Consider the following 57,014-nt stretch of genomic DNA (forward strand, 5'->3'; position numbering starts at 1 on the left):
TGCTCACTCGATGAGTGTGGTGGGCCTGGGAAGACTTGAACTTCCGACCTCACGCTTATCAAGCGCGCGCTCTAACCAACTGAGCTACAAGCCCCTAACGCATATCCCGTTAAGGACCATGGGATCCTGCGCATGCAGGCCCAGCGCGTGTTCGTCCGCGAAGAAAGAGAAACGTAGACGGCGAAATCCCGCCAATGGAGCTCAACGATCTGGCGATCTGTTGGCCCCTGATGTTTCTAAAACGATCCGATAGTGAGCCGAAGCTCGCTGAAGGATCATCCTTAGAAAGGAGGTGATCCAGCCGCAGGTTCCCCTACGGCTACCTTGTTACGACTTCACCCCAGTCGCTGACCCTACCGTGGCCGGCTGCCTCCTTGCGGTTAGCGCACCGTCTTCAGGTAAAACCAACTCCCATGGTGTGACGGGCGGTGTGTACAAGGCCCGGGAACGTATTCACCGTGGCGTGCTGATCCACGATTACTAGCGATTCCAACTTCATGGGCTCGAGTTGCAGAGCCCAATCCGAACTGAGACGGCTTTTTGAGATTTGCGAAGGGTCACCCCTTAGCATCCCATTGTCACCGCCATTGTAGCACGTGTGTAGCCCAGCCCGTAAGGGCCATGAGGACTTGACGTCATCCCCACCTTCCTCGCGGCTTATCACCGGCAGTCTCCTTAGAGTGCTCAACTAAATGGTAGCAACTAAGGACGGGGGTTGCGCTCGTTGCGGGACTTAACCCAACATCTCACGACACGAGCTGACGACAGCCATGCAGCACCTGTGTTCCAGGCTCCGAAGAGAAGGTCACATCTCTGCGACCGGTCCTGGACATGTCAAGGGCTGGTAAGGTTCTGCGCGTTGCGTCGAATTAAACCACATGCTCCACCGCTTGTGCGGGCCCCCGTCAATTCCTTTGAGTTTTAATCTTGCGACCGTACTCCCCAGGCGGAATGCTTAAAGCGTTAGCTGCGCCACTAGTGAGTAAACCCACTAACGGCTGGCATTCATCGTTTACGGCGTGGACTACCAGGGTATCTAATCCTGTTTGCTCCCCACGCTTTCGTGCCTCAGCGTCAGTACCGGGCCAGTGAGCCGCCTTCGCCACTGGTGTTCTTGCGAATATCTACGAATTTCACCTCTACACTCGCAGTTCCACTCACCTCTCCCGGACTCAAGATCTTCAGTATCAAAGGCAGTTCTGGAGTTGAGCTCCAGGATTTCACCCCTGACTTAAAAACCCGCCTACGCACCCTTTACGCCCAGTGATTCCGAGCAACGCTAGCCCCCTTCGTATTACCGCGGCTGCTGGCACGAAGTTAGCCGGGGCTTATTCTTGCGGTACCGTCATTATCTTCCCGCACAAAAGAGCTTTACAACCCTAGGGCCTTCATCACTCACGCGGCATGGCTGGATCAGGGTTGCCCCCATTGTCCAATATTCCCCACTGCTGCCTCCCGTAGGAGTTTGGGCCGTGTCTCAGTCCCAATGTGGCTGATCATCCTCTCAGACCAGCTACTGATCGTCGCCTTGGTAGGCCATTACCCTACCAACTAGCTAATCAGACGCGGGCCGATCTTTCGGCGATAAATCTTTCCCCGTAAGGGCTTATCCGGTATTAGCACAAGTTTCCCTGTGTTGTTCCGAACCAAAAGGTACGTTCCCACGCGTTACTCACCCGTCTGCCGCTGACGTATTGCTACGCCCGCTCGACTTGCATGTGTTAAGCCTGCCGCCAGCGTTCGCTCTGAGCCAGGATCAAACTCTCAAGTTGGACTTGAACTTTGAACCGGCTGATCACAACGTTTGACGAGGTCCCACCATTGTCGACCGAAATCGACTTGCTGCCTGCGATTCACATCGCGGACAACGATGGTGTTTCCTTTGAAACGTGTACCGCCGAAGTCTTTCGTCCTCTCTCAGTACTTAAAAGCCGAAGCTCTTAAGTGGTCCGAGAGGCGCAAGGACTCCGCCGTCCACGTTTCTCTTTCTTCATCTTCACTTGTCAAACAGCCCGGGACCAGGAGGCCCCAACCTTCCAGAGTGGAAGGGTTCCGACACTCTTACCGACGTCGAATGACTCCAACCGATTGTGTCGGCTGTTGTGTCACTCAACAAGTTGAGGAGCATCAGTGGCGCGTTCGCTCGCCTTGGTCAGTGACCCGGCGGCGCCGCGCTCAGTGGTTGGGGTTATAGGCCCCACCTTCCGGGCTGTCAACGCCAATCGTCAACAAATCGTCGCACAGTGGATTGCGGAAAATAATCCAGCGATTCCAGTCAATTAGAAGGCCACTGGTTCGCCGAGGCGACGCTGCCCGGCAAAAAATCTGAAAAAAAGTTTGGGTCCCAGGGGGCTCGGAAGGGGCTCGGAAGGGGCTCCGGAGGGACCCGGGTGGGGACTCCGGAAGCGGCTTGGGGCGACCCTCTGCCTGGGGCCCTGGCGCCCGGCCGTTCAGGAAACTTTTTCCATATTAGGCGCCGTACTAGAGCCACAATCCCGCGGCGTTCTGGTATGAGACAAGCTTGAATCGCGGAATGCCAGTGGGGGCTGCCGGCGATTTTCATGGGGTTCAGAGAAGGCGATCTGATGATGACGCGGCCTTCTTCGGACATTCGAAAGACATCGAGAGACCTTCACCTGCCCAGCTGTTCGTAATTTCGGCCGGGCCCTGCATCGGGGCCTTCTGAGCGCGAACACCTGTACGGCGCGGCTTTTCCTGCGATGCCCCTGCAAGAGGGCGACCAGAGAACAGCACGGAGCGAAGGGTCTCGGGTCGTTGATTGGGGGACTTGGGTTGAACCAGAGGACGTCACGCGGCGCTTACGGGCGTGAAACCGGGATCATCGATCTCGGCCACGAGCCGCCGCTGTCCGTCGATGGTTCCGAGGCCGCCGTGATCGATCGCCGTCGCGTCTCGGTGCAATGGTTCAGCGGTACAATTCTGACCGGACTCTGCGGCGCAGCCCTGATCGGCGGCGCCGTTTTCGCATCTCTGGACGGCGAAATGACCTTCGCCAAGGTTCCGGAGCGGGTCGAAGGCGCGCTGCGCGGTGCGTTCAGTGCCGCCGATCGTGCAGCCACGCTGCACAAGAGCGACCGCCTGCCGCCGCCGAACGATTCCACCGCCTCGCGTAACATCGTGCGCGTCTCGACGGTCGCCCGCGTCGGCAACCGCGACGTGATGCGCGTGCGTCCCTTCGTCCGGATCGCCGGCAATCTGTCGATGACGACGAGCGATTTGTCGGCGAAGATTCCGCCGTTCAACGCGCAGCGTCTGCTCACCGACGTCGGCTCCGATCCGAAGACCGCAACCGACGATCCGAACAATCCCGAGGCCGTCGAGCCCGACGCCGAGGTCTCCTTCGTCACGAAGGATCTCTCGCCGGTGCTGCCGAAGGCCAAGATTTCCGCCGTGGTGGCGCTCGACGACATCCTGATGCGGGTGCGCGATGCCGCCAATTGGCGCGGCAATGGCGGGGTTCGCTACGCCTCGCTCGCCAATGCCACCGCCGACATCTCCGGCGCGACCGGCCCGTCCGACATGAAGATGGCCTATGCCACCGAAGTGTCGCCGTCCGATCCCTATGCCGGCTTCGAGACCCGCGTGGTGCCGGAAAACGTCACGCTGCTGCCGAAGACCAAAGAGCAGATCACCGGTGGCAATCCCAACGGCGAGCGCGTCCACGTCGTCAAGAAGGGCGACTCGGTCTCCTCCGTGCTGCGCGATCTCGGCGCCACGCCCGACGAAATCAAATCGATCGCCGCAACCCTCGGGCCCCGCGGCCGCGACGGCGGCCTGAAGGACGGCGAAAAGCTTCGCATCCTGATGGCGCCCGCAAGCCCCGGCGCCAGGCTCCAGCCCTATCGCGTCGTCGTCGCCAACGACACCATGGTCGAGGCGATCGCGGCGCTGTCCGATCTCGGCAAATACGTCGCGGTCGACGTTTCCAGCATGAACACCGTCGCCGACGCCACGGCCAACGCCAACAGCGAAGACGATGACGATGACGACGGCACCGGCGTGCGGCTCTACCAGAGCATCTACGAGACCGCGATGCGCAACAAAGTGCCGATGCCGGTCATCGACGACATGATCAAGATCTACTCCTACGACGTCGATTTCCAGCGCAAGGTCGCGCCGGGCGACTCGTTCGACGTGTTCTACGCCGGCGAAGACGAGGGCTCGACGGCGGTCGACAAGAGCGAGGTGCTGTTCGCATCGCTGACGGTCGGCGGCGAAACCAAGAAATATTACCGCTACCAGAGCCCCGACGACGGCGTCGTCGACTACTACGACGAGACCGGCAAGAGCGCGAAGAAGTTCCTGGTCCGCAAGCCCGTCAACAGCGCCATCATGCGCTCCGGCTTCGGCGGCCGCCGCCATCCGATCCTCGGCTATGTGAAGATGCACACCGGCGTCGACTGGGCCACCGCCTACGGCACGCCGATTTTCGCCGCCGGCAACGGCGTGATCGAAAAGGCCCAACTCGAAGGCGGCTACGGCAAGTACGTCCGCATCAAGCACAACAACGGCTACGAGACCGCTTACGGCCACATGTCGGCTTTCGCCAAGGGCATGGAGCCCGGCAAGAAGGTGCGGCAGGGCCAGGTCATCGGCTTCGTGGGCTCGACCGGCCAGTCGACCGGCCCGCACGTTCACTACGAAATCCTGGTCAACGGCCGCTTCGTCGATCCGATGCGCGTGAAACTGCCGCGCGGCCGTTCGCTGGAAGGGCCGATGCTCGCGGGCTTCGAGAAGGAACGCGACCGTCTCGACGGCATGATGAGCGGCCGCGGCGGCGCCATCGCCCGCATGTCGGACGCCACCGGCGGCCCGCTCCAGGTCAGCAACCGCTGATTGGATCAACGGTCGTCATCGACCGGACGTCTCTGCAAAAAAATGATCTGACATGACGTCGTGGTGCGACGTCATCCCACAGCGCTACAATTTCAAGTTTCGTTTGCCAAAGCGGTGCAACGGGCGAATACTTTCCAAAAAAGGGAGGTCTCGCCATGACGCACAGGCTCGCCTGCGCAGCGTTCATCGCTGCAATTTTCTCGAGCACGAGCACATTTGCGGAGAGCTGGGAGGTCACGAAGCTCGTCCCGGGCTCGGCGTTCCACGGCGTGCACGGACTCGGTATCGACAAGGCCGGCCATCTGTTTGCCGGCAGCGTCGCGGGCGCGGCCCTCTATGAGGTCGACATCGCGGGCGGCACGGCCAAGATCGCGATTCCCTCACCGATCGGAATGGCCGACGACATCGCATTCGCGCCCGACGGCACCATGGCCTGGACCGGATTCCTGGCCGGCGATCTCTATTCGCAAAAGGGCGACGGCCCGATCAAGAAGCTCGCCAGCGGCCTTCCCGGCATCAACTCGCTCGCCTACCGCAAGGACGGCCGGCTCTACGCCACCACCGTTTTCCTCGGCGACACGCTCTACGAGATCGACGTCGAGGGCGTCAAACCGCCCCGTCAGATCATGGAGAAGATGGGCGGCCTCAACGGCTTCGAGTTCGGTCCGGACGACAAGCTCTACGGTCCGCTCTGGTTCAAGGGACAGGTCGCCAGGGTCGACGTCGACAAGGCCGAGCTGACCGTCGTCGCCGACGGCTTCAAGGTCCCGGCCGCGGTGAACTTCGATTCCAAAGGCAACCTCTGGGTGGTCGATACTGCGCTGGGCCAGCTCGTCCGGGTCGATCCCAAGTCCGGCGCCAAGACCATGGTCGCGCAACTGAAGCCGTCGCTGGATAATCTCGCGATCGACGACAAGGACCGCATCTACGTCTCCAACATGGCCGACAACGGCATCCAGGAGGTCGATCCGACGACCGGCCAGGCGAAGCAGATCGTCATCGGCAAGCTCGCTTTGCCCGGCGGCATCGGCGTCACCTCGGACAACGGCAAGGATACGATTCACGTCGCCGACGTGTTCGCTTATCGCACGGTGGACGGGGCGACCGGCGAGGTCACCGAGAAGGCGCGCATGCATGCCGACGGCGTCACCCTCGAATATCCGATGAGCGCGACCGCGAAGGGCAACGACGTGATCCTGTCGAGCTGGTTCACCGGCACGGTGCAGGTGATCGACGGCAAGACCGGCGCCACGCGCGAGATGATGCACGGCTTCAAGGCGCCGCATGACGCGATCGTGCTGGGCGACGGCACTATCCTGGTGGCCGAGCTCGGCACCAAATCGCTGGTCCGCGTCAGCGGCGAGCATGGCAAGGATCGCACCACGGTGATCGGAGGTCTCGAGGGCCCGGTCGGGCTCGTCGGTGGCTCCAGCGACGAGGTCTATGTCACCGAAGCCTTTGCCGGCACCGTCTCCAGGATCGACAAGAACGGCGAAAAAACCGTGCTCGCCAAGGAGTTGAAAATGCCCGAAGGCATTGCGCGCGCGAGCGACGGCAGATTGATCGTGGCGGAGGTCGGCGCCAAGCGCCTGATCGAGATCGCGCCCGACAGCGGCAAGGTCACCGAGATCGCGGCCAATCTTCCGATCGGCCTGGCCGGTGCGCCCGGCGGCCTGCCCAGCAACATCCCGACGGGCGTCGCCGTCGGCGCCTCCGGCGTCATCTATTTCAGCTCCGACATCGAGAACGCGATCTACAAGGTCGTGAAGAAATAGCGCGGTCCTCGGCCGGCCGGTCGACGCGAACAAAAATCGCCCCGGAAAGGATGACCTTTCCGGGGCGATTTTATCTAGCTATGCGCGCCGATGATCAGTTCAGCTTGCGCTTCGATGTCGGCGCCTCGAACTGCGTGATCTCGGCGGTCTGCGACACCTTCCCGTTGAAGGTCAGCACGTTGCCTGCCGACGAGATCGCAACATGATCTCCGTCCCTGACATCGCCGCCCAGGATCATCTCGGCCAGCGGATCCTGGAGATAGCGCTGCACCACCCGCTTGAGCGGCCGAGCCCCGTAGGCGGGGTCCCAGCCCTTGGCGGCGAGCCAATCGCGGCCCGCAGCGTCGAGCGTCAGCACGATCTTGCGATCGGTCAGCAGCTTCTGCAGCCGCGCGAACTGGATCTCGACGATCCGTCCCATCTCGCTCCGCTGCAGGCGGTGGAACAGGATGATCTCGTCGACGCGGTTCAGGAATTCGGGGCGGAAATGTCCGCGCACCATCCCCATCACCTGCTCACGCACGGCAGAGGTGTCTTCGCCCTCGGGTTGATTCACCAAAAACTCCGAGCCGAGGTTCGAAGTCATGATGATCAGCGTGTTGCGGAAATCGACGGTGCGGCCCTGGCCATCGGTCAGGCGGCCGTCATCGAGCACCTGCAACAGGACGTTGAAGACGTCCGGATGCGCTTTCTCGATCTCGTCGAACAGCACGACCTGATAAGGCCGGCGCCGCACCGCTTCGGTGAGCGCACCGCCCTCGTCGTAACCGACATAGCCCGGAGGCGCGCCGATCAGCCGCGAGACCGAATGCTTCTCCATGTATTCGGACATGTCGAGGCGAACCATCGCGGTCTCGTCGTTGAACAGGTACTCGGCGAGCGCCTTGGTCAGCTCGGTCTTGCCGACGCCGGTGGGGCCCAAGAACATGAACGAGCCGGTCGGCCGGTTCGGGTCCTGCAGGCCCGCGCGCGAGCGGCGCACGGCGGTCGCGACCGCACGCACGGCCTCGGCCTGGCCGACGACGCGCTGTCCGAGCTGCTCCTCCATCTTCAGGAGCTTCTCCTTCTCGCCTTCCAGCATCTTGTCGACGGGCACGCCGGTCCAGCGCGAGACCACCTGCGCGATGTGGTTGGCGGTCACCGCCTCCTCCATCATCTCGCCGGAGCCTTCACGCGCCTCGATGTCGGCGAGTTGCTTCTCCAGCTGCGGGATCCGGCCATAGGCCAGCTCACCCGCCTTCTGGAATTCGCCGCGCCGTTGCGCATCGGCCAGATCGACGCGCAGGGCGTCGAGTTCCGACTTCAGCTTCTGGGCGTTGGAGAGCTTGTTCTTTTCCGAGCTCCAGCGCGCGGTGAGCGCCGCTGATTTCTCCTCGAGCTCGGCGAGCTCCTTCTGAAGCGACTCCAGACGGGTCTTGGAGCCGAGATCGCTCTCCTTCTTGAGGGCCTCCTGCTCGATCTTGAGCCGGATGATCTCGCGGTCGAGCGAATCCAGCTCTTCCGGCTTGGAATCGACCTGCATCTTCAGCCGCGCGGCCGCCTCGTCCATGAGGTCGATGGCCTTGTCGGGCAGGAAGCGGTCGGTGATGTAGCGATTGGACAGCGTCGTCGCCGCCACGAGCGCGGAATCGGTGATCCGCACGCCATGGTGCTGCTCGTACTTGTCCTTCAAGCCGCGCAGGATCGAGATCGTGTCCTCGACCGAGGGCTCGCTGACGAAGATCGGCTGGAAGCGCCGCGCCAGCGCCGCATCCTTCTCAACATGCTTGCGGTACTCGTCGAGCGTGGTCGCGCCGATGCAGTGCAGCTCGCCGCGCGCAAGCGCCGGCTTGAGCAGGTTGGAGGCGTCCATCGCGCCATCGCCCTTGCCCGCGCCGATCAACGTGTGCATCTCGTCGATGAACAGGATGAAGGTGCCCTCGCTCGCGGTGACTTCCTGGAGCACGGCCTTCAGCCGCTCCTCGAACTCACCGCGGTATTTTGCACCCGCAATCAGCGCGCCCAGGTCGAGCGACAGCAGCTTCTTGTCCTGCAGGCTCTCGGGCACGTCGCCATTGACGATGCGCAGCGCGAGCCCTTCCGCGATCGCGGTCTTGCCGACGCCGGGCTCGCCGATCAGGACGGGATTGTTCTTGGTCCGGCGCGACAGCACCTGGATGGTGCGGCGGATCTCCTCGTCGCGGCCGATGACCGGGTCGAGCTTGCCGTCGCGCGCAGCCTGGGTCAGGTCGCGGGCATATTTCTTCAGCGCGTCATAGGCATTCTCGGCGGTCGCGCTGTCCGCGGTGCGGCCCTTGCGCAGCGCCTCGATCGCGGCGTTGAGATTTTGCGGAGTGACGCCGCCCTTGGCGAGGATGCTGCCTGCCTCGCTGGTCTTTTCCAGCGTGAGCCCGAGCAGCAGCCGCTCGACGGTGACAAAGCTGTCGCCGGCCTTCTCGCCGGCCTTTTCGGCGGCGTCGAAGGTGCGCGCGAGCTCGGGCGCCAGATAGATCTGGCCGGCACCGCCGCCCGAGACCTTCGGCACCTTGTTGAGGGCGTCCTCGGTCGCCTTCAGAATTGCGCGGGAATTGCCGCCGGCGCGGTCGATCAGGCCGGAAGCCAGCCCCTCATTGTCGTCCAGCAGCACTTTCAGGACGTGCAGGGTCGAAAACTGCTGATGCCCCTCGCGCACCGCAAGCGACTGCGCGGACTGGATGAAGCCCCTGGAGCGTTCGGTATATTTGTCGATGTTCATGGTGTTTTTTGTCCCTCGGCCTGCCCCTGGGGCCCTCTAAGGCACCCCAAACGGCATCTTCATTGGGTTTCCGCATGCTGCGTTGACGTTCCTCAACCAACAGCGGTCGTTATCAGCCGACGCTGGCGCCGGCCTGACCCAGATGTGGGAAGCGTGCCCTCGGATCGGAAGAGGCGAGTTCACAATTTCGTGCTCTGATCAGCCTGCTTGGCGGCGGCGGGTCGAATCCCCATAAGTAGGCCCATGAACTTCAGCGCAAAGACAGCCAGCCGGACCGCCGAAATCACCGGCCTCTACCGCTACCCGATCAAGGGCCTGACGCCGGAATCCCTGCTCCGGGTTCCCCTGCGAACCGGCCAGACCCTCCCCGCCGACCGCCGCTACGCCATCGAGAACGGCCCGAGCGGGTTCGATCCGGAAGCTCCCGCCTGGAAGCCGAAAATCCAGTTCCTGATGCTGGCCCGCAATGAGCGGCTGGCGTCCCTCGATAGCCGGTTCGAGGACGCCACCAACAGCCTCACCATCCGCAAGGACGGCCAGGTCGTCGCCAGCGGCGATCTCGAGACCGCGGCGGGGCGCACCGCCATCGAGGGTTACTTGACGGAGAATTTCCAGCCGGAGCTGAAGGGGCCGCCAAAAGTGCTGTCCGGCCGGGACCACAGCTTTTCCGACGTCGCCCGCAAGGTCGTGTCGATCATCAATCTCAACAGCGTTCGCGCCATCGAGACCATGCTCGGCGGTGTCGCCGTCAATCCGCTGCGCTTCCGCGGCAATCTCTACCTGACGGGCTGGCCGGCGTGGTCCGAACTCGAGCTGGTCGGCCAGACGCTCGCGATCGGGCAGGCCCGGCTGAAGGTGGTCAAGCGCATCGTGCGCTGCCCGGCCGTCAACGTCGATCCCGACACCGCCATACGCGATCTCGAGATACCGCCGACGCTGTCGCGCAATCTCGGCCACATGGATTGCGGCATCTATGCCGAGGTGGTGGCGGACGGCGAGATCGGCGTCGGTGATGCTGTCGCGGTGGAAGAGCCGAAGCTCGTGTGAGCTGATACCGGTCCCGTAGGGTGGGCAAAGCGAAGCGTGCCCACGTTCTTTCCGACTTCAGAGAGGTGGTGGGCACGGCGCGTGCGCGCCTTTGCCCACCCTACGACACCCTCGCTACGGCACTGTCACTCCGTCAATTCGGCATCACATACGCATAGATCCGGCCGCGCGAGATCGGAGCTTCGCGGACGCGGTTGCCGTTGTTGCCGGAGATCATGATCGGATTGCCCTGCGCGTCGATGCCGGTGATGATGCCGACATGACCGCCGCGGCGGCCACGCGACATCACCGCGATGGCGCCGACCTGCGGACCGGAGACGCGCGTACCGTAATGCGCGAACGAGCTCGCCATGTCGGAGCCGGTGCCCTGATGGCCGGTGTGCTGCAGCACCATGTTCATGAAGCGCGCGCACCACAGGCTGCCGCGACCGGTCGGGTTGCCGCCAATGTAGCGGCGCGCCTCGGAGACGAGACCGGACCCGCCGCCAACACCGGCGCCTGCAGCCATGCCGTTATTGGCCATGCCACCGACATTGGCATTCGGATTGTAGCTGGCCTGGGTGTCGGCGAATCCGCTCGCCTGCAATTGCGCCGCGCCGCGCTCGAAGCGCGAGCTGCGTGCATGATGGCGATAGTGATGATGTCTGGCGTGATGCACGTAAGCGTGCCGCTCTGCGCTATGACGATAATGCGGCCGCGCTGAGGCCGGAGAAACGAACACGGCAACCGCCGCGAAGAAAATCGCCAGCGCGATAACACAGCGCGACAGGCGAGACGCAAACAACTCCAACATTACTCATCCTTCGTTGACACCCCCACTTCCAATCGGCCCGTGCGGTGACCGACCTCCGTCTGGCCGTTAAGCCGCCGGATGTGGCGAGAAAAAGACGCCGAGGACGGCGAATAGCTGCGATGATCTTGCGTCAGTGCTGGTGTGAAGCTGCCTCATTGCGGACAACAGCATTAACTGCAATCCTGAAGTCACGGCCTGAAGAGAGGGAAACAGTTAATGCCCCACGCCACGACCAGGGACGACGTCCGCATCTATTTCGAAGAAGCGGGTCAGGGAACGCCAATCATTTTTCTGCACGAGTTCGCGGCCGACTACACCAATTGGGAGCCGCAGATGCGTTACTTCTCGCGCGGCCACCGCTGCATCACCTATTCCGCGCGCGGCTACACGCCATCTGACGTGCCGGCGGGCGAGGTCTACAGCTACGAACATTTCTACAACGACGCGCTCGCGGTGCTCGACCATCTCAAGATCGAGCGCGCGCATCTCGTCGGTCTTTCGATGGGTGCTTACTCGTCGCTGCAGATCGGCTTGAACGCGCCGCAGCGCGCGCTGTCGATGACGCTCGCCGGTGTCGGCTCCGGCTCCGAGCTCGAGAACCTGGATAACTGGCGCAAGCAGTGCCGCGCCAATGCCGAGCAATTCGAGACACTCGGCTCCGCCGAGGTCGCAAAGGTCACGCGCGAGGCGCCGAGCCGGATTCCCTTCCTGGTGAAGGACCCGCGCGGCCACGCCGATTTCTACGCCGCGCTGGCGCGGCACGATTCCAAGGGATCAGCGAACACGATGCGCGGCTTTCAGGGCGGCCGTCCCTCGATCTATACCATGACGAATGCGATCAAGGCCGTGGCCACGCCGGCGCTGATCATCTGCGGCGACGAGGATGACCCTTGCGTCGGGGCGAGCCTGTTCCTGAAGAAGCATCTACCGGCGGCGGGGCTCGCGATGTTTCCGAAATCGGGTCACGTGCTCAATCTCGAAGAGCCCGCGCTGTTCAACGCGAGCGTGGAGCGGTTCGTGGCGCTGGTGGAGGCCGGGAGATGGCCGGTGCGCGATCCGAGGTCGCTGGCGGCGCACTGACTGCCAGCTCCTCGTCACTTCCCCTGCCCGCGGCTCAGCAGGAACACGCCCTGCTCGCCGAACAGATTCCACACCCACCAGGGCAATCGCAGCCGCAGCGGGCGGCCGTAGAGGTCGAGTGCCTCGGCGCGCTCCATCTTGACGCCGATGGCGTCGCAGAGCTCGACGAAGTCCTTGATGGTGCAGAAATGGATGTTGGCGGTGTCGTACCAGCTGGCCGGCAGATTCTCCGTGCGCGGCATGTGGCCGCCGACCAGGAGCTGCAGGCGCATCCGCCAGAAGCCGAAATTCGGGAACGACACGATGGCGCGACGGCCGATGCGCAGCAAATTCTCCAGCACGGCCTTGGGCTGCCGCGTCGCCTGCAGCGTCTGCGACAGGATCACGTAGTCGAAGGCGTCATCGGGGTAGTTGACGAGGTCGGTATCGGCATCGCCTTGCACCACCGCGAGGCCTTTTGCCACGCAGCGGTTGACGCCCTCGCGCGACAGCTCGATGCCACGGCCGTCAATGCCGCGGGTCTCGAGCAACTGAAGCAGATCGCCGTCGCCGCAGCCGACGTCGAGCACTTTCGAGCCCGGCTTGACCATCTCGGCGACCAGCAGATGGTCGGCGCGAAACGGGCCGGACTGCTCCGCAGTGAGACCGTTGAGCGGCAGCACTTGCTGTACAGACATCGCTAGCCGTCCTTGCTGGTGAGCCCGCGCGCCTTGCCTGCCGATTGCAGGAAGGCGCGGGAGATGTCGAAGAATTCGGGCACGTCGAGCAGGAAGGCATCGTGGCCGCGGTCGGTCTCGATCTCGGCAAACGACACCCGCGCACTCGACGCATTCAACGCGTGCACCAGCGCGCGCGACTCCGAAGTCGGGAACAGCCAGTCGCTGGTGAAGGAGACCACGCAGAAACGGGTCTGGATTCCCGCGAACGCTTTCGCCAGCACGCCGCCATGGTCGCCGGCGATGTCGAAATAGTCCATCGCGCGCGTGAGATAGAGATAGGAGTTGGCGTCGAAGCGCTCGACGAAGGACGAGCCCTGGTAGCGCAGATAGGACTCGACCTGGAAATCGGCATCGAACGAGAAAGTCGGCAGCTCGCGGTCCTGCATGCGTCGGCCGAATTTTCGATGCAGTGCTGCGTCCGAAAGATAGGTGATGTGCGCAGCCATGCGCGCGACCGCGAGGCCGCGATGCGGATGGATGCCCTGATCGGCGTAGGCGCCGTTGTGCCAGTCGGGATCGGCCATCACGGCCTGGCGGCCGAGCTCGTGGAAGGCGATGTTCTGTGCCGAATGCCGCGTCGAACAGGCAATCGCCAGCGCCGAGTAGACGCGCTCGGGATAGGCCGCAGTCCATTGCAGCACCTGCATGCCGCCCATCGAGCCGCCGACGACGGCGAACAGCGTGTCGATGCCGAGCCGGTCGATCAGCATCGCCTGCGCGCGCACCATGTCGGGGATGGTGATGACGGGGAAATCCAGGCCCCACACCTTGCCGGTAGCGGGATTGATCGAGGCGGGCCCGGTCGAGCCCATGCAGCCGCCGATCACGTTGGAGCAGATGATGAAGTAGCGGCTTGGATCGAGCGGACGGCCGGGACCGACCAGCGTCTCCCACCAGCCGGATTTGCCGGTGACGGGATGCACATTGGCGACGTGCTGATCACCGGTCAGCGCATGGCAGATCAGCACGGCGTTGGAGCGATCGGCGTTGAGTTCGCCATAGGTCTTGTAGGCGATCTGGAACGGGGTGAGATCGATGCCACAATCGAGCCGCAGCGGCTGGTCGGCGCCGAACTGCGCGACCTCCGAACTCGGATGATCGACTTCATGCGACCGGTCGTCGGCACTGATCGCGGGACTGGGGACAGACTTGACGCCAACCATCTCTGACCATCGACCTCGTTTGCGATCAAACGTGAGACCGCGATGAAATCAGGCCATGAAAAACCCGGCCTGAACGATAGGTTCGGCCGGGATCGAAAGCGTCCCCGGCCTGTTTAGCGAGTTTTTTAACGTGGCTGCAAGCCGGCCGGCTCAAATGACCACGGAACAGGCAAAAACCTACCGGCTTGGGCCCTTTTCGTCAAGTCACGGTCCGGATTAGCCAGAATGGCCTCTCTGCGGGCTCCCTGGCAGGTCGTCATTTCTCTTTGCTTTCGTCGCCCTGACTGCCTAATCAAGACATCGACCGCAGCGGATCCGGCTTGCCCGATCCGCATTGGAACGCCTCTCACAACAGCACTCGCAGATATGTCCCAACGTCCGCCCGCGCCACCATCTCTCCAGGAATTGCGCAAGGAGATCGACGCGATCGACGAGGGCATGCATCGCCTGCTGATGCAGCGCGGCGACATCATCGACCGCCTGATCCAGGTGAAGCAGACCCAGGAGGTCGGCTCGGCGTTCCGCCCGGCGCGCGAAGCCTCGATGATGCGTGACATCGTGCAACGCCATCGCGGCATCCTTCCGCTCGACACGGTCGAGAGCATCTGGCGCGTCATCATCTCGACCTTCACCTATGTCCAGGCGCCGTTCTCCGTGCATGCCGACATCTCGGTGAGCGAGCCGGCGATGCGCGATTCCGTGCGCTTCCATTTCGGCTTCACGGTGCCTTACGTCGCGCATTTCAGCGCACAGGCGGCGGTCGAGGCCGTGGCGAAATCCAAGGGCGACCTGGCGCTGGTCTCGGCGACATCGAGCCGCACGCCGTGGTGGCTGGAGTTGGAGGCTGATGGCGCGCCGAAGATCATTGCGCGCATGCCCTTCGTCGAGCGCGCCGATCATCCGGCGGCGCTGCCCGTATTCGCGATCTCGCGCGTCGCCGACAGCGCCGTGGTCACGGAGGTCGAGACCTTCAGCGTGCGCGTCTCGGGGTGGAACGCCGAGGTCGCGCGGGCGCTGTCGCCGCTCGCCGATATCGTGGCGGTGCCCGATACCGCCTTCGACGGCGCAGCGTTGCTGGTCTCGGTGACGAGCGACACCAGCATCGACAAAATCAGAGCTGCCCTGATCGAGGCAGGGGCCTCGGTGCGCTCCACGGCCCTCGTCGGCAGCCACGCAACGCGCTATACGGTGCCCCCGACCGGGCCGAAATCGTAAATCGCGTACCGCCTAAGCCTATCCGGAGTTGAAGATGTCCCGCCCCGTGCCGAATCCCGGCATTCTCGATATTGCGCCCTACACGCCCGGCAAGACCCCGGTGCCGGAGCCGGGCCGCAAGGTGTTCAAGCTCTCGGCCAACGAGACGCCGTTCGGACCCTCGCCCAAGGCAATCGAGGCCTTCAAGCATGTCGCGGACCATCTGGAGGACTACCCGGAAGGAACCTCGCGCGTGCTGCGCGAGGCGATCGGCCGTTCTTTCGGGCTCGATCCGAACCGCATCATCTGCGGCGCCGGCTCGGACGAGATCCTCAACCTGCTCGCCCACACCTATCTCAGCCACGGCGACGAGGCGATCTCGACCACGCACGGCTTCCTGGTCTACCCGATCGCAACGATGGCGGTCGGCGCCAAGAACGTGGTCGCGGCCGAGAAGAACCTGACCTGCGACGTCGACGCCATCCTCAAGGCGGTGACGCCGAAGACGAAGCTGGTCTGGCTCGCCAACCCCAACAACCCGACCGGCACCTATATCCCGTTCGACGAGGTCAAGCGCCTGCGCGCCGGCCTGCCGTCGCACGTGCTGCTGGTGCTGGACGCCGCCTATTGCGACTATGTCTCGCGCAATGACTACGAGATGGGGATCGAGCTCGTCGCCACCACCGAAAATACGGTGGTGACGCACACCTTCTCCAAGATCCACGGCCTCGCGGCCCTGCGCATCGGCTGGATGTTCGGCCCCGAGCACATCATCGACGCCGTCAACCGCATCCGCGGCCCGTTCAACGTGTCGACGCCGGCGATGTATGCCGCGGTCGCCGCGATCGAGGACACCGCGCACCAGGCGATGTCGAAGCAGTTCACCGAGACCTGGCGCAACTGGCTCACCGAGGAGATCACCAAGCTCGGACTGAAGGTGACGCCGGGCGTCGCCAATTTCGTGCTGATCCACTTCCCGCAGGAAGGCAAGACCTCGGACGCGGCCGATGCCTATCTCACCAAGCGCGGCCTCGTGCTGCGCGCGTTGAAGAACTACGGCCTGCACCACCAGCTGCGCATGACCATCGGCACCGAGGAGGCCAATCGCCTCGTCGTCGACGCCCTGCGCGACTTCATGGCCGGCAAATGAGCGTGGACCCGCACTTCCAGCGCGTCGCGCTGATCGGCTTCGGTCTGATCGGCGGCTCGATCGCGCGTGCTGCCAAGCTTCAGGGCTTGGCTGGCGAGATCGTCACCACCGCGCGCTCGGAGAAGACGCGCGCGCGGGTGCTCGAGCTCGGCATCGTCGACCAGGTCGTGGCGACCAATGCGGAAGCCGTGAAGGATGCCGATCTCGTCATCCTCTGCATTCCCGTCGGCGCCTGCGGGCCGGTGGCACAGGAGATTGCGGCGCATCTCAAGCCGGGTGCCGTCATCTCCGATGTCGGCTCGGTCAAGGGCGCTGTCGTCAAGGACATGGCGCCGCATCTGCCGAAGCACGTCCATTTCGTGCCGGCGCATCCGGTGGCGGGCACCGAGCATTCGGGCCCGGATTCCGGTTTCGCCGAGCTCTTCATCAACCGCTGGTGCATTTTGACGCCGCCGGAAGGCACCGACGCCGCCGCAACCGCGCATTTGCGCGCCTTCTGGGCGGCGATGGGTGCCAAGGTCGAGGTGATGACGCCGGATCATCATGATCTCGTGCTCGCGATCACCAGCCATCTGCCGCATCTGATCGCCTACACGATCGTCGGCACCGCCGACGAGCTGCAGCAGGTGACGGAATCGGAGGTCATCAAGTTCTCCGCCGGCGGCTTCCGCGACTTCACCCGCATCGCGGCCTCCGACCCGACGATGTGGCGCGACGTCTTCCTTGCCAACAAGGACGCCGTGCTGGAGATGCTCGGCACCTTCACCGAGGATCTCGCAAAGCTCACCCGTGCGATCCGTCGCGGTGATGGCGAAGCGCTGTTCGATCACTTCACCCGCACCCGCGCCATCCGCCGCGGCATCGTCGAGATCGGCCAGGATTCGGCGGCTGCGGACTTCGGCCGCCAGCACGGGCAGCTCGACAAGAAACCTAGCTAGCCGCGGTCCTTGACCCCTGCGATACGGCTCCGGCCGGCAAGACCGGCGCCGATCTGCATGCATACGCCCAGCATCCAGGTGGCGCCGAACAGCAGATTGCCGGCGGGATCGGACGTCTCGTCGAACACGAAAGCATAGAGCGCGAGCAGGCCCGCTCCGGCGGCGAGGAACGTGCCGGTCGCGCTGGCGAGGCCGATCGCGGGCGATCGTTGCGCCGGCCCGGGCTCAAGCTGCGGCCAGCGCGGGATGTCGATCCCGAGATAGGCGCCGATCATGCCGAGCACGATCAGCAAGACAGTGAATTCGACGGTGTCGAACCCCGGCAGCTCCGCCCGCATCAGCAATGCGGCGACGAATGTGGCGCCGATCGCACCCGTCATCGCCAGGCCCAGCCGGGCGACGACGTGCGCGAGCCGAAGGATCAGAAGACCGTCGGACAATGGCCGTCCTCTGGTGAGGCCTTGTGTTTGAGCATGATCTCCGCGCAAACGCGTTCCGCGTTTGTCGCGAGGGAAAACCGCTGCACACTTTTCCTGATCATGCTCAGAACGGATAGTACCGGATCTGCGTCATGACGATGTTGTCGTCGGTCTTGGGCGCGCCGCCGACACCGGCGAAGGCGAACCGCTGTGTGTAGGAATACTGCACGCCGGCTTTGAGCGTGCCGTAATTGCCCTGGTAGATGGTGTCGTAGATGCCGGCGGTGATCTGCCGGACTTCCTTGGTATTGCCGTTACAGGTCGCGGCCGGGGTGTTCTCGGTGAAGCAGCCGGTGTTGTTGTAGAGCGGATTGCCGTAACCGAACGGCACCGTTCCGACATTGGCGAAATTGGCCTTGGCCTTTTCGAGGCCCGCGTAGCTGTAGACATCGAGGCTCGGCGTTGCGTGCCAGATCAGGCCGACCGCAGCCGCCGTGATCGTCAGCGGCAGTACCGTGCCGTCCTGCGCCACCGCCGCATCGGGGAACGGCGTCGCCGTGAAGCGGCCGAGCACGCCATGTGCGCCATAGAGCTGAAGGTCGAGGGTTTTCGGGATCAGCTCGGCAAAGATATGGCCGCCGAAGCTGCCGGTGTCGTAAGTGTGGTTGGCGCCATTGAAGCGATCGAACAGCTGGCGATAGAGCGCCCAGGCTTCGACGTGCAGCTTGTAGGGCCCGAGCCGCGGATCCCACGCCGCCTTGACGGTAACGTCAGGCACCTGGTTCAGGCTGACATTGTTGAGGTTGTTGAAGAAGCTGCCGCCCGGCCCGGTGAGATTGACCTGAAGGTTCGGATTGAGCACGCCCTGCGGACCGACCGCGGGCGTACCGACCGTCGGCGTGTTGCCGCCGAAGAAGGCGGTCTGCGGATTCTCGACCGACGCGGCGAGCTTGAATTCGGGCCCGAGATCCTTCCAGACGCGCAAACCAGGCTGCCGTGCCGCCAGAAATCCCGGAACGGATTCGAAGTCGATGACACCGGGCGCGTCGACGCCGCGCGGATCGATGCCCGACTTGGTCGGCGCGTTCAGCGACCAGGATTGGCCGGCGAGGAAGTGCAGGCCGAGATCGGTCCGGTCGAGCTCGAGACTGAGCTGCCGCATCCGAGGATTGAACGAGTTGGTCGCAACCGAGCTCGCCGTTTGCGCCGCGCCCTCGAAGTCGATTTCGCCGTAGCCGGCGAGATGCGTATCGGGATCGGCGTTACCTTCGGCAAGCACCGAGAACCGGCTCTGTCGCGCGGAGAACCGCGTCTCCGGGAAGTAGAAATTGTGGCTCTGCTGATAGGGAATGAAATTGAACACCGAGCCGGTGTCGGAAGCGATGTTGCGCGAGCGGTAGATGCCGGTGAGATCGACCCAGCCGCCGAATGTCAGCGTGATGCCCTTGTAGCAGATCTTGCCGGACGCCGACGCACAGGCATCGACGGGCAGCGCCTTGTAGGTCCCCGACATCGGCATGGCCTTGGCCTGCACGGCTTCGACCTGACGGGTCTTACGTGCCTCCGAATCCACCTTCTGCTGCAGCTCCTTCAGCTTCGCCTTCAGCGCCTGGAGTTCGGTTGTGACATTGTCGTCGGCACGCGCCTGTCCCGAACAGGCAGCGAGTAGTCCCAGCATGAGTCCGCGAGTGATGATCCGCACGTAAGCCTCCCTCCACATGGGAAGCAGGTGCTGTTGGTTGCGCCCCCGGCGCGTGCATGCTTCCCTGGTGTGGAGTGATGCGAATGAGCGGGCTGTTATTCTCGGCGAGGCGCATCTTCTGCATCACGTTTTCCTGACGATCATGTTCGGAATATTTTCGTGGCTACCCCGATCCGCACGCGCGATTGCCGCGCTTACGACACAACGCGCATTGGGCCCGACCGGGACATGGCCGGGCCCAACTCCGCGACGCGCAAAGCCTCAAGGGGATGGCGGCTATTGACCCTTGGTCGCGCGGATCACCGTGGGGCGCGGTGATTTCGCAGACGGCGCGTAAGCCATCGCATCGCGCGGCGCAGCGCTCGCGAGATCGCGGTCGCCGTTCGGATACTGGGCTTGGTGGGCGGCCGGCTGCTGCGATCGCCACTGCGCGAAGGCAGGCGTCGCGAGTGCGGTCGACATGGCGATGGCGGCAATGAACAGCTTGGACGTCGTCATGGGTATCTCTCCTGCCTCGGTGGCCCGCGTCATCGGGCAGCCGACATGGAGAGAGACCGGGCTTGGCGGCTCCGCATTCCCGGCGGACGATCACGATCCAGCGAAGAGACCGTGACGTCGCCGGTGAGAGCAACGACCGCTAGTACAGCGGCGGAATCTGGCCGACCGTGATCGGGCCGAGCAGCACGGCGCCGTCGACGAATTTCAGCGGGAAGCTGCGGGCCTTCTTGCCCTCGAGGGTGCTCTCGGTGCCGATCGAGTTGATGCCGGCGGCGACGCCGGCGTTGGCGTTCTGCTTGATGACCTTGCCGAGGCCGGGAACGGCACGGTCGAGCGCGCCGAAGAGATTGTTGAGGTCCTTCGACTTCACGCCGGGTGCGACGCGATCGAGCGTCGCCTGCGGTACGCCCTCTTCCAGCATCTTCTCGATCCCGAGCGCCGGAATGACGCGTTCGAGACCGGTCACGGTCATCTGCAATTCGCCATCGAGTCGGCCATTGGCCGACAGGCCCAGCGTGCCGGCCGCGACCGCGATCATCTCGCCCTGCTGGATCCGCGACTGCACGATTTCGATATGGCCGCCGGCGGCCTGGATCTCGCGGAAGCGCTGCGGCCAGGGTTTTGGGGTGAGATCGGAGAGCCCGGTGATCTTCGCACGCGTGTCGGCTTCGAACGGCTCGGCGAGCAGCGGGTGCACGCCCTGGATGCTGCCCTGCGCGACCTGAAGCACGGTCTCGATCACGGGGTGATCGGCCGGCGATCCGTCTGCGATGCGACCATGCAGCTCAATCTGCTTGGCACGCGCGAGCGGCACCTGCACCGAGCCATCGAGCCGGTTGATGCTGGGATCGTCGAACACGATGGAGGCGCGTTCCGGGATGGCCGGCAGGCCAACCACGCTGCTGCGGCCATTGCTCCAGTTCACCACGAAGGTGTTTTGCGTGACGCCGTCGGTCAATGTTGCCGGCGCGGAAAACTCGGCGATGACGTGCTTGGGATCGTAGACCTGCGCCAGAACCAGAATGTTGTCGAGCTTGGCCGTGAACGGCGTCTTGCTCGCATTCTGTGACACCAGGGCGACGCTGGCGCCGGAGCACTGGACCTCGAAGCGGAACGGGAAGCCGGCAATCGAGCGCTTGGCGCAGTCATAGATGCGGCCGGATTTGGCCTCCTGCGCGCGCCAGGCATCGGCCGCGACCTCGGCCTGCGAGGCCGCATAGAACCAGAAGCCGCTCCAGGCGGCCGCAAGAATCAACAGGAGGACGGGAGCAATGAAAAGGCCCCAACGGGAGCGCCGGCCTGCGGCAATGGTCATATCGGACATGCGGCGACCCTTTGACCCCAGATTTTGTCAAATGTAAGCGAGGCTGGCCCCGGGCGAAAGGCGGAGAATTCGCTTCGCTTGGGGGCACGGTTCTGGTAGCCGTGCCCGAAATGTCGGAAATCACCCTTCCCACCGTCACGTCAGCCAAGGGCGACCTCTGGGTGTTCGGCTACGGATCGCTGATGTGGCGGCCGGGCTTCGAGTTCGAGGAGCGCGTCCCGGCGCGGCTGGTCGGCGAGCATCGCGCGCTCTGCGTCTACTCCTTCGTGCATCGCGGCACGCCCGAGCAGCCGGGCCTGGTGCTGGGGCTCGACCGCGGCGGCGCCTGCCGTGGCATCGCCTTCCGCGTCGCTGAAAAGAACCGTGCCGACGTGGTCGCCTACCTGCGGGCGCGCGAGCAGGTGACGTCGGTCTATCGCGAGGTGATGCGCTCGGTGTGGCTGGAGAACGAAGCGCGCGAGCGCGTCTCGGCGCTCGCCTATGTCGTCGACCGCGGTCATGTGCAGTACGCCGGCCGGTTGTCGCTCGCCGACCAGCACCGCCATGTGCTGCAGGGTCACGGCCAGTCCGGCGCCAACCGCGACTACGTGACGGCGACCGTCAAGGCGATCGAGGCCGAAGGCTTTCGCGACACGCAATTGCATCAGCTCGCAACGATGCTGCATGGTGTGCACACGCCGGCGCCGGCGGAAGATCGAGAGAACCGCTAGCTCCCCGAGGGCGCGTAGCTCGGCGCGCTGCCGATCAATTGCTCCTGCTCCTTGCGGCCGGCCTCGACGAGGCGAGCGGTCGCATCCTCGATCGCCGTCTGCACGCGGGTGAGAAACTCATCCTTGGGCAGGCCCGGCGGCAACGGATCGAGGAACTCCACCACCAGCGTGCCGGGATAGCGCATGAACGTCCGGCGCGGCCAGAACAGGCCGGAATTGAGCGCGATCGGCAGGCACTGCACGCCGCAGGATGAATAGATCTGCGCAAACCCGGTCTTGTAATCCGGCGGCGCCCCCGGCGCACGGCGCGTGCCTTCCGGAAAGATCACGAGCTGGCCGCCTGCGCGCACCGCCTCGCGCGCGCGCCGCGTCATGTCGAGCAGCGCCTTGACGCCGGCATTGCGGTCGATCGCGATCATCCCGGTCTTGACCAGGAACTGACCGAACACCGGGATCTGCATGAGCTGGCGCTTGAGGATGAAGATCGGGCGATGAAAGAAGCCCGGCAGCACGAAGGTTTCCCAGAACGACTGGTGCTTCGCCACGATCACCAGCGGCCCCTGCGGGATCTTCTCGACCCCGCGAAATTCGATTTTGATGTTGCAGACCACGCGCATCAGGAAAAGCGTCGCCTTCGCCCACCATTCGGCGACCGTCAGCATCGCGCGCGGCGGCAATGCGAAGGTCGGCAGCGCCACGATCGCGAGGCACACCAGCACGGTGTAGAACAGCACGTTGAACAGCAGCGAGCGCACGAAAATCAGGAACATCGAAAATCCGATCAATTGGCCTGCGCCGTGGCCGGCCGCCTGGATTGCAGACCCGCAGGCTGCTCCGACACTTCGGGGGAAAGGTCAATCCCGAAATCTTCCAGCCGCACCCTGAGCTCGGCGGCGATGTACTTGACATATTCGGACAGGAGCAGCCGCAGCGTCGAGGCCGAGGTCCACCACGGTTCCTCGCGCCATTTGTCGCCGACCACGGCGAACGGGATCAGCGCGGTCTCCGGCATCGCATGCGAGAACTCCACCAGCGCGCGCGGCATGTGATAGTTCGAGGTCACCACGATCAGCGACTTGAAGCCGCGTCCGTCGGCCCAGCGCCGCGCCTCCGCAGCGTTGCCGCGGGTCGTCAGCGCAGTACGATCGAGATCGACGCAGCAGGTCATGAAGGACTGGTTCTCCGGCAGCGTCCGGGAGATGTCGCTCGCGGTCGAGGTCGGATGCACACCCGAGATCAGAAGCCTTTTGCCGTAACCGGCCGCCAGCAGCTCCATCGCATCCGAGACCCGCGAGGAGCCGCCGGTCAGCACCACGATGCCGTCGGCCTTGCGGTCGGGCGCCATCTCGGCGCCGCGCAATTGCGACAGGAACGCGACGAAACCCGCCGCCGCGCCGACAAAGGCGAATGCGATCGTCGACACGACGGTCGCGCGGAGCCAGCCGCGCGGCAGTTTCGGCGATCGATCGTCGGTCGGCGAGGTCATATGATGTCGGTGATCCCTTCCCCGGATTATTTTAGGACGTTTTGAGGCGAAGTGGAGTCCGGTTTAACGGACTCAATCCACGTCATTCAGCGTCGCGAACAGGGTCTGGCGCGAGGCGGCCGCTGTGATGGCACCGATCAGGACGGCCTGCACCGCGAGCACGACATAGCCGGACGGCCGCAGTGAGAAGGTGCCGAGCAGGGCTGCGAACTGGTCGCCGACCGGGGTGCCGGAGAACCAGCCGGCAATCGACTCGGAGAAGCCGAACAGCAGCATGGCGACGCCGCCACCGATGACGCCGCCTTCGAGGCCGAGCCTGAGGAAGTGCCGCAGGAAATGATTGGCAATGTAGCGGTCGCCGGCGCCGACGAAATGCAGGACCTCGACGATCGGGCGGTTCGCCGCCATCGCGCCGCGGGTCGCGAACGAGACCGAGATGATGGTTGCGACGATGACGAGCGCGAGGATGCCGATGCCGGCGAACACGGTCGCATTGGTCATCGAGCGCATCCGTTCGATCCAGGCGCGATGATCGTCGACGCTGGCGCTCGGTGCCACCTGCGTCACGCGGGCGCGCAGGGCGCCGAGATCGAGCGCGGTGCCCGGCTGCACGCGCGCGATGATCATACGCGGCACCGGCAGATCGTCCATCGACAGCCCGGTGCCGAGCCAGGGCTCGAGCAGCTTGCCGCTCTCGTCCTTGGTGAACGGCTTGACCTCGACGATGCCGGCTTGCGCGCGCATCGCCTCGGTGACGGCGGCGGTGTCGCGCTCGATATCGCGGCCCGATTGCGGGCGAACCTGGATGGTGATCTCGCTCGCGACATCGGACTGCCATTCCGCAGCCGACGCGCTGACCAGCAGCACCGTGCCCGTCGTCATCGAGGCGAGGAAGGTCATGATGGCGACGACGGCGACCAGCGCGCGGCCATGGATCGAGGCGCGCGGCACGATCGGCGACATGTTGCGCGCCTTGGCGGGGAGCTGCGGACGTTCCTGTCCGAGATCGACCAATACGCCGCGCTCGTCGGTCTTACTCATAGACGTGCAACCGGCCCTGATGCAGCACGAAGCGGCGCGCTTCGTACTGGTCCATCAGCGCGATGTCGTGGGTTGCGATAATGACGGCCGTACCCGACTTGTTGAGCTCGATGAAGAGCCGCAGCAGACGGCGCCCGAGCGTCGGATCGACGCTGCCGGTCGGCTCGTCCGCGAGCAGCAGTTGCGGCCGCGAGATCACCGCGCGCGCGATCGCCGCGCGCTGCTTCTCGCCGCCCGACAGGATCGGCGGCAGTGCATCCATGCGGTCGCCGAGGCCGACCCAGCGCAGGAGGTCGATGACCTCCTTGCGGTAGCTCGATTCGCTGCGGCCCATGACGCGGAACGGCAGCGCCACGTTCTCGTAAGTCGTCATGTGGTCGAGCAGGCGGAAATCCTGGAGCACGATGCCGATGCGCTTGCGCAGATCGGCGATCTCATCCTTGCCGAGCGTCGAGATGTCGTGACCGAACAGATTGACGAGACCACGCGTCGGCCGGTGCGACAGGAACAACAGGCGCAGCAATGACGTCTTGCCGGCGCCGGACGGGCCGGTGAGGAATTGGAAGGAATGCGCAGGGATCTGGAAACTGAGATCGCGCAGGATCTCCGGCCCCAGACCGTAGCGTAATCCGACATTTTCGAACCGAACCAAGCTCAGCTCCGTTCGAGAGAGGACGCAGGCCGCACCGCGACGCACCGCCACAGACGTTCCACGGGTTTTGCGACCGTTATGGTTTCCGGTTCGTTAACGGTCGCCTTGTAGCATCCTGGCCGCCCGGTTTCGCACGACCGGGTTATCGTCGAGGCCCGTCCATGCATATCGTCTGTCCCCATTGTACGACATCCTACGCCATCAAGCTTGCGAGCCTTGGGGCCAACGGGCGGACGGTCCGCTGCTCCCGCTGCAAGGAAACCTGGATGGCGCATCCCGAGGATGCCATCGAGGAGGCCGTCGTGCCGGCGATGGCCGCAGCCAGCCAGGCTGACGACCAGTCCGACCTCGCCGAGCAGTGGAACTCCTATGCCAAGGATGACGCTGCTGCCGAAACCCCGGTGGTCGAAAGCCCCTCGATTGCCAGCGACTGGCCGACCGAGGATGCCGAGCCCGAGGACGAGTGGTCCGCGGCGGCCCGCGCCGCCGAGGAGGACGTCGTCGGCGTGCAGCACCAATCCTGGTTCCGCGGCCTGTTCAGCCGGCGCGGGGCAAAGGTGAGCCGCCCGGCGCCGGCCGCGGTCCGACGCAAATCCTATTTTGGCCTGCCGACCGCCTGCGCTGCCATGGGCGCGCTGGTGCTGGCGCTGGTGATCTGGCGCGGCGACATGGTCCGCCTTCTGCCGCAGACCGCGGCCTTCTACAAGATGGTCGGCCTGGAGGTGAACCTGCGCGGGCTGGCCTTCAAGGACGTCAAGCTCTCGACCGAGACCGTGGACGGTAAGCAGGTGTTGGTGATCGAGGGCGTGATTGTCGGCCAGGGCAAGAAGCCGCTGGATATTCCGCGCCTGCGCTTTGCCGTCCGCGACGCGCAAGGCGCCGAGATCTACGCCTGGAATTCGGTGCTGGAGCAGACCGTGCTGCAACCCGGCGAGCGCGCCTTCTTCCGCTCGCGCCTGGCCTCACCGCCGCCGGAAGGCCGCAATATCGACGTTCGCTTCTTCAACCGGCGCGACATTGCCGGCGGCAGCGTGTAATCAGGCTTCGTAGAGTTCGCACGGGGTTGATCCCATGCCAAAAGTGTTGATCGCCGATGACGAGGATTCGATGCGCCAGTTGGTGGCGCGCGCCATCGCCATGGACGGCCACGAGACCGTCACCGCACAGGACGGCGCGGAAGCGCTGGAGATCCTGACCCGCGAGGACGGCGCGTTCGACCTGTTGCTCACCGACATCCAGATGCCCGTCATGGACGGCATCGCGCTCGCACTCTCCGCCGCGCGTGACTTTCCCCAGTTGACCATTTTGCTGATGACGGGCTTTGCCGACCAGCGCGAGCGCGCGTCCAACCTCAACGCGCTGGTGCATGACGTCGTGACAAAGCCGTTCTCGGTCGCGGATATCCGCACGGCGGTGGCCGATGCGCTCGCGGCGAAGAAGGGGTAGCGGACGCGGCATACTCCGCTGTCATGCCCCGGCTTGACCGGGGCATCCAGTACGCCGCGGCGTTTCGAATCTAACCATGACTGTCTCGGAGTACTGGATCGCCCGATCAAAGTCGGGCGATGACAGCGAGAATGTGGTGGGAAGTTGCACAAGCCGACCATTCAAGCCTGCGCGATAACTTCGCCCCTCAAAAATCCTTCAGCAGCCGCTCGATATAATCGAGCTCGATCTGCGGGCGCGAGGGGTCGCCGAGGCGACGGCGGAGCTCTTCGAGGATGCGGCGGACGCGCTGGACGTCGATCTCGCCGGGAATCTTGACCGTGTAGTCGTCGCCGAATTCGCGGCCATGCAGCGGACGGCCGAGCGGGTCGGTCTGGTTGCCGCCGCTCTGCTGGCGCCCGGCGCGATTGCCGGGACCATCGCCCTGGCCGTCGCCGTCGCCCTGCTGCATCGCCTCGGCCATCTTCTGCGCACCCTTGCGCATCGCATCCAGCGCCTTGCCCTGGGAATCCACCGCGCCGTCGGCATTGCCGTCGCCGAGCTTCGAGCCCGCGTCGCCCATGGCGTTGTCGGCGGAATCGAGCCCGCCGTCATCATCGCCCTGGTCGGCGTCCTGATCGCCGTCCTGGCCCTGGTCGCCTTGCTGACCCTGCTGGCCCTTCTGTCCCGGCTGGCCTTTCTGGCCCTTCTGCGAGAGCCCGCGCTTGGCCATTTCGTCCTGCAGCTTCTTCAAGCGATCGCGCAACGCCTGCTGATCCTGCTGCAGGTCCGACATCGACTGGTCGCCCTGCTGCTGCTTGCCGCGCATGCGATCGCGCCGGGAGTCCTGGCCCTGCTTGTAGGTCTTGTCGCGCAACTGCTGCTGCTTGCGGATCATGTCGCCGAGCTCGTTGAGCGCCTGCTCCATGTCGCTCTCGCCGGACTGTCCCGGCTGCGCCATCTGAAGGCCCTCCAGCATCTGCTGGAGCTGGTCGAGCAGCTGCTTGGCCGCATCCTTGTCGCCCGAGCGCGACAGGCGCTCCATGCGATCGATCATGTTCTGGAGGTCCTGCTGGCGCAGGATTTTCGTGTTGGGATCGAGCGGACGCGCGAGCTGCTGGGCGTCCTTGTTGTTGCGGAACTGCTCGGCAAGCTGGCGCATGAAATTGTCGAGCGCCGCCCGCAGATCCTGCGTGAGCTTCTTGATCTCCTCGTCGCTGGCGCCGCGCTCCAGCGCCTGCTTCAGCGCATCCTGCGCCGCGCGCAATGCCTTCTCGACGTCGGAGATGTTGCCGTCCTCGATCGTCACGGCGAGCGCCCACAGGCTCGCCACGACCTCGCGCAATGCATCATCCGTGCGCGCGGCCTCGAGCTGGCGCGCGACGCTATAGAGGCCGAGATATTGCCCGGTCTCCTGCGTGAACAGCTCGGGCGCGATCATCAGCGCGTCGAGCGCGGTGTAGACGTCGGAATTCCTGTTGGCGTCGAGCGCGAGGATGCGGCGTTGCTCGATCAGCGCGCGCGCCAGGGGCTTGGTGAAGAGCCGCTCGGGCAAGCGCATGTTGAACGGCTCGCTCTTCGCCTCGTTGCCGGCTTCGTCCTTGGCGGAGAGCGTCAGCGTGACATCGGCGCCGGCATAGGGATCCTCGCTGAGATCCTTCACCGTCTGGCCGACACCGTTACGGGTCCGCGCATTCGGCAGCACGAGCGGGAATTGCGGCGGCTGGAACAGCGGCCGCGCAGCGGTCTTGGCGTCGCCGTCCTTGCCGGCATCGCTGGAGCGCGGAGCGACTTGCGCCTCGGCGCCGGTGACGCCGTAATCGTCCTCGATCTTGTAGACGAGCTGGAGCGCGCCGCGCGCCTGGCGCTCCGGATCCTTGGCCAGCGCGATCGTCGGCGGCCGGTCCGGCGTCGCCGCAAAAGCCCATTGCGGCTGGCCCGAGGGGGCGCGGACATGCGCCGTGCCGTCGCCGGTGATGGTGAAGTGCTTCTCGTTGGTGCCCTTGGGCGTGGCCTCGGTCGGCGCAACTTCCTTGAGGCCGCCGGACACAACGACATCCAGGCTGCCGCCGGAGGAGCGCACGATCAGCGTCGAGCCGGCGGGAACGGGAAGCGGGCCGGAGGCCGGAAGCGCTGCGGCTTCCTTGTTGGCGGCCGACAGGATCACCGGCGGCTTTCCGGTGTAGAGCGGCGGCGTGACCCAGGCGTCGACGCGGATATTCGCCGGCGCCAGCACGCCGTTCCAGTCGAAGGCGGCACCCAGCCGCATCGCGCGCTCGTCGCCGGCGGCAAAGAAAGTTGCGACCAGCATCACCATGACCAGCGCACGCAGCGCCCAGGGGTCGTGGATGGCGAGGCGCGGGTGCGGCAAACCGGCGCGGATGCGCTTGAGCGAGGCCAGCGTGCGCTCGCGCTGCGCCTGCCAGAGCGCCTGCGCGACCGGATCCTGCGAGGTCAGCGTGTCCGTGAGCGTCGTGGCCGGGCGATGACGGATGCCCGAGCCGCGGTCGAGCCGGGCGAGCGCCTCCTCGCGGCTCGGCCAGCGAAACCGAATCAGGGGGAACAGGGCGGCAGCCGCAAGGCCTGCGAAAATGACGAGACCGATGGCACGGGCGACGAAGGGCAGCGCCAGCCAGAGTCCGGCCCAGGACACCACCAGAAACAGGCCGACGACAGTGAGAACACGCGCCAAGCCGGGCCAGGCACGCTCCCACGCGATGGCATAAGTGGACCGCTCGAGGGCCTGCGCCAGCTTCAACCGCGACAGAGCATCGCCATCGCGGATCGGGTCTGACGGGTCGGGGGTGACGCCGTTCAATCAACTCTCCAGGTTACCCGGCAGAGTGGAGCGTACCACAACGGCAGCACTGAGGCATCCGTTCCCGTACGGGACATCCCCCTTTTCCCGCATAACACGAGGACGTGACTGCTCAGGCTCAACCCCGTAGTTTCCGCGGCGCCATTCCATCGGGACATGCAAGGGAAGTCGAGGAAACGCCATGGACAAGAAGATGCACGACAAGGGCCTGGAAGTCCGCAAAGCGGTGCTGGGCGAAGCCTATGTCAACAACGCGCTGAAGAACGTCGACGATTTCAATCGTCCGTTCCAGGAGATGCTCAACGAATATTGCTGGGGCACGGTGTGGGGCCGCGAGGAGCTGCCGCGCAAGACCCGCAGCATGCTCAACATCGCGATGATCGCGATCCTCAACCGCCAGCACGAGTTCCGCGCGCATCTGAAGGGCGCGCTCACCAATGGCGTCAGCCGCGACGAGATCCGCGAGATCCTGATGCAGGTCGCGATCTATGGCGGCATGCCCGCCGCCGTCGACAGCTTCCGCATCGCGCGCGAGGTGTTCGCGGAGATCGACGGGAAGGCGTGAGGGGATCAGCCTCTCACCGTCGTCCCGGCGAAGGCAGGGACCCATAACCACCGTCGGATGTGGCTATGGGGACTCGGAGTCACCGCCATCACACAACGACTCCTCCCTGGGGTTATGGGTCCCGGCCTTCGCCGGGACGACAGCGGGGGATTGGGCGCGCACCTCGCTTCCAACAACGAAGAACCAAACAAGGAAACACCATGGACATCGGATTCATCGGCCTCGGAAACATGGGTTTCCCGATGGCGCGGCGGCTGGTCGAGGCCGGGCACAAGCTCGTCGTGTTCGACACCCGCAAGGAAGCCGTCGACCAGCTGGTCGTGCGCGGTGCCACCGCTGCGACGTCGCCGAAGGACGTTGCCGACAAGGTCGAGACCGTGATGGCGAGCCTGCCGTCGCTGCAGGCCTCGCTCGAGGTTGCGACCGGCGCGAACGGCGTGATCGCGGGGAGCCGCGCAAAACGCTTCATCGATCTGTCGACCGTCGGCTCGCAGATGGCTGCGAAGATTCACGGCCTGCTGGCCCGGCGCAACATCGTGCAGATCGACTGCCCCGTCTCCGGCGGCGTCGGCGGCGCCGAGAAGGGCACGCTGGCGGTGATGGTCTCGGGGCCGAAGGCGGAGTTCGAGCTGTTGAAGCCCGCGCTCGACGTGATCGGAAAGGTGTTCTTCATCGGCGAGAAGCCCGGTGCGGCGCAGACCATGAAGCTCGCCAACAATTTCCTCTCGGCGACCGCGATCGTGGCGACCTCGGAAGCCGTGGTGATGGGCGTGAAGGCCGGACTCGATCCCACCGTGATGATCGACGTCATCAATTCGGGCTCAGGCATGAACACCGCGAGCCGCGACAAGTTTCCGCGCTCGGTGCTGCCGCGGACCTTCGACTTCGGCTTCGCCACCGGATTGATGGTGAAGGACGTCCGGCTGGCGCTGGAGGAGATGAAGCAGCTCGGCCTGTCGATGGAGGTCGCGGATGCCGTCGGCCGCCTGTGGGAGACGGTGATCAGCGCGGAAGGCGCCGAATCCGATTTCACCGCGGCGATCAAGCCGATCGAGAAGAAGGCCGGCGTCGTGGTCGGCGGCAAGACCGGTGGGTTGGCGGGGAAGTAGCGCCACCTTCTCCGCTGTCGTCCCGGACAAGCGAAGCGCCGATCCGGGACCATACCCACAGGGAGATGTTTGGCGAAGACTCGGAATGGGAGCTTTGCCCCACACGTCTCCCTGGGGTTATCGGTCCCCGCGTTCGCGGGGACGACAGCGAGTTGATTGAACTGGCATCACGCCTCATCACCGCTCGCGTCCTCACAACCGACGCGCGAAGTCGCCGACCACTTCGCGACACCACCGTTCACCCTTGAGTTGTAATATTCGTAAGTTATCCTGTCCGCCCTACACGACGGAAAAAAATCAGGGAGGACGGAATGAAGCGTCATCGACACTTACTTGTCGGTGCGACCACGGCCCTGTTTGCCTGTGTCGCATTCGGTACTTCGCCCGCCATGGCGACGGCGTGCACCAATCTTCGATCCTTGCAACTCCAGCACACGGTGATCAATTCGGCGGACGACAACACCACCGGCACCTTCGTCCCGCCTGGCTCGAGCCCGATCACCGGCCTTCCCGCATTCTGCCGCGTCACCGCAACCCTGATCCCCAGCTCGGACTCCGCCATCAAGATCGAGGTCTGGCTGCCCGAGACGAATTGGAACGGCAGGTTCCTCGGCACCGGCGGCGGCGGCTTCCAGGGCGTGATCACCTACAACGAGCTCGCCCTTGGTATCCAGGGCGGCTTTGCCGCGACCAACAGCGACCTCGGCACGGGATCGTCGGGATGCAACCCGCTGTTCTGCGGCTCTGCCGGCAACATGGGCAATCCGCTCGCGATCGACTTCGGCGATCCGACGGCGCCGTCGACGGGCCTGTTCGGACATCCCGAGCGGATCAAGGATTTCGGCTACCGCGCGATCCATCTGATGACCGAACGGGGCAAGGAGATCGTCAGCGCGTTTTACGGCCATCGATCGCAGCGGGCCTATTTCGCCGGCTGCTCCACCGGCGGCCAGAACGCCCTGATGGAGGCGCAGCGCTTCCCCAACGACTATGACGGCATCCTCGCCGGCGCTGCCGCCTTCAACCGCACCCACCTGCACATGGCGGGGCTCTATGGCTGGCAGAATACGCATGCGAGCCCCGGCCGGTTCATCCAGACCGGCCAGATGACGCTGATCAACCAGGCCGTGCTCAAGCAATGCGTCGGCCAGGATGGCGGCGCCAAGACCGATCAATTCCTGACCGATCCGCGCGACTGTCATTTCGATCCGAAGGTCCTGCAGTGCACCGGCGGCAACGCGCCGCCGGCCTGCCTGACCTCCGATCAGGTCACCACCATGCAGCGCTATTACGCCGGTACGATCGACCCGGTGAATGGACAGCTCGTCAATCCGGGCTCCGAGCGCGGCAACGAGACCGACGACATCCTTGCGCTTGGCCTGGCGTTCCAGGAGCGACTGCCCGAGCCGGCCTTCGACGGGTTGTTCTACTGGGTGTTCGGCCCGGGCTTCGGTTACCCCGCAAGCGCGACCAATTTTTCCAATTTCGATTTCCACCGCGACATCGACAAGGTCGACGACCAGCTCGCCGCGGTGCTCAACGCGACCAGCACCGATCTCAGCGAATTCAGGGGGCATGGCGGCAAGCTGCTGATGTACCATGGCTGGGCCGACCCGCTGATCCCGTCGCAGAGCAGCATCAACTACTTCCTGGCGCTGGTGGGAAATGAAGGCCAGAGCGCCCAACCGGTCGGCTTCTTCGACCACGGCAACGGCAATCCGGCGCTGCGACGGACCCAGAGCTACGCGCGCCTGTTCATGGTGCCCGGGCTGTACCACTGTTCCGGTGGCCCCGGTCCCAACACGTTCGATGCGCTCACACCACTGGTCAAATGGGTCGAGGCCGGCGTCGCGCCGGAGACGATCCTCGCCACGAAATTCGTGGCCGATACGCCGCCCGCGGTTCAGATGACCCGGCCACTCTGCGTCTTTCCCAAGGTCGCGAGATACAACGGCAGCGGCGACACCAACGTCGCGGCGAGCTTCACCTGCGTCACCGACGAGAACGACTTCAACCAGAAGCCGGCTCCGAAATACGGGCCGTGAACAACAGGCAGCGCCGGCGAGTCCAACCTCGCCGGCGTCTCACAGCCACGGCGCCGGCGTGTCCATCGCGATGAGCTGCTCGACCTCGATGCGCGGGCGAACGACCGCGTATTGATCGCCCTTCACCAGCACCTCCGGCACCAGTGGCCGGGTGTTATAGGTGCCGGCCTGCACGGCGCCATAGGCGCCCGCGGTCATGATGGCGATGAGATCGCCCGGCTTCGGCGTCGGCAAGGTGCGGTCCAGAGCGAGGTAGTCGCCGGTCTCGCAGACGGGACCGACGACGTCGGCCATGATGGTCGCCGCACCCTTCGCCGGCTCCGTCACCGGCAGGATGTCGTGATGCGCCTCGTACAACGTCGGGCGGATCAGGTCGTTCATCGCAGCGTCGATGATGACGAAGTTCTTGCCGTCGCCGTGCTTCACATAGATCACCTTGGCGACCAGGATGCCGGCATTGCCGACGATCATGCGGCCCGGCTCGAACATCAGCGTGCAGCCGAGATTGTGGCTGACGCGCTTGACCATCGCGGCATAGGCGTCCGGCGCCGGCGGCGCCTCGCGGTCCATGTAATAGGGAATGCCGAGCCCGCCGCCGAAATCGACGTGGCTGATGTTGTGGCCGTCGGAACGCAGCGTCTGCACGAATTCGGACAGGATACGGAACGCGGTCTCCATCTTGGAGAGATCAGTGATCTGGCTGCCGATATGCACGTCGGTGCCGGTCACCTCGATGCCGGGCAGCTTCGCAGCCCGCGCGTAAACCTCTCGGGCGTGGACGATCGGAATGCCGAATTTGTTCTCGGACTTGCCGGTCGAGATTTTTGCGTGCGTCCCGGCATCGACGTCCGGATTGACGCGGATGGAGATCCGCGCGGTCTTGCCCGTCTCGGTCGCGAGGCGCGACAGCAATTCGAGCTCGGGCTCGGATTCGACGTTGAGACAGAGGATGTCGGAGGCCAAGGCGGCGCGCAGCTCGGTCTCGGTCTTGCCGACACCGGAGAACACGATCTTGCTGGCGGGAATTCCGGCGGCCAGCGCGCGCTTCAATTCACCGCCGGAGACGACGTCGGCGCCGGCGCCGAGCTTCGCCAGCGTGCGCAGCACCGACTGGTTCGAGTTCGCCTTCATGGCGTAGCAGACCAGCACCTTCTCGCCGGCAAAGGCATCGGCGAAGACGCGATAGTGCCGCTCGAGCGTGGCGGTCGAATAGCAATAGAACGGCGTGCCGACGGTCGCGGCCAGCTCGGACAGGTTCACCGCCTCGGCGTGCAGCACGCCGTTGCGATAGTCGAAATGGTTCATGGCGTTGGCTCAGTTGCCCCAGCCTATCGGCTGGGCTTTTCGTCCAGGAGCGGGTCGAGGATAAACGGTTTCTTCTTGCCCTTGGTCGCCGCTGGAGGGGCATCCGCGCCATAGGTCGGATTGAACACGCTCGGCGTTTTCTGGGCTTCGGTCTCGGTGTCGGTGGGCGCAGCGATGTTGGCCGTGGACGCGTTGGAGGCGGTCGGCGGCAGATCGAGCGGACCCTTGCGGCCGCAGCCGGCGAGCGCAAGCGCGCTCAGGCTCAAGACAATGATGGCCCACCCCGAGCCGGCCGGGCGAAACTTTGACGTCACGACGAAATCCCCACTACGCGGGGCGCACCATACAGAGATTGGTGCGCTCTGGCGAGAGCCGGATGACCATGAAACATAAGCGAAATTTTGCCTTCAGCCCAATTTTCGCTCTTTTTCCAGCCGCTTCGCCCAGGCCTTGGCCTGGGCCGCCACGTTCTTCGGCGCGGTGCCGCCGAAGCTGGTGCGGCTCTTCACCGACGATTCGACCGAGAGCACGCCGAGCACGTCCTTGGTGATCTTGGGCTCGATCGCCTGCATCTCCTTCAGCGGCAACTCGTGCAGGGCTACACCGCCCTCGGCGGCCTTGGCCACGATGCGGCCGGTGACATGATGAGCGTCGCGGAACGGCATCTTCAGGGTCCGGACCAGCCAGTCGGCGAGATCGGTCGCGGTGGCATAGCCCTCCCCGGCGGCCGCCTTCATCTTGGCCTCGTCGGGCTCGAGGTCGCGGACCATGCCGGTCATGGCGCGGATCGCCAGCGACAGCGCGGCAAAGCCCTCCATCGCGCCCTGCTTGTCCTCCTGCATGTCCTTTTGATAGGCCAGCGGCAGGCCCTTCATCACGATCAGGAGACCGTTGAGCGCACCGATGACGCGGCCGGTCTTGGCGCGCACCAGCTCGGCGGCATCCGGATTGCGCTTCTGCGGCATGATCGAGGAGCCGGTGGTGAATTTGTCGCTGAGGCGGATCATGCCGACCAGCGGCGAGGTCCAGATTACGATCTCCTCGGCGAAGCGCGACATGTGCACGGCGCAGATCGAGGCCGCCGACAGCGTCTCCAGCACGAAGTCGCGGTCGGACACCGCATCGAGCGAGTTCGCCATCGGCCGGTCGAAGCCCAATGCCTTAGCGGTGGCGTGGCGGTCGATCGGAAACGAGGTGCCGGCGAGCGCGGCGGCGCCGAGCGGGGATTCATTGAGCCGCTTGCGCGCGTCCTGGAAACGGCCGCGGTCGCGCGCGGCCATCTCGACATAGGCAAGCAGATGGTGGCCGAAGGTGACGGGTTGCGCGGTCTGCAGATGCGTGAAGCCAGGCATCACGGTCGCGGCATGCTCCAGCGCGCGATTGACCAGCGCCGCCTGGAACGCGGCGAGCGCAGCGTCGGTCTCGTCGAGAACGTCGCGGACATAGAGACGGAAGTCGGTCGCAACCTGGTCGTTGCGCGAGCGCGCGGTGTGCAGGCGGCCGGCGGCGGGGCCGATCAGTTCCGACAGGCGGCTCTCGACATTCATGTGAATGTCCTCGAGCGCGCGCTTGAATTCGAAGCCGCCCTTGCCGATCTCTGACAAAATCGTGTCTAGACCCTTGCCGATATTTTTCGCATCAGAGGCCGTGATGATGCCCTGGCTGGCAAGCATCGCGGCGTGGGCCTTGGACGCGGCAATGTCCTGGGCAAAGAGGTGACGATCGACGTCGATGGAGACGTTGATCTCTTCCATGATCTCATCGGGACGTTCCGAGAACCGGCCGCCCCACATCTTGTTGCTCATGATCCCCTGCTCACGCCTTGCTTTGCCGCATGTTTGCTGGTGGAGGCCAGCCGTATTAAGAGGCCTCTGATAGCCATATCTGCGACCGGATGACAAACGATATGCTCGACAAGAAGCCCTCCGCCACGCGCCGGATCCCCATTGTCATCGCCACCGTGGTGGTCGGCGGACTGGCCGGCTTCGCCGCGCTGTATGGACTCGGCCTGAGCCGGGCCCCGTCGGGCGATCCGGCCTGCCGGGCGGCGGTGGCGACGGCCCAAAAGATCGCTCCACTCGCCCATGGCGAGGTGGCGGCGCTGACCATGGCGAGCGCCCCCCTGAAGCTGCCCGACCTGGCCTTCGAGGATGCCGACGGCAAGCCGAGGAAGCTCTCGGATTTCCGCGGCAAGACGCTGCTGGTGAACCTGTGGGCGACCTGGTGCGTGCCGTGTCGAAAAGAGATGCCGGCGCTGGACCAGCTCCAGACCAAGCTGTCAGGCCCGAATTTCGAGGTGGTGGCGATCAATATCGACACCCGCGACCCCGAGAAGCCCAAAAACTTCCTGAAAGACGCCAATTTGACCAGGCTCGGCTATTTTACTGACCAGAAAGCCAAGGTTTTCCAGGATCTTAAAGCGATAGGCCGGGCCTTGGGCATGCCGACCTCGGTGCTGGTCGATCCACAAGGCTGCGAGATCGCGACGATCGCGGGACCGGCCGAATGGGCCAGCGACGACGCGCTGAAGCTGATCCGGGCCGCGCTCGCGCCGGCCGCTGCGTCGCTTTAGGGAAATTCAGGCGGTGACGTTGAGGTTGCCGCCGACGCCGGGGCCAACATTGGCAAGGGAGGGCTGACCGGCGCCCATCAGCGTCAGGACGGTGGATTTCTCCATGTCCATGTTCTGCTTCGTCAGCGTCGCCGCGATATTCGACTGCAGCGCGCCCTGCTGAGAGGCCAGCATGGTGCTGACCATCGCCATCATGTCCATACGCAAAACCCTCGTATCGGGCCGGACACTAGGGCGGATGGGTTAACGCGACATGAATTGATACACGGCCGGGGTGCGGTAGGGTGGATTAGCCGAAGGCGTAATCCACCTCTTTTGGTTTCCGTGGCCATAAACAGTGGTGGATTACGCTTCGCTAATCCACCCTACGGCAGCGCCGCCTTACCTTGTCGGAACCGGCTTGGCGCCGCGGTAGTCGTAGAAGCCGCGCTGGGTCTTGCGGCCAAGCCAACCGGCCTCGACATATTTCACCAGCAGCGGGCACGGGCGGTACTTGGAATCAGCCAGCCCCTCATGCAGCACCTGCATGATTGACAGACAGGTATCGAGACCGATGAAATCGGCGAGCTCCAGCGGACCCATCGGGTGGTGGGCGCCGAGCTTCATCGCCGCGTCGATCGCCTCGACGTTGCCGACGCCCTCGTACAGCGTGTAGATTGCCTCGTTGATCATCGGCAGCAGAATGCGGTTGACGATGAAAGCCGGAAAATCCTCGGAGACGGCGACCTGCTTGCCGAGCTTGGCGACGAATTCCTTGGAGGCCTCGAAGGTCGAATCGTCGGTGGCGATGCCGCGGATCAGCTCCACCAGCTCCATCAGCGGCACCGGATTCATGAAGTGAATGCCGATGAAGCGCTCGGGCCGGTCCGTGGCAGCGGCGAGCCGGGTGATCGAGATCGAGGACGTGTCGGAGGCGACGATCGCCTCCGGCTTCAACACCGCGCAGAGGTCGTGGAAGATCTTGCGCTTGACCTCCTCCTTCTCGACAGCGGTCTCGATCACGAGATCGCAATCGGCGAGGTCGTCGAGCTTCTCGGCCAGCTTGATACGGGCGATTGCCTTGGCCTTGTCGTCCTCGGTCACGCCCTTCTTGGAGACCTGACGCGCCAGATTTCCGTTGATGGTCGCCATGCCTGACTTGAGGCGGTCGGCCGAGATGTCGTTGAGCACCACGTCAAAGCCGGCCAAGGCCGCGACGTGGGCGATGCCATTGCCCATCTGACCCGCGCCGATCACGCCGACCTTCTTGATTACTGCCGCCATAATGTCATCCACCGGAACGGCGCGCATATCGCGCCCTGCCTATCCCCTGAGCCGGGAGGTCTGATTGATCAGAAGCTTGATTAGATCAGAATCCTGGCTCGAAACCTAGATTGGATCGCTTCGAAGGCGTGCCCCACGCCAAAGAAAACGCCTCAGAAATGCAACACCGGCCGGAGTTTATACCTCCGGCCGGTGTTTTTAACGCGTTTTACTTGCCGAGCTTGCCGAGTTCGGCCGTCAGCTCCGGAACCGCCTGGTAGAGGTCGGCGACCAGGCCGTAATCGGCGACCTGGAAGATCGGCGCGTCCTCGTCCTTGTTGATCGCGACGATCACCTTGGAGTCCTTCATGCCGGCCAGATGCTGGATCGCGCCGGAAATGCCGACCGCGACGTAGAGCTCGGGGGCCACGACCTTGCCGGTCTGGCCGACCTGCCAATCGTTCGGCGCATAGCCGGCGTCCACCGCCGCGCGCGAGGCACCGACACCGGCGCCGAGCTTGTCGGCGAGCGGCTCGATGTACTTGGCAAAGTTCTCGCGGCTCTGCATGGCGCGGCCACCGGAGACGATGATCTTGGCCGAGGTCAGCTCGGGACGGTCGCTCTTGGCGACTTCCTCGCCGACGAAGGACGACAGGCCGGGATCGGCCACTGCCGCGACGCTCTCGACCGGCGCGCTGCCGCCGGCAGCGGCCGCCTGGAAGGTCGAGGTACGGACCGTGATGACCTTCTTGGCATCCTTCGACTTCACCGTCTGGATGGCGTTGCCGGCATAGATCGGACGCTCATAGGTGTCGGGGGCGACGACCTTGATGATCTCCGAGACCTGCATGACGTCGAGCAGCGCTGCGACGCGCGGCATCACGTTCTTGAAGCGCGAGGTCGCGGGCGCGACGATCGCGTCGTAGGACGGGGCCAGCGAGACGACCAGCGCGGCCAGCGGCTCGGCGAGATCGTGCGCGTAGGGCTCGCCTTCGGCGACCAGCACCTTGGCGACACCGGCGAGATTCGAGGCCGCCTCGGCCGCAGCCTTGGTGCCCTGCCCGCCGCCTGCGACCAGCACGTGGACGTCGCCGCCGAGCTGCGAAGCCGCGGTGAGCGCCTTGTTGGTGGAGTCCTTGAGGACTTCGTGTTCGTGTTCAGCAATCAGCAACGTCGTCATCAGAGCACCCCGGCTTCGTTCTTGAGCTTCGACACCAGCTCAGCGACGTCCTTCACCTTGACGCCGGCCTTGCGGCCCGCGGGCTCAGCCGTCTTGAGAACTTCGAGGCGCGCGGTGACGTCGACGCCGTAATCGGCGACGGCCTTCTCCGCGATCGGCTTCTTCTTGGCCTTCATGATGTTGGGCAACGAGGCATAGCGCGGCTCGTTGAGACGGAGATCGGTGGTGACGATCGCCGGTCCCTTCAGCTTGACGGTCTGCAGGCCGCCGTCGATCTCGCGGGTGACCTTGAAGTCGGAGCCTTCGACCTCGAGCTTCGAGGCGAAGGTCGCCTGCGACCAGCCGAGCAGCGCGGCCAGCATCTGGCCGGTCTGATTGCTGTCGTCGTCGATCGCCTGCTTGCCGAGAATGATCAGGCCGGGCTGCTCTTCTTCAGCGACCTTCTTCAGGATCTTGGCGACGGCGAGCGGCTCGACGGTGCCCTCGGCCTTCACCAGGATGCCGCGATCGGCGCCCATGGCGAGACCGGTGCGGATCGTCTCCGATGCCTGCGCCGGTCCGATGGAGACCACCACGACTTCGGTCGCCTTGCCGGCTTCCTTCAGGCGCAGCGCTTCCTCGACCGCGATTTCGTCGAAGGGGTTCATCGACATCTTCACGTTGGCGAGTTCAACGCCCGATCCATCGCCCTTGACGCGGACCTTGACGTTGTAATCGACCACCCGCTTTACCGGCACTAAGACCTTCATCGATCCTCTTTCACTCAATTTAGGAGGGGGGTTATTCAACTGGCGCGGAACCTAAAGGCCTGATCCGGCCCGGTCAACGCGCGACAGGGCCAAATTTTAGACCTTAGAAATGCGCTGCTCAATGGGTCAGTGACTTCGGGGTCAGCGGTTCTGGCCCGGAACCCAGAGCACGTCGCCGGCGCCATTATGGTTAGCGGCGCGGCTGGCCACGAACAGGAAGTCCGACAGGCGGTTCATATATTGGATGCCAGCGGCGCCGACCGCCTCTCCGGGCTGGGCCGCCAGTTCCACCATCACACGTTCCGCCCTGCGGCAAATCGTGCGGGCGACATGGAGGTAGGCGGCGGCCGGCGTGCCGCCCGGCAGCACGAAGGACGTGAGCGGTGCGAGCTTGTCGTTGAGCGCGTCGATGTCGTGCTCGAGCCGCTCGACCTGGCTGGCCACCACCCGCAGCCGCTCCGCCTTACCCTCGCGTTCGGGCACCGCGAGATCGGCGCCGAGATCGAACAGGTCGTTCTGAATGCGGCCGAGCATCGCATCGAGCTCCGGCGCATCGCTGGTGTGAAGGCGCACCACGCCGATCGCGGCATTGGTCTCGTCGACCGTGCCGTACGCCGCGATGCGCAGATCATATTTCGGACGACGCTCGCCGGTTCCGAGCGCTGTCGTGCCGTCGTCACCGGTCTTCGTATAGATGCGATTGAGCACGACCATGTTAGCGCCCCATCGCCCAGACCGCGATCATCGCGATGACGATCGCGACGAACTGCAGGAGAACACGCAGGCGCATCAGCTTCTGCGAGGTGTTGGGCGAGCCGCCGCGCATCATGTTGACGAGACCGAGCAGCAGCACGATCGCCACGGCGCCGGCTGCCACCGGCAGGATGAAAGTACTCAGGAGAGATGCCATTTGGGGGTGATAACACCGTGTGCGGCGCTCCGCCATGGCGTTCCCAATCTGGCTTTTAGGCCAATAATATCAGAAGCTGGCTGGATGATTTCCGATTTGCGCGCATGGCCTGCCGTCTTCGCCTCTCCAGCCTTGTGGGGAGAGGGAGCATTACGGGGCAGGCTGTGAAGGTCATCCGCACCGTCTATATCGTCGTTGAGGACGCCTTCTACACGTTCCTGGCCGACGACGGCTGGGCGATCTCGAGCCACATTGCGCTGTCGACGCTGATGGCGCTGTTCCCGTTCCTGATCGTGCTGACCTCGCTGGCCGGCTTCTTCGGCTCCAAGGAGCTCGCCGACCAGGCGGCCGGGCTGATGCTCGAGGTCTGGCCGAAGCAGGTGGCGGATTCACTGTCCGGCGAGATTCACGACGTGCTGACCACCACCCGCACCGGCGTGCTGACGATCGGCGCGGTGCTGTCGGTCTATTTCGCGTCCAACGGCGTCGAGGCGCTGCGGGTGGCGCTGAACCGCGCCTATGCGGTGGTGGAGATGCGGCGCTGGTACTGGCTGCGGCTGGAATCGATCGGCTACACGCTGGTCGCAGCCTTCACTGCGCTCGCCATGGCGTTCCTGATCGTGCTCGGCCCGCTCTTCATCGAGGCGGCGCGGCGCCATATTCCGCTGTTCGTTGAATCCAACGAGAGCATCCTCACCTGGCTGCGCTACGGCATCACCATCGGCGCGCTGGTGGTGGCGCTGCTTATCCTGCACGCCTGGCTGCCGGCAGGACGGCGCAGCTTTTTCCAGATCCTGCCCGGCATCGTTTTCACCATCGTGGCCTCGCTGATCTCGGGCATCGTGTTCGGACAATACCTGGCGCGCTTCGCCAACAATTACGTGACGATGTATGCGGGGCTGGCCTCGGTAATCATCGCGCTGGTGTTTCTGTATTTCATCGCCGCGATCTTCGTGTTCGGCGGCGAGCTCAACGCCGCGATCATCAAGTCGCGACTTCCTCACGGCGTTTCGCTTCAAGCAGCGCAGTCGCTAAGGCCCGCGGGGACACAGGCTTGACCAGGAAGGCGTCGGCGCCGGCCTCGCGCGACGCCGCCTCGTCCTCGCCGCGGCCGGACACGCCGATGATCGGGATCCGAGCCAGCGGCGCCTGCATTGTGCGGATCCGCCGGATCGCCTCGACGCCGTCGATGCCCGGCAACACCATGTCCATCAGCACCGCATCGAAGCCGCCTTGCGCGAGCCGATTCACGGCATCTTCGCCGCGCCCGATGAACTCGGCATGATGGCCGAGCTCGGTCAGAATGGTGTTGAGCACGACACGGCCAAATGGATTGTCTTCGACGCTCAGCACGCGCAGCGCCGCCAGCGCATCCGCCTCGCCGCGGCCCGGCTTGCGGGATTTCGCCGGCCCCGCCGCATCGAGAGAGACGGTCAGCGTGAAGGTGGCGCCACCGCCGCGCCGCGGCGCAACCACGATGTCGCCGCCCATCGCGCGCGCCAGTTGCTTCACCGAAGACAGACCGAGCCCGGCGCCGCCGAAGCGCGAGGCGATGGTGACATTGGCCTGGCTGAACGGGCGGAACAGCCGCTTGATCTCGGCCATGGTCAGGCCGATGCCGCTGTCGGACACCGAGAAGGCGACGCCGACCCGGCGCTTGTCCTTATCCTTGGCCTTGCCGCTTGCTTTGTCCTTGGCGGGACGCCAGGGCGCCGCCGACATCGCTACACCGCCCTGGTCGGTGAATTTCACGGCATTGTCGATCAGGTTCTCGAGCGCGGCGCGCAGGCGGACGGGATCGCCGACCACGAGGCCCGCCAGCTTGTCGGAGATCTCGACCTCGGCCTGGAGCCCCTTGGCGGCGGCGCGGCCGGCCAGCGAATCGCCGGTGCTGCGGGCGAGCGCCCGCAGATCGAACAGATCCTGCCGCAGCGTGCTGCCGCCCGCGCCCTTGCCGGTCTTGGCGGCATCGACGAACAGCGTGGCAAGGTTCGCCAGATGCTCGGCACCGGCCTTGATGGTGTCGGCCCAGCGCCGCTCCCGCTCGCCGAGATCGGAGGTCGACAGCAGATCGCTGATCGCGAGAATGCCGGTCAGGGGGGTGCGGACCTCGTGGGCAAAGGCTGCAAGCGCCGCCTGGATCACGTCAGGGGCCACGGCCTTGGTGCCGCGCTTGCGCAACCTCCCGGCTGCCCCGGACCGCTTCCGAGGCGGTTGCCTGGACTTTCGCGTGGTGCGCGCTGAGCGCGTTTTCGCCGCCATAAATCCCCTTCGAAGTATCCCTTCGAACCCCGGGCTATCGGCTCAGCATCGCACGGCGGAACCCCCGGAGTCACGGCGGCGTTTTGCTAACCCCCAGAGAAACTTAGCCTAATCCCACGGACCTGCGGATATCGGCAGGCGAGTGACCTGCCGCGCGCAACTCCCGCAGGCCGGTCGAGCGGTCCGATTTCGACAGCTTCCGCCCGTCGGCGGCGCGAATCAGGGAGTGGTGGCGATAGGCGGGCTCCGGCAGGCCGAGCAAGGCCTGGAGCAGGCGGTGGACGGAGGTGGCGTGAAACAGATCCTGGCCGCGCACGATCTCGGTCACGCCCTGAAGCGCGTCGTCGACCACCACCGACAGATGGTAGCTGGTTGGGGTCTCCTTGCGGGCCAGAATCACGTCGCCCCACGCCTCGGGCCGCGCGGTGACCGTGCCGCGCTCGCCATCAGGGCCCTCGCCCAACTCGTTCCAGCTCAGGCCGGTGACGCGCCGGCAGGCGGCGGCCATGTCGAGCCGCAACGCATAAGGCGCGCCGGTATCGATCAGACGCGACCGCTCGCCGGCCGCCAACACTTTCGCCTCGCCGGGATAGAGCGGCGCGCCGTCGGGATCGCGCGGCCATGGTCCACCGGCCTCGCGCGCAGCCACAAGCTTTGCGATCTCGGCACGGCTTTCGAAGGCGGGATAGACGAGGCCGAGCGCGGCGAGCTTGTCCAGGGCGCCGTGATATTCGGCGAGATGCTCCGACTGGCGCCGCACCGGCGTCTCCCAGCCGATCCCCAGCCAGGCGAGGTCTTCATCAATCGCCGTCTCGAACTCCGGCCGGCAGCGCGTCGCGTCGATGTCCTCGATCCGCAACAACAGCCGCCCGCCGGTTTCGCGCGCGCGATCGAAATTGAGCAGCGCCGAGTAGGCGTGGCCAAGATGCAGATAGCCGTTCGGGCTGGGGGCAAATCGGAAAACGGGTGGCGGCATATGGCAAGATCTCGTCATGGCCAAGACTCTGTATGACCAAGACTCTGTTACGATAGGAGATGGATGCGTAGGTCAAGCCTGTGCATGACAAGTAGAGCCATCATGACAATCCACCTCGAAACCCAGTCCGATCTCGAAGAGGCCGTCCACGCGCTGGTGAAGCGCGACCCGCGGCTCAAACCCGTGCTCGCGGTCGCGGGCATGCCGGCATTGCGGCGGCGTGAGCCGGGGTTTGCCGGGCTTGCCCATATCGTCTGCGGACAGCAGCTTTCGACCGCGAGCGCGGCTGCGATCTGGGGGCGGTTGTCAGCGGCCTTCGATCCATTCGACCACGAGGCGGTGCGCCGCGCCCGCACCGACCGGCTGGGACGGCTCGGCCTGTCGGCCGCCAAGATCAAGACGCTGAAACATCTCGCGCGTGAGCTGACCGCGCAGCGGCTGAACCTCGACGTGCTCGCGGAGGAGGATGCCGAGGCTGCGCACCACACGCTGATTGCGCTGCCGGGCATCGGGCCGTGGACAGCCGATGTTTATCTGCTGTTCTGCCTCGGTCACGGCGATGCCTGGCCGGCCGGCGATATCGCCGTGCAAGAGGGCATCAAGATTGGCCTCGGCCTTTCGGCACGGCCGACGGAAAAGCAGATGGCACCGATCGCCGAGCCCTGGCGTCCGTTGCGTGGTGCTGCCGCGCATCTGTGGTGGAGCTATTATCGCGCGGTGAAGAAGCGCGAAGGCGTCATCGCCGGCGAAGCAAACGCCGTTTCAAACAATGTTGCTGTTGCAAAGCGCCCGCGGGTGAAAGAGAAGATCCCGGCACGGAAAAAGCCGGGACCCTCGCCATGACATCAACCGACTTCATCGTTGCGCGCAACGATCTCGGACAATGCAAGCTGATCGAGACCGCCATTCCGGATGCAACCACGCTCCCGGCCGATGCGCTTTTGGTGAAAGTCGAGCGCTTCGCCTTCACCGCCAACAACATCACCTATGCCGTGATGGGCGACGAGCTGAAATACTGGCAGATCTTTCCGGCGCCGCAAGGCTTCGGCAACATCCCGGTGTGGGGCTTTGGCGAGGTGATCGCCTCGAAACATCCCGGCGTCGCGGTCGGCGAGCGGCTGTTCGGCTATTTCCCGATGGCGACCCATCTCGTCATCGAGGCCGCCGACGTCAGCAAGCGCGCTCTTCGTGATGGCGCCGAGCATCGCAAGCAGGTCTCGCCCGTCTACAATCTCTATTCCCGCGTCACCAACGACCCCGCCTTTGCTGGACATTTGGGCGATCTTCAGGCGCTGCTGCGGCCGCTGTTCATGCTGTCGTTCCTTGTCGACGACTTCCTCGCCGAGAACGACGACTTTGGCGCGAGCAGCGTGCTGCTCTCCAGTGCCTCCAGCAAGACCGCGTTCGGGCTTGCGCATCTCCTGCACAGCCGCGGCCGCAAGGTGATCGGGCTGACTTCGGCCGGCAACGCCGCCTTCGTCGGCTCGCTTCCTTGCTATGACGAGGTCGTCACCTATGATCGCGTCAGTGCACTGGCGCCCGATGTACCCGTCGCCTTCGTCGACATGGCCGGCAGCAGCGCGCTACGAACCGAGTTGCACCGACATTTCCGCGACCAGATGAAATGCTCCGTGCGCGTCGGTTTGACGCATCGCGCCACCGATGCCGACGAAGCCGCGCTGCCCGGCGCGAAGCCGCGCTGGTTCTTCGCACCCGACCACATCCGCAAGCGGGCGAAGGATTGGGGTCCCGGCGGCATCGAGCAGCGCTTTGGCGCAGCATGGTCCGGTTTCGCACCGATGCTGGAGCGATGTCTGAGCGTCGTCGAAAGCCGCGGGCCCGAGGCGGTACGGCAAGTCTATCTCGACACGCTGAAGGGGCGCATTCCCCCTGAGCAGGGCCACATGCTCTCGCTGCTCGGGTAAAGCACTTTTGACGTAGCCTGATCCAGTATAGCGTTTGACCTCAGAAGTTGGAGCATGATCGCTTCGGAAAATCGCCGCACACGTTTCCGGATCATGCTCGAGGAAACGCCGCGAAGACGGCCACGAGGTCGCGCATGCTGGATCGCACGAAAGATATCGCCGTCTCCGCGCAAGCCTGGCTCGATGAATTCGAGCGCGCGCTTGGCAAATCTGATGGCGCGGCACTCAACGGACTTTTTCTCGCCGACGGTTTTTGGCGCGATGTGCTGGCGCTGAGCTGGAACCTGCAGACGCTTGCAGGCCGCGATGCCGTCGCGCAGGCGCTTACTGCGCTCTCGCCGAAGGCGACACCAAACCATTTCAAAATTGCCCCGAACCGCGCGGCGCCACGCTGGGTGACACGGGCCGGCACCAACAATATCGAGGCGATCTTTCGTTTCGAAACCGCGCTCGGCCGCGGCAGCGGCATCGTGCGGCTCGTGCCCGACACCGCCGACGGCGATCGTCTGAAAGCGTGGACGCTGCTGACCGCGCTCGAGGAGCTCAAGGGCTTTGAGGAGCAGCTCGGCACCTCGCGTCCGCGGGGACAAGCCTATTCGCGCGACTTCCGAGGGCCGAACTGGCTCGACCTGCGCAACGCCTCGCGCGACTATTCCGACCGAGATCCCACCGTGCTGGTGGTCGGCGGCGGTCAGGCTGGCTTGGCGATTGCCGCACGGCTGAAGCAGTTGCAGATCGATACGCTGATCGTCGATCGCGAAACACGCATCGGCGATAATTGGCGCAAACGCTATCACGCGCTCACCCTGCACAACCAGGTGCAGGTCAATCACATGCCCTACATGCCGTTCCCGCCGAGCTGGCCGACCTATATCCCCAAGGACAAGCTCGCGAACTGGTTCGAGGCATACGTCGATGCCATGGAGCTGAACTTCTGGACCGGCACCGAGTTCGAAGGCGGCGCCTACGACGAAGCCGCAGGCCGCTGGACGGTGACGTTGCGCCGCGCCGACGGCAGCAAGCGCACCATGCATCCGCGTCATGTGGTGATGGGGACCGGCGTCAGCGGCATCGCCAACGTGCCTGATATTCCAACCCTCGATCGTTTCAAGGGCACGCTGCTGCATTCCAGCCGCTATGAGGACGGCGAGAACTGGCAAGGCCAACGCGCCATCGTCATCGGCACCGGCAACAGCGGTCACGACATCGCGCAGGACCTCTATTCCAGCGGCGCCGCGGTGACGCTGGTGCAGCGTTCGCCGACGCTGGTCACCAACATCGAGCCGTCGGCGCAGCTCGCTTACGCGACCTACAATGAGGGCACGCTCGAGGATAACGATCTGATCGCGACCTCGATGCCGACGCCGCTTGCGAAGAAGACCCATGTGATGCTGACGGAGCAGTCGAAGGATCTCGACAAGGAGCTGCTCGACGGCCTCCGCCGGGTCGGCTTCAAGCTCGACTTCGGCGAGGCCGGCACTGGCTGGCAGTTCAAGTACCTGACCCGTGGCGGCGGCTATTATTTCAACGTCGGCTGCTCCAACCTCATCGTCGACGGCGCGATCAAGCTGACGCAATTCGAGGACATCGACAGCTTCACGGCCGATGGCGCGCAGATGAAGGATGGCACGGCCATCACCGCCGATCTCATCGTGCTCTCGACCGGCTACAAGCCGCAGGAATACCTCGTGCGAAAGCTGTTCGGCGACGCCGTCGCCGACCGCGTCGGCCCGGTCTGGGGCTTTGGCGACGGCTTTGAGCTGCGCAACATGTATGCGCGCACCGGGCAGCCCGGCCTGTGGTTCATCGCCGGCAGTCTCGCGCAATGCCGGATCAACTCGAAATTCCTCGCACTGCAGATCAAGGCGATCGAGGAAGGGATCTTGCCACGCGGGGTGGACGCCGCTTGAGCCTCGCATCGACGCGGAGACAGTGTAGCCCCACGGCAGCGAATGAAGGAGAATACCAATGCCAGCCATTCTCGGTGCCGGCGAGCACCGCTATCGTGTCGTCGAAAATTTCGCAAAGCTTCCGGACGGCTGGCAGCTGACCGACGTCGCGTCCGTGGCGATCGACAGCAAGGACCGGGTCTACGTCTTCAACCGCGGTGAGCATCCGATGGTCGTGCTGGACCGCGAGGGCAATTTCCTGCGCAGTTTTGGCGAGGGCCTGTTCTCCCGTGCCCACGGCCTGCACATCGACGCCGACGATAATCTCTACTGCACCGATGACGGCGACCACACCGTGCGCAAATGCACGACCGACGGCAAGGTGCTGCTGACGATCGGCATCCCGGCGAAGCCGACCCCCTTCATGAGCGGTGAGCCGTTCCACCGCTGCACCCACACGGCGTTGTCGCCGAAGGGCGAGATCTACGTCTCCGACGGCTATGGCAATGCGCGCGTGCACAAATACACGCCCGACGGCAAGCTCATCAAAAGCTGGGGCGAACCCGGCACCGATCCCGGCCAGTTCAACATCGTGCACAACATCGCCACCGACGCCGATGGCTGGGTCTACGTCGCCGATCGCGAGAATCATCGCGTGCAGGTGTTCAACGGCGAGGGCAAATACGAGACGCAGTGGAATAATCTGCACCGCCCTTGCGCGCTGTGCTGTTGCGGCGGGGGCAAGAACCCGACCTTCGTCATCGGCGAGCTCGGCCCCGGCCTGGCCGTCAACCGCAAGGTGCCCAATCTTGGTCCGCGCCTGTCGATCGTGGACGCCACTGGAAAGCGCATCGCGCGGCTCGGCGGCGAGGGCGGCCCGGGTGTCGCCAGCGGCAAGTTTCTGGCACCCCATGGCATCGCGCTGGATTCGAAGGGTGACATCTATGTCGGCGAAGTCGGCGTCACCGACTGGAAGACGAGCTTTCCGGACGAGGAGATGCCGGCCGTCGTGCGCGCGACGCGTTGCCTGCAGAAGCTGGAACGGGTGCGGGAGTAGTCCCCCTACTCCACCTTGATCCCCGACGCCTTGATGATCGGCCACCAGCGGTCCGCCTCCTCCTTCTGGTAGGCGCGCAGCGCGTCCGGCGACTGCTGCACGAGCGGCGAGACCTGGATGCCGAGTTCGGCAAAGCGCTGCTTCAGCTGCGGGCTCGCCAGCATCTGCACCATGGCGGCATTGAGCCTTGCGGTGATGTCCTTCGACGTGCCCTTCGGCACCCACAAACCGTACCACAGCGAAGCGGAGTAGCCTGACAGACCTGCTTCATCCGCGGTTGGAATGTTCGGCCAGGATGGAGAGCGCGCCTTGCTGGTGACCGCGAAGGTCTTGATGCTGCCGGCGCCGACCAGCGCCTTGAAGTTCGAGGCCGGCTCGATCATCGCGTCGATCTGGCCGGCGACGAGGTCCTGCATCGCGGGTCCGTTGCCGCGGTAGGGCACGAATTGGAATTTCGTGCCGGTCTCCTTCTGGAACGCAATGCCGGCGAGATGACCGGTGGCGCCGACGCCGGCGATGCCGACCGACGCCTTGTCCGGATTGGCCTTCAGCCACGCGATCAATTGTCTGAGATCATCCGCCGGCAGATCCTTGCGCCCGACGATCAGCAGCGGCTCGCTGCCGATCAGGATCACCGGATCGAGGTCGCGCAGCAGATCGAACGGCAGCGCGTAGAGCCCGCCGGTCAGCATGTGCGTGGTCGAGGTTCCGATCGACAGCGTGTAGCCGTCGGGGCTGGCGCGCACCGCACGACCGACACCGAGCGAGCCGGCCGCACCGCCGACATTCTCGATCACGACCGGCTGTTTCAGCACGATGTTCAAGCGCTCGCCGAGGAACCGCGCCAACGTGTCGGTCGCCCCACCGGCCGGGAACGGCACGATCATGGTGATGGGGCGCGTCGGATAATCCTCAGCCGCGGCGGAGCCAATCGGCGCCGTGCCGAGCACGGCCGCGAGCAGCGTGGCGAACCAGCCTCGCATCGCCCCTCCCCAAATCGCGGCGTTTTTGAGCGTTTGCCACCCCGCCGCCGTATTGCTTGCACCTGAATAAGTCGCTCAACGGGCTTCACAATCCCGTCACGCTGCATGTAGTATGTCAATACATGCTGCTTCGCAGCGTATATTGGAGGCCGGGAGCGTTACTTGAACGCACATGTCTCGCAGGGCAGTTGGCCGGTGCTGGTCCTCAACGCGGACTTTCGGCCGCTGAGTTACTACCCACTGTCTCTGTGGTCGTGGCAGGACGCGATCAAGGCGGTGTTTCTCGATCGCGTCAACATCGTAGCGCATTACGATCAGGCGGTTCACAGTCCCACGCTGCAAATGCAGCTACCGAGCGTGGTCTCGCTCAAATCCTTCGTCAAGCCGACCACCCACCCCGCCTTCACCCGGTTCAACGTCTTCCTGCGCGATCGTTTCGCCTGCCAATATTGCGGCTCGCCGGAAGACCTCACCTTCGATCACATCATCCCGCGCAGCAAAGGCGGCCAGACCACCTGGGAGAACGTGGTGGCGGCGTGCTCGCCGTGTAATTTGCGCAAAGGCAATCTCACGCCCGCGCAGGCAAAAATGTTTCCGCGCCAGAGTGCGTTCGCCCCGACCGTGCACCAGCTCCACCGCAACGGCCGGCTGTTCCCGCCGAACTATCTGCACGACAGCTGGCTGGACTATCTCTACTGGGATACGGAGCTGGATCCGTAGCGGACGGCCTCACGCACCGATCGCGTTGCGTGGCGTTGGTCTTGCGCTTGATGCGCGATGCGGAGTTACGGCGCGATGATGTCGAGCCTGTCCCGCGGCGGAATAGTCGCCTTGAATGCCTCGAGCGCTGAAGTCACCTCTGCCGCGTCTGCCAACGGCGTACGGTAGAAGGCAACGTCTCGTTGCGACAGGATCACGGTCGTGGTTCGCAACACGGCCACCTTTGTCCAGGTCGATGGCACACCTTTCGGAAACCAGGCGTCGTAGATCATCACCAGGCCGACGCCGTGATCGCTCGCGAGAGCTGCCATTTCCGCAGGTCCATACTGCCCCGCGGTCCTGGCCTTCCGCACCTGTTCCGAGCCAAGGCCCCAGAGATCCAGCGTGTAGTTGGGATTGCGGTAGGCGACCATGCCAAGATCGTTGACCGCGACCGGATGCCGGTAGAACGATTTGGCGAAGCGAGCCAGCTGGTGTTGCTGCTCGTAGATATCGCTGGCCGCGATCGGCGTGACCAGCGCCGTCGTCACGTAGGGCATCGCTGCAATGCCAAGCCCAAGCACCAGCACGATCTTCGTGAGCGACCATTGCAACGCAGGCGGACGCGGCCAGACCTGCGCGACGCTCCAAAGCAACGCGGCCACAGCAAGCGCCATGATGTAGACCTCATAGCGGTTGAACCATCCATATTGGCCGAACACCAGATGAGCAGCGATGGCAGCGAGAACGGTCAGACAGACGATCACCGCCTTGCGATCGGCACGCAGCCAGGAGGCGCAACCGGCAAGCGCAAGACCGAGCATGATGAGCCGCAGGCCATAGGAGCTGCTGATGCTCCGCAGCATGTTCTTGACGACGGCAGGCAGATTGCTCGTGGATTCGCCATCGAGATTTGCGAGATAGCCCTTCAGCAGCACCGAACTCGGCAGCAGCGGCAGGCCGCGCGAGGCCATCAATGCAAAATAGCCGGACAGGCTGACGATGACGACGAGCGCGGCGCCGCCGGCAAAGCGCCGGTGGCCGAGCAGCGCGAAGCCGACAATGGCCGCACAGGCAAGGGCAATACCTTCGAAGCGGATCAGGGGAAGCAGCACCAGCGCGATGAAGTGGAGCGGCGTCGGCGCGAATCCGCGCGCCGCCGCGGCGAGACCGAGAAAGGTCACGACGGAGGCCCACACGTGAGCGCTGTGCTCCATGCCGGTCATCGGCAGCGCGATTGCGCTAACGTTAAAGATCAGGAGCAATGCGATCAGATAGCCGAACGCGCGATCATTGGCGTCGTCGAACAACCCGTTCGCCTCCAGCGCACGCAGAAGCGCAAACACTGTCGCACAGGCGGTGGCAGCGTTGATCAGCAGCGGGCCGAACGGGCCGAGATAGATGGCCTCGGTCAGCGCGAGAATATAAGGCCAGATGATCGAGGAGCTTGGCGATGAAAATTCGCCGGCGTTGACGCCATATCCGCCGGAGAGGATTTGGTCGGCAACCGCGAGATGGATGTAGGCGTCGTCCAGAGCGAAGATGAGCCTGAAGTCGCACAGCGCCACCATCGCGGCGAGCTCCGCCGCAAACAGCGCCGACCAAAGCAGCACGGCGACGGTCGAAGGACGGGTCCACCGCCCCGCGCCGGAAGCCGCAGACGATTGCCGAGCTGACCGCTCCAGGCCATCGCAATGATTCACGGCAATGGTCACAAAGCTCTCCCCGCGGGCCACGCCGAGCCCATCGCATTCGATACGATCAAGAGTTTAATCCCGCATTTCCGCCGGGCCGTAGCCGACCCGTTGCGTCAGCATTTCGTTAACGACGATGAGCGCCCGGGGGCCTTAGTTCCCCGCTCGCCACGAATCCGGGGAACCGTGAACGGTCCGTTACCGTCCGTTAAGCCAGAGCCGGCAAGCTCAGCCGCAAAGTTCCGTGGCACGTCGCGGTCTTCGATCCACCATCATATTCGGGCCAGGTCGCTTCATCCCCATGCTTGCCGAAACGCTGGAGTCTGTTCGATCGTCGCCGTCGAAGCGTACGCTCTATGTGCGCGTCGTCGTCGCGGCACTGGCGGCAATCCTTGTTCTCAAGATCTACTGGTTTGTCCGGTGGGGTTTCTGGCACGACCAGCAGGTGCCCGATTTCGCGGCGTTTCATCTCGTCGCACAGCGGATCTGGCTCGGCGATCTCGACCTGACCTACCAGTTCTCATTGTTCATGAAGATGCAGGCGAGCCTGTCGGGCGGCGCGAGCGGCTTCATGCCCTGGACGTACCCGCCCCAGTTCGACCTGCTGCTCGCCCCGCTCGCCTTCCTTCCGACCTGGGCCGCCTACGCCTTGTTCACCGGCACGACGCTCGCGGCTTACTTGATGACACTGCGCAAGCTCGCCGGAGAATACTTTGCCCAAGTCCTCGTCATCCTGTTTCCGGCGATCGCGATCACGATCGGCTGCGGGCAAAATGGATTGCTCACGGGTGCGCTGATCGGGCTCATCTGCGTCCATGCCGAGAGGCGCCAGGTGCTCGCGGGCCTCGCGCTCGGCGCCATGGTCATCAAGCCGCATCTCGCCGTCGCCATCAGCCTGTATCTGCTCGCGACGCGACAGTGGGCGACGATCGCCGTCGCAGCGGCGCTCGTGCTCGTGAGCTCGCTTGCGTGCACGCTGGCCTTCGGGCCGCAGATCTGGCTCGCCTGGCTCGGTGCGATCAGGGAGTCGGCGAGCTTTCTGGAGCAGGGCTCGTACCCCCTGTTCCGCATGATCTCCAGCTACGCCGCACTGTACAATTTCGGCGTCCCGGCAAGTGGCGCGTTCTGGGGCCAGGTCGCCATAGCCGGCCTTGCGCTCGGTGCCGTCGCACTTGGCATCGCTCGCCGGATGCCCCCTTCGTTCACACTCGGCGTCGCCGCGCTGGTCTCCGTGATGATCAGCCCCTACGCCTATGACTACGACCTGCCCATCGCCGGAATTGGTCTGGCACTGGTCCTTCCATATCTCCCCAAAGTGGCGAACCCGCGCGAGCGCAGCATGATGTACGCGCTCATCATGCTGGCCGGCGCCTACGGCTTGCTGCAATCGACGAACCTCGCCTCCAGCTTCGACGAGCACTTCAAGCCGGCGATCGCCGGTGCCGCACTGATGGTCCTGCTGGCGATGCTGCTGCGGATAATGTGGCGCGATGCGCCGCCGGTTACCGCTGCCGAACTCGGCGCACCGGCAGGCGCGCTCGAATAGCCCGCATCCGCGGGGCCATGGCGGACCATGGAACCGGAAGGGCAGGCTGCCCGTTCAGATGAACGCCACGCGGAGATCGTGGTGCAGCGCAAGCTAGGGAGGCCCGCCATGCCCGCAGCCGAGAAGGATCATGTCTACAAGATCCTGGAACTGGTCGGATCGTCCGAGACCTCGATCGAGGACGCAATCAAGAACGCGATCAGCCGCGCGTCCAAGACCGTGCGCGAGATGAAATGGTTCGAGGTGGTGCAGACGCGCGGCCACATCGAGAACGGCGCCGTGCGTCACTACCAGGTGACGCTGCGAGTCGGGTTTACCCTCGACGGGTGATGCGATGAACGCGAGGCAGACCGTCCCGCCGCGGCAACGTGGTTAACATCCACCGACGAGCGTTGATTAAAACGCCGACTATCCCCGCCGATTGACCACGGCCCCGCGCAATCATCACGGTTCTTGCAACAAGCCGTTAAGACCAAAGTGAGAGGTTTGCGCCGAATTGGAGCAGACCCGATGGCCCCGAGCCGCGAACTCGGCAAAACGCACCTTCCGCTCTGGGCGGCGGGGTTCGTTGCCCTGATCTGCGTGACGATCCTGGGCTTGAGCGTCTGGCGCGAATGGGAAACGCGCAACGCGGAGCTCAGAAGCGCCGAGATCGACGTTGCCAATCTGGCGCATTCGCTGGTCCAGCACGCGGACGACACGTTCGAGCTCGCCGATACGATCCTGGTCGGGCTGGTCCATCGGCTCGAGCTCGACGGATTGGGCCCGGACACAATCTCGAAGCTCCAGACCTATCTGCCGACCCGCAAATCATCGGACCGCATCCGCGGCATTTTCGTCTATGACGAAACCGGCCGCTGGCTGGCCACGACCGAGCACATCGACTTCTCCGGGCTCAACAACAGCGATCGCGAATATTTCCAGCAGCATCGCGCCTCCCCGGACAAGGGCACGCTGATCGGGCGCCCCATCAGGAGCCGCGCCGGCGGCCAGTGGATCATCACGGCGTCGCGCCGGATCGACCATCCCGACGGTAGCTTTGCCGGCGTCGCCCTGCTCACGATCGACGTCGCCTATTTCGCAAAATTCTACGAGCGATTCGACTTCGGGCCGAATGGCTCCGCATCGCTGCTCAACAACACCGGCATCATGCTGGCGCGGACCCATGACGAGAGCGAAACTTTCGTCGGACGGGATCTGTCCAATTCACCCTTGTTCAGAGACTGGGAAAGCCGTCCCGCCGCGGCAGTCTATTACTTCACGTCGCCGCTCGATGGCGTGCAGCGGCTGAGCTATTACCAACGCAGCAGCCACTATCCACTGATGGTGCTGGCGAGCAAATCGCAGGACGACGTGCTGGCTCCGTGGCGCCACGCCGCGGCCGCGCGCATGATCTTCGTCCTCGGTCTTGTGCTGCTGATCGCCGTGATCGGCTTCTATCTGGTCCGTCAGTTGTTGCAACGGCAGCGCATGGCGCAGGTCCTGGTCGCCAAGGAAGCCAATTTCCGCCTGCTGGCCGAGCAATCCAGCGACATGGTGACCCGGATCGGACTCGATAACCGGCTGCTCTACGTTTCTCCCTCATGCGTGCGCATCACGGGCTGGTCGGCCGAGGAACTGCTGGACACATCGGCCCTGTCCGGCATTCATCCCGATGACATGGAACGGGTCGAGCAGGTCATTGCCGCGCTGAAAAACGGCGAAGCCGAGGAGGCGCGGTTCGTCTATCGCCAGCGTCACCGCGACAAGGGCGAGATCTGGGCCGAAGCGGCGCTGCACGTGACCCTGGGGTCGGACAGTGGCGAGATCGACGGCGTCGTCGCTGTCATGCGCGACATCACTGAGCAGAAGGACCTTCAGGACAAGCTCGCCTCGCTTGCGACCACCGACGCTCTCACCGGCCTCGCCAACCGGCGCGCATTCGACGAACGCCTCGCCGAGGAGTGGGCGCGTAGCCGGCGCGACGGCACGCAGCTCTCGCTCCTGCTGATCGACGTCGACCATTTCAAGAAGTTCAATGACCATTACGGACATCTGGCAGGCGACGGATGCCTGCGCGCGCTGGGCCGGATTCTATCCACCACCGCCAGGCGTCCTGCCGACCTCGCGGCGCGCTACGGCGGCGAGGAGTTCGCCGTGCTGTTGCCGAACACCGGTCCGGAGGGCTGCGCCGAGGTCGGCGAAGGGATTCGCCAGGCGCTGCGCGATCTCGCCATGCTGCACGCGCAAAATCCACCTTCCCGCCTGGTGACTGTCAGCGTCGGCGCCGCGACGAGCCTGCCATCCCAGGCCACGGACTCAAGCACGCTGGTCGCTGCCGCCGACCGCGCACTCTACGCCGCCAAGGACAGCGGCCGTGACCGGCTGGTGATGTCGGGACAGGTTGTCCCCTGGCCCGCGAAGACCGCGTGACGGGATCGGTTGCTCCTCAGGCGCAACACATGCCACCCTTGTCGACGGAGCTTCAGTCCCAGACCGCGACGGATTGCAAAGCGGTGGTGCCGCCGACCGCTCGCTCTACAGCGCCACGGCGGCGACCGGCTGGAGATGTCGGGTCAGGTCGTGCCTGGCCGATGCAGAGCGCGGGAGGAAACTGACCGCTCACCAAGCGTAGCGCACGCTGCCCTTCCCCGCATAGCTGCGCGTGACGTTCGAGAATTCGCCTTCGAAGGTCGCCGCTGCCGACCAGCCGTTCAGCCATTTCATCTCGAGCGATGCGGAGGTGAGCGCCGAGTCGCGTGCCTGTGCGGCACCGTTGACGACCAAGCTTGCGCCCGGCAA

General features: G+C 64.6%; 50 protein-coding genes, 1 tRNA gene, 1 rRNA gene and 1 riboswitch (1 of these 53 cut by a window edge). Of the genes, 23 read left to right on the plus strand and 29 right to left on the minus strand.

All coding sequences use genetic code 11. The features are described 5' to 3' along the window. Positions 1-17: 17 nt before the first annotated feature. Together NLM31_RS39995 and NLM31_RS40000 are read right to left on the minus strand one after the other, a co-directional pair. Positions 18-94: transfer RNA gene (locus NLM31_RS39995), tRNA-Ile, on the minus strand. Between the two features lie 191 nt (positions 95-285). Next, a 16S ribosomal RNA gene (locus NLM31_RS40000) occupies positions 286-1,772 on the minus strand. Positions 1,773-2,793: 1,021 nt separating this feature from the next. Here NLM31_RS40000 and NLM31_RS40005 point away from each other — a divergent pair. Both NLM31_RS40005 and NLM31_RS40010 read left to right on the plus strand, forming a co-directional pair. Next, positions 2,794-4,857, plus strand: coding sequence for a M23 family metallopeptidase (locus NLM31_RS40005; protein WP_254134645.1), 2,064 nt, complete (start codon positions 2,794-2,796; stop codon positions 4,855-4,857). Positions 4,858-5,012: 155 nt separating this feature from the next. Beyond that, positions 5,013-6,632, plus strand: coding sequence for a hypothetical protein (locus NLM31_RS40010; RefSeq protein WP_254134646.1), 1,620 nt, complete (start codon positions 5,013-5,015; stop codon positions 6,630-6,632). Positions 6,633-6,726: 94 nt separating this feature from the next. On the opposite strand, the gene clpB is transcribed toward NLM31_RS40010, so the two are convergent. After that, a complete protein-coding gene (gene clpB, locus NLM31_RS40015) occupies positions 6,727-9,366 on the minus strand; it encodes an ATP-dependent chaperone ClpB (RefSeq protein ID WP_254134647.1) in 2,640 nt (879 codons plus the stop codon). Positions 9,367-9,609: 243 nt separating this feature from the next. Here clpB and NLM31_RS40020 point away from each other — a divergent pair, with 243 nt between their 5' ends. Next, positions 9,610-10,413 carry an MOSC domain-containing protein gene (locus tag NLM31_RS40020; protein ID WP_254134648.1) on the plus strand — a complete coding sequence of 268 codons (804 nt, stop codon included), beginning with the start codon at positions 9,610-9,612 and terminating at the stop codon, positions 10,411-10,413. A gap of 133 nt (positions 10,414-10,546) precedes the next feature. On the opposite strand, the gene NLM31_RS40025 is transcribed toward NLM31_RS40020, so the two are convergent. Beyond that, complete coding sequence (locus NLM31_RS40025) at positions 10,547-11,206, minus strand: TIGR02594 family protein (protein WP_254134649.1); 660 nt, start codon at positions 11,204-11,206, stop codon at positions 10,547-10,549. 216 nt (positions 11,207-11,422) lie between these two features. Here NLM31_RS40025 and NLM31_RS40030 point away from each other — a divergent pair, with 216 nt between their 5' ends. After that, positions 11,423-12,286 (plus strand): alpha/beta fold hydrolase, encoded by an 864-nt coding sequence (locus NLM31_RS40030; protein WP_254134650.1) that lies wholly within the window; start codon positions 11,423-11,425, stop codon positions 12,284-12,286. A gap of 14 nt (positions 12,287-12,300) precedes the next feature. Here the strand turns inward: NLM31_RS40030 and metW are convergent, their stop codons facing one another. Then, positions 12,301-12,963 carry a methionine biosynthesis protein MetW gene (gene metW, locus NLM31_RS40035; protein WP_254134651.1) on the minus strand — a complete coding sequence of 221 codons (663 nt, stop codon included), beginning with the start codon at positions 12,961-12,963 and terminating at the stop codon, positions 12,301-12,303. A gap of 2 nt (positions 12,964-12,965) precedes the next feature. Further along, entirely contained in the window at positions 12,966-14,168 is a 1,203-nt protein-coding gene (locus tag NLM31_RS40040; protein WP_254134652.1) for a homoserine O-acetyltransferase, read from the minus strand. A gap of 92 nt (positions 14,169-14,260) precedes the next feature. Continuing rightward, positions 14,261-14,340, minus strand: a riboswitch (SAM riboswitch). 194 nt (positions 14,341-14,534) lie between these two features. Between NLM31_RS40040 and NLM31_RS40045 the strand changes: the two genes are divergently transcribed. The 3 genes from NLM31_RS40045 to NLM31_RS40055 are packed head-to-tail and all read left to right on the plus strand — an operon-like array spanning position 14,535 to position 17,450. Continuing rightward, complete coding sequence (locus tag NLM31_RS40045) at positions 14,535-15,383, plus strand: chorismate mutase (RefSeq protein ID WP_254134653.1); 849 nt, start codon at positions 14,535-14,537, stop codon at positions 15,381-15,383. Between the two features lie 34 nt (positions 15,384-15,417). Beyond that, entirely contained in the window at positions 15,418-16,512 is a 1,095-nt protein-coding gene (gene hisC, locus NLM31_RS40050) for a histidinol-phosphate transaminase (RefSeq protein WP_254195801.1), read from the plus strand. Next, positions 16,509-17,450, plus strand: a complete 942-nt coding sequence (locus tag NLM31_RS40055) for a prephenate/arogenate dehydrogenase family protein (RefSeq protein WP_254134655.1) — start codon at positions 16,509-16,511, stop codon at positions 17,448-17,450. The genes hisC and NLM31_RS40055 overlap by 4 nt, the downstream gene beginning before the upstream one ends. Here the strand turns inward: NLM31_RS40055 and NLM31_RS40060 are convergent. The 4 genes from NLM31_RS40060 to NLM31_RS40075 form a co-directional block, all read right to left on the minus strand. Next, the gene (locus tag NLM31_RS40060; RefSeq protein ID WP_254195802.1) at positions 17,447-17,890 is read right to left on the minus strand and encodes a hypothetical protein; all 444 of its coding nucleotides are present in this window, start codon (positions 17,888-17,890) and stop codon (positions 17,447-17,449) included. The genes NLM31_RS40055 and NLM31_RS40060 overlap by 4 nt on opposite strands. A 103-nt stretch (positions 17,891-17,993) precedes the next feature. Further along, entirely contained in the window at positions 17,994-19,571 is a 1,578-nt protein-coding gene (locus NLM31_RS40065) for a hypothetical protein (RefSeq protein WP_254134657.1), read from the minus strand. A gap of 276 nt (positions 19,572-19,847) precedes the next feature. After that, positions 19,848-20,069, minus strand: a complete 222-nt coding sequence (locus NLM31_RS40070; RefSeq protein WP_254195803.1) for a hypothetical protein — start codon at positions 20,067-20,069, stop codon at positions 19,848-19,850. Between the two features lie 139 nt (positions 20,070-20,208). Further along, on the minus strand, positions 20,209-21,393 hold the full coding sequence (locus NLM31_RS40075) for a DUF2125 domain-containing protein (protein WP_254195804.1): 1,185 nt from the start codon (positions 21,391-21,393) through the stop codon (positions 20,209-20,211). Between the two features lie 110 nt (positions 21,394-21,503). On the opposite strand from NLM31_RS40075, the gene NLM31_RS40080 reads away from it, so the two are divergent. Then, positions 21,504-22,103 (plus strand): gamma-glutamylcyclotransferase, encoded by a 600-nt coding sequence (locus NLM31_RS40080; RefSeq protein WP_254195805.1) that lies wholly within the window; start codon positions 21,504-21,506, stop codon positions 22,101-22,103. Here NLM31_RS40080 and NLM31_RS40085 read toward each other — a convergent pair. The 4 genes from NLM31_RS40085 to ftsE form a co-directional block, all read right to left on the minus strand. After that, complete coding sequence (locus tag NLM31_RS40085; RefSeq protein ID WP_254195806.1) at positions 22,100-22,873, minus strand: 1-acyl-sn-glycerol-3-phosphate acyltransferase; 774 nt, start codon at positions 22,871-22,873, stop codon at positions 22,100-22,102. The genes NLM31_RS40080 and NLM31_RS40085 overlap by 4 nt on opposite strands. Before the next feature lie 11 nt (positions 22,874-22,884). Further along, positions 22,885-23,589 carry a YdcF family protein gene (locus tag NLM31_RS40090; protein WP_254134662.1) on the minus strand — a complete coding sequence of 235 codons (705 nt, stop codon included), beginning with the start codon at positions 23,587-23,589 and terminating at the stop codon, positions 22,885-22,887. A 72-nt stretch (positions 23,590-23,661) separates the two neighbouring features. Continuing rightward, a complete protein-coding gene (locus NLM31_RS40095; RefSeq protein ID WP_254134663.1) occupies positions 23,662-24,630 on the minus strand; it encodes an ABC transporter permease in 969 nt (322 codons plus the stop codon). After that, positions 24,623-25,282: a cell division ATP-binding protein FtsE gene (gene ftsE / locus NLM31_RS40100; RefSeq protein WP_057746699.1), complete on the minus strand. Its 660-nt coding sequence runs from the start codon at positions 25,280-25,282 to the stop codon at positions 24,623-24,625. The genes NLM31_RS40095 and ftsE overlap by 8 nt, the downstream gene beginning before the upstream one ends. A 161-nt stretch (positions 25,283-25,443) precedes the next feature. Between ftsE and NLM31_RS40105 the strand changes: the two genes are divergently transcribed. Together NLM31_RS40105 and NLM31_RS40110 are read left to right on the plus strand one after the other, a co-directional pair. Next, complete coding sequence (locus NLM31_RS40105; protein WP_254195807.1) at positions 25,444-26,319, plus strand: MJ0042-type zinc finger domain-containing protein; 876 nt, start codon at positions 25,444-25,446, stop codon at positions 26,317-26,319. A gap of 34 nt (positions 26,320-26,353) precedes the next feature. Then, complete coding sequence (locus tag NLM31_RS40110) at positions 26,354-26,728, plus strand: response regulator (protein WP_027530607.1); 375 nt, start codon at positions 26,354-26,356, stop codon at positions 26,726-26,728. Positions 26,729-26,915: 187 nt separating this feature from the next. On the opposite strand, the gene NLM31_RS40115 is transcribed toward NLM31_RS40110, so the two are convergent. Further along, positions 26,916-29,525, minus strand: coding sequence for a TIGR02302 family protein (locus NLM31_RS40115; protein ID WP_254195808.1), 2,610 nt, complete (start codon positions 29,523-29,525; stop codon positions 26,916-26,918). Positions 29,526-29,706: 181 nt separating this feature from the next. Here NLM31_RS40115 and NLM31_RS40120 point away from each other — a divergent pair, with 181 nt between their 5' ends. From NLM31_RS40120 to NLM31_RS40130, 3 genes are all read left to right on the plus strand, one after another. After that, entirely contained in the window at positions 29,707-30,090 is a 384-nt protein-coding gene (locus NLM31_RS40120; RefSeq protein ID WP_014491654.1) for a carboxymuconolactone decarboxylase family protein, read from the plus strand. A 200-nt stretch (positions 30,091-30,290) separates the two neighbouring features. Next, entirely contained in the window at positions 30,291-31,199 is a 909-nt protein-coding gene (locus NLM31_RS40125) for an NAD(P)-dependent oxidoreductase (RefSeq protein ID WP_254195809.1), read from the plus strand. 311 nt (positions 31,200-31,510) lie between these two features. Next, positions 31,511-33,244 carry a tannase/feruloyl esterase family alpha/beta hydrolase gene (locus NLM31_RS40130; RefSeq protein WP_254195810.1) on the plus strand — a complete coding sequence of 578 codons (1,734 nt, stop codon included), beginning with the start codon at positions 31,511-31,513 and terminating at the stop codon, positions 33,242-33,244. 39 nt (positions 33,245-33,283) lie between these two features. Here NLM31_RS40130 and lysA read toward each other — a convergent pair whose 3' ends face one another. The 3 genes from lysA to argH form a co-directional block, all read right to left on the minus strand. Continuing rightward, positions 33,284-34,549 (minus strand): diaminopimelate decarboxylase, encoded by a 1,266-nt coding sequence (gene lysA / locus NLM31_RS40135; protein WP_254195811.1) that lies wholly within the window; start codon positions 34,547-34,549, stop codon positions 33,284-33,286. A gap of 23 nt (positions 34,550-34,572) precedes the next feature. Further along, the gene (locus NLM31_RS40140; RefSeq protein ID WP_254134669.1) at positions 34,573-34,863 is read right to left on the minus strand and encodes a lipoprotein; all 291 of its coding nucleotides are present in this window, start codon (positions 34,861-34,863) and stop codon (positions 34,573-34,575) included. A gap of 93 nt (positions 34,864-34,956) precedes the next feature. After that, positions 34,957-36,354, minus strand: coding sequence for an argininosuccinate lyase (argH, locus tag NLM31_RS40145; protein WP_254195812.1), 1,398 nt, complete (start codon positions 36,352-36,354; stop codon positions 34,957-34,959). Positions 36,355-36,455: 101 nt separating this feature from the next. On the opposite strand from argH, the gene NLM31_RS40150 reads away from it, so the two are divergent. Further along, positions 36,456-37,121, plus strand: coding sequence for a TlpA disulfide reductase family protein (locus NLM31_RS40150; RefSeq protein ID WP_254195813.1), 666 nt, complete (start codon positions 36,456-36,458; stop codon positions 37,119-37,121). A 6-nt stretch (positions 37,122-37,127) separates the two neighbouring features. Here the strand turns inward: NLM31_RS40150 and NLM31_RS40155 are convergent, their stop codons facing one another. The 6 genes from NLM31_RS40155 to NLM31_RS40180 all read right to left on the minus strand — a co-directional run bounded on the left by NLM31_RS40155 (position 37,128) and on the right by NLM31_RS40180 (position 41,202). After that, on the minus strand, positions 37,128-37,322 hold the full coding sequence (locus NLM31_RS40155; RefSeq protein WP_212297328.1) for a hypothetical protein: 195 nt from the start codon (positions 37,320-37,322) through the stop codon (positions 37,128-37,130). Between the two features lie 180 nt (positions 37,323-37,502). Further along, on the minus strand, positions 37,503-38,384 hold the full coding sequence (locus NLM31_RS40160) for a 3-hydroxybutyryl-CoA dehydrogenase (protein ID WP_254134671.1): 882 nt from the start codon (positions 38,382-38,384) through the stop codon (positions 37,503-37,505). A 208-nt stretch (positions 38,385-38,592) separates the two neighbouring features. Further along, positions 38,593-39,543 (minus strand): electron transfer flavoprotein subunit alpha/FixB family protein, encoded by a 951-nt coding sequence (locus NLM31_RS40165; protein ID WP_254195814.1) that lies wholly within the window; start codon positions 39,541-39,543, stop codon positions 38,593-38,595. After that, entirely contained in the window at positions 39,543-40,292 is a 750-nt protein-coding gene (locus NLM31_RS40170; RefSeq protein ID WP_254134673.1) for an electron transfer flavoprotein subunit beta/FixA family protein, read from the minus strand. Before NLM31_RS40170 ends, NLM31_RS40165 begins: the two co-directional genes overlap by 1 nt. A gap of 141 nt (positions 40,293-40,433) precedes the next feature. Next, positions 40,434-41,006, minus strand: a complete 573-nt coding sequence (locus tag NLM31_RS40175) for a cob(I)yrinic acid a,c-diamide adenosyltransferase (RefSeq protein WP_254134674.1) — start codon at positions 41,004-41,006, stop codon at positions 40,434-40,436. Position 41,007: 1 nt separating this feature from the next. Then, entirely contained in the window at positions 41,008-41,202 is a 195-nt protein-coding gene (locus NLM31_RS40180) for a twin transmembrane helix small protein (RefSeq protein WP_254134675.1), read from the minus strand. Positions 41,203-41,366: 164 nt separating this feature from the next. Here NLM31_RS40180 and NLM31_RS40185 point away from each other — a divergent pair, with 164 nt between their 5' ends. Continuing rightward, positions 41,367-42,260, plus strand: coding sequence for a YihY/virulence factor BrkB family protein (locus tag NLM31_RS40185; RefSeq protein ID WP_254134676.1), 894 nt, complete (start codon positions 41,367-41,369; stop codon positions 42,258-42,260). On the opposite strand, the gene NLM31_RS40190 is transcribed toward NLM31_RS40185, so the two are convergent. Together NLM31_RS40190 and gluQRS are read right to left on the minus strand one after the other, a co-directional pair. Beyond that, positions 42,187-43,464 carry an ATP-binding protein gene (locus NLM31_RS40190; RefSeq protein WP_254134677.1) on the minus strand — a complete coding sequence of 426 codons (1,278 nt, stop codon included), beginning with the start codon at positions 43,462-43,464 and terminating at the stop codon, positions 42,187-42,189. The genes NLM31_RS40185 and NLM31_RS40190 overlap by 74 nt on opposite strands. A gap of 103 nt (positions 43,465-43,567) precedes the next feature. Next, positions 43,568-44,440 carry a tRNA glutamyl-Q(34) synthetase GluQRS gene (gene gluQRS, locus NLM31_RS40195; protein WP_254195815.1) on the minus strand — a complete coding sequence of 291 codons (873 nt, stop codon included), beginning with the start codon at positions 44,438-44,440 and terminating at the stop codon, positions 43,568-43,570. A gap of 102 nt (positions 44,441-44,542) precedes the next feature. Here gluQRS and NLM31_RS40200 point away from each other — a divergent pair, with 102 nt between their 5' ends. The 4 genes from NLM31_RS40200 (at position 44,543) to NLM31_RS40215 (ending at position 49,311) form a co-directional block, all read left to right on the plus strand. Next, positions 44,543-45,283 carry a DNA-3-methyladenine glycosylase gene (locus NLM31_RS40200; RefSeq protein WP_254196342.1) on the plus strand — a complete coding sequence of 247 codons (741 nt, stop codon included), beginning with the start codon at positions 44,543-44,545 and terminating at the stop codon, positions 45,281-45,283. Continuing rightward, positions 45,280-46,365: a DUF2855 family protein gene (locus NLM31_RS40205; RefSeq protein WP_254195816.1), complete on the plus strand. Its 1,086-nt coding sequence runs from the start codon at positions 45,280-45,282 to the stop codon at positions 46,363-46,365. The genes NLM31_RS40200 and NLM31_RS40205 overlap by 4 nt, the downstream gene beginning before the upstream one ends. 134 nt (positions 46,366-46,499) lie before the next feature. Continuing rightward, positions 46,500-48,275 (plus strand): NAD(P)/FAD-dependent oxidoreductase, encoded by a 1,776-nt coding sequence (locus NLM31_RS40210; RefSeq protein ID WP_254195817.1) that lies wholly within the window; start codon positions 46,500-46,502, stop codon positions 48,273-48,275. A gap of 58 nt (positions 48,276-48,333) precedes the next feature. Further along, a complete protein-coding gene (locus NLM31_RS40215) occupies positions 48,334-49,311 on the plus strand; it encodes a peptidyl-alpha-hydroxyglycine alpha-amidating lyase family protein (protein ID WP_254195818.1) in 978 nt (325 codons plus the stop codon). Positions 49,312-49,316: 5 nt separating this feature from the next. Here NLM31_RS40215 and NLM31_RS40220 read toward each other — a convergent pair whose 3' ends face one another. Then, positions 49,317-50,294 carry a tripartite tricarboxylate transporter substrate binding protein gene (locus tag NLM31_RS40220; RefSeq protein ID WP_254195819.1) on the minus strand — a complete coding sequence of 326 codons (978 nt, stop codon included), beginning with the start codon at positions 50,292-50,294 and terminating at the stop codon, positions 49,317-49,319. A gap of 162 nt (positions 50,295-50,456) precedes the next feature. Here NLM31_RS40220 and NLM31_RS40225 point away from each other — a divergent pair, with 162 nt between their 5' ends. Then, positions 50,457-51,014 (plus strand): HNH endonuclease, encoded by a 558-nt coding sequence (locus NLM31_RS40225; RefSeq protein ID WP_008142962.1) that lies wholly within the window; start codon positions 50,457-50,459, stop codon positions 51,012-51,014. A 65-nt stretch (positions 51,015-51,079) separates the two neighbouring features. On the opposite strand, the gene NLM31_RS40230 is transcribed toward NLM31_RS40225, so the two are convergent. Next, positions 51,080-52,708, minus strand: a complete 1,629-nt coding sequence (locus NLM31_RS40230) for a hypothetical protein (RefSeq protein WP_254134684.1) — start codon at positions 52,706-52,708, stop codon at positions 51,080-51,082. Positions 52,709-52,988: 280 nt separating this feature from the next. Between NLM31_RS40230 and NLM31_RS40235 the strand changes: the two genes are divergently transcribed. The 3 genes from NLM31_RS40235 to NLM31_RS40245 all read left to right on the plus strand — a co-directional run bounded on the left by NLM31_RS40235 (position 52,989) and on the right by NLM31_RS40245 (position 56,645). Beyond that, complete coding sequence (locus NLM31_RS40235) at positions 52,989-54,233, plus strand: glycosyltransferase family 87 protein (protein ID WP_254195820.1); 1,245 nt, start codon at positions 52,989-52,991, stop codon at positions 54,231-54,233. A gap of 108 nt (positions 54,234-54,341) precedes the next feature. After that, entirely contained in the window at positions 54,342-54,563 is a 222-nt protein-coding gene (locus tag NLM31_RS40240; protein ID WP_254195821.1) for a dodecin, read from the plus strand. Positions 54,564-54,743: 180 nt separating this feature from the next. Then, entirely contained in the window at positions 54,744-56,645 is a 1,902-nt protein-coding gene (locus tag NLM31_RS40245) for a diguanylate cyclase domain-containing protein (protein ID WP_254134687.1), read from the plus strand. Between the two features lie 189 nt (positions 56,646-56,834). Here NLM31_RS40245 and NLM31_RS40250 read toward each other — a convergent pair whose 3' ends face one another. Then, positions 56,835-57,014: the end of an autotransporter domain-containing protein gene (locus tag NLM31_RS40250; RefSeq protein WP_254134688.1), read on the minus strand. It continues 3,291 nt past the right edge of the window; only the last 180 of its 3,471 coding nucleotides appear in the window; its start codon lies beyond the right edge, outside the window — the gene reads right to left on this strand; the stop codon is at positions 56,835-56,837.

The sequence above is a fragment of the Bradyrhizobium sp. CCGUVB4N genome, assembly GCF_024199945.1.
Lineage (GTDB): Bacteria > Pseudomonadota > Alphaproteobacteria > Rhizobiales > Xanthobacteraceae > Bradyrhizobium.

Excerpts from the sequence above, each read along its gene's own strand:
- NLM31_RS40010 (WP_254134646.1), top strand. The coding sequence starts at position 5,013 with ATGACGCACAGGCTCGCCTGCGCAGCGTTCATCGCTGCAATTTTCTCG.
- clpB (WP_254134647.1), bottom strand. The coding sequence starts at position 9,366 with ATGAACATCGACAAATATACCGAACGCTCCAGGGGCTTCATCCAGTCC.
- NLM31_RS40020 (WP_254134648.1), top strand. The coding sequence starts at position 9,610 with ATGAACTTCAGCGCAAAGACAGCCAGCCGGACCGCCGAAATCACCGGC.
- NLM31_RS40025 (WP_254134649.1), bottom strand. The coding sequence starts at position 11,206 with ATGTTGGAGTTGTTTGCGTCTCGCCTGTCGCGCTGTGTTATCGCGCTG.
- NLM31_RS40030 (WP_254134650.1), top strand. The coding sequence starts at position 11,423 with ATGCCCCACGCCACGACCAGGGACGACGTCCGCATCTATTTCGAAGAA.
- metW (WP_254134651.1), bottom strand. The coding sequence starts at position 12,963 with ATGTCTGTACAGCAAGTGCTGCCGCTCAACGGTCTCACTGCGGAGCAG.
- NLM31_RS40040 (WP_254134652.1), bottom strand. The coding sequence starts at position 14,168 with ATGGTTGGCGTCAAGTCTGTCCCCAGTCCCGCGATCAGTGCCGACGAC.
- NLM31_RS40045 (WP_254134653.1), top strand. The coding sequence starts at position 14,535 with ATGTCCCAACGTCCGCCCGCGCCACCATCTCTCCAGGAATTGCGCAAG.
- hisC (WP_254195801.1), top strand. The coding sequence starts at position 15,418 with ATGTCCCGCCCCGTGCCGAATCCCGGCATTCTCGATATTGCGCCCTAC.
- NLM31_RS40055 (WP_254134655.1), top strand. The coding sequence starts at position 16,509 with ATGAGCGTGGACCCGCACTTCCAGCGCGTCGCGCTGATCGGCTTCGGT.
- NLM31_RS40070 (WP_254195803.1), bottom strand. The coding sequence starts at position 20,069 with ATGACGACGTCCAAGCTGTTCATTGCCGCCATCGCCATGTCGACCGCA.
- NLM31_RS40075 (WP_254195804.1), bottom strand. The coding sequence starts at position 21,393 with ATGTCCGATATGACCATTGCCGCAGGCCGGCGCTCCCGTTGGGGCCTT.
- NLM31_RS40080 (WP_254195805.1), top strand. The coding sequence starts at position 21,504 with ATGTCGGAAATCACCCTTCCCACCGTCACGTCAGCCAAGGGCGACCTC.
- NLM31_RS40085 (WP_254195806.1), bottom strand. The coding sequence starts at position 22,873 with ATGTTCCTGATTTTCGTGCGCTCGCTGCTGTTCAACGTGCTGTTCTAC.
- NLM31_RS40090 (WP_254134662.1), bottom strand. The coding sequence starts at position 23,589 with ATGACCTCGCCGACCGACGATCGATCGCCGAAACTGCCGCGCGGCTGG.
- NLM31_RS40095 (WP_254134663.1), bottom strand. The coding sequence starts at position 24,630 with ATGAGTAAGACCGACGAGCGCGGCGTATTGGTCGATCTCGGACAGGAA.
- NLM31_RS40105 (WP_254195807.1), top strand. The coding sequence starts at position 25,444 with ATGCATATCGTCTGTCCCCATTGTACGACATCCTACGCCATCAAGCTT.
- NLM31_RS40110 (WP_027530607.1), top strand. The coding sequence starts at position 26,354 with ATGCCAAAAGTGTTGATCGCCGATGACGAGGATTCGATGCGCCAGTTG.
- NLM31_RS40120 (WP_014491654.1), top strand. The coding sequence starts at position 29,707 with ATGGACAAGAAGATGCACGACAAGGGCCTGGAAGTCCGCAAAGCGGTG.
- NLM31_RS40125 (WP_254195809.1), top strand. The coding sequence starts at position 30,291 with ATGGACATCGGATTCATCGGCCTCGGAAACATGGGTTTCCCGATGGCG.
- NLM31_RS40130 (WP_254195810.1), top strand. The coding sequence starts at position 31,511 with ATGAAGCGTCATCGACACTTACTTGTCGGTGCGACCACGGCCCTGTTT.
- lysA (WP_254195811.1), bottom strand. The coding sequence starts at position 34,549 with ATGAACCATTTCGACTATCGCAACGGCGTGCTGCACGCCGAGGCGGTG.
- argH (WP_254195812.1), bottom strand. The coding sequence starts at position 36,354 with ATGAGCAACAAGATGTGGGGCGGCCGGTTCTCGGAACGTCCCGATGAG.
- NLM31_RS40150 (WP_254195813.1), top strand. The coding sequence starts at position 36,456 with ATGCTCGACAAGAAGCCCTCCGCCACGCGCCGGATCCCCATTGTCATC.
- NLM31_RS40155 (WP_212297328.1), bottom strand. The coding sequence starts at position 37,322 with ATGGACATGATGGCGATGGTCAGCACCATGCTGGCCTCTCAGCAGGGC.
- NLM31_RS40160 (WP_254134671.1), bottom strand. The coding sequence starts at position 38,384 with ATGGCGGCAGTAATCAAGAAGGTCGGCGTGATCGGCGCGGGTCAGATG.
- NLM31_RS40165 (WP_254195814.1), bottom strand. The coding sequence starts at position 39,543 with ATGACGACGTTGCTGATTGCTGAACACGAACACGAAGTCCTCAAGGAC.
- NLM31_RS40170 (WP_254134673.1), bottom strand. The coding sequence starts at position 40,292 with ATGAAGGTCTTAGTGCCGGTAAAGCGGGTGGTCGATTACAACGTCAAG.
- NLM31_RS40175 (WP_254134674.1), bottom strand. The coding sequence starts at position 41,006 with ATGGTCGTGCTCAATCGCATCTATACGAAGACCGGTGACGACGGCACG.
- NLM31_RS40180 (WP_254134675.1), bottom strand. The coding sequence starts at position 41,202 with ATGGCATCTCTCCTGAGTACTTTCATCCTGCCGGTGGCAGCCGGCGCC.
- NLM31_RS40190 (WP_254134677.1), bottom strand. The coding sequence starts at position 43,464 with ATGGCGGCGAAAACGCGCTCAGCGCGCACCACGCGAAAGTCCAGGCAA.
- gluQRS (WP_254195815.1), bottom strand. The coding sequence starts at position 44,440 with ATGCCGCCACCCGTTTTCCGATTTGCCCCCAGCCCGAACGGCTATCTG.
- NLM31_RS40200 (WP_254196342.1), top strand. The coding sequence starts at position 44,543 with ATGACAATCCACCTCGAAACCCAGTCCGATCTCGAAGAGGCCGTCCAC.
- NLM31_RS40205 (WP_254195816.1), top strand. The coding sequence starts at position 45,280 with ATGACATCAACCGACTTCATCGTTGCGCGCAACGATCTCGGACAATGC.
- NLM31_RS40210 (WP_254195817.1), top strand. The coding sequence starts at position 46,500 with ATGCTGGATCGCACGAAAGATATCGCCGTCTCCGCGCAAGCCTGGCTC.
- NLM31_RS40215 (WP_254195818.1), top strand. The coding sequence starts at position 48,334 with ATGCCAGCCATTCTCGGTGCCGGCGAGCACCGCTATCGTGTCGTCGAA.
- NLM31_RS40220 (WP_254195819.1), bottom strand. The coding sequence starts at position 50,294 with ATGCGAGGCTGGTTCGCCACGCTGCTCGCGGCCGTGCTCGGCACGGCG.
- NLM31_RS40235 (WP_254195820.1), top strand. The coding sequence starts at position 52,989 with ATGCTTGCCGAAACGCTGGAGTCTGTTCGATCGTCGCCGTCGAAGCGT.
- NLM31_RS40240 (WP_254195821.1), top strand. The coding sequence starts at position 54,342 with ATGCCCGCAGCCGAGAAGGATCATGTCTACAAGATCCTGGAACTGGTC.
- NLM31_RS40245 (WP_254134687.1), top strand. The coding sequence starts at position 54,744 with ATGGCCCCGAGCCGCGAACTCGGCAAAACGCACCTTCCGCTCTGGGCG.